Source organism: Flavobacterium sasangense DSM 21067 (assembly GCF_000686885.1).
Lineage (GTDB): Bacteria > Bacteroidota > Bacteroidia > Flavobacteriales > Flavobacteriaceae > Flavobacterium > Flavobacterium sasangense.
Genome location: NZ_JMLU01000024.1, coordinates 1 through 56,995 on the forward strand (window position 1 = coordinate 1; position 56,995 = coordinate 56,995).

Consider the following 56,995-nt stretch of genomic DNA (forward strand, 5'->3'; position numbering starts at 1 on the left):
AAATGTTGTAAAACTTGATAATTACTTCGCTCCAGAAGAATTAGAAGCTGCTTTAGAAAAGTTTGTTTATCGTTATAACAATGAACGCTATCATGAATCATTAAACAACTTAACTCCTGCAGACGTGTATTTTGGAAGAGGTGAATTAATTTTAAAAGAACGTGAACGATTAAAGAAAATGGCTATTATAAACCGAAGAAATGAGTACCAAAAATCAAAATTAACAACTAATCAAAAAAATCTTTTATCTTTGAATTATTAACTAAATACTCTCTTAGCAAAAGTCCAATTTAGTTTGAAGACGTACAGAGCCACCATAATAATAATCATCATCATTATCACTATCCTCTTCACGATTATAAGCGATCTTTAGATAGAATGTCTTATTCTCATAGGATGCTATAACACGGTTATCTAAAATTTCCTCATCTGTTAATTTATAACCATTTGAAGAAACTTGTTGAATTATCGTATTATAAAACTCCTTTTGCCTAAAACGATACATAATCTTATTTGGTAATCCCTCATAATTATATACATAAAACCATCCTGTTGCTCTTGCATTATCATAAAGATTCCTACCATGCGCCCAAGAAATTGTATTATAACCAATACCATCACTTTCGGATGAATCATAATAATCCCAACCTTTAGTAATTAAAAACTTATTTGTAGTTTCCCAGTTTTTATAACTGGCCATTGTATGTAACTCGTTAAGAGTTATTTTTTGGGCTGATAAATTTTGTATTGCTACTAAAGAAAATATTGAAATTATAAATTTTAAAAATTTCATAATCATAGATAATTGACTATTAATAATCATAGTTAAACTTATTTGTGTATTTTAAAATGAAGACAATATTTAGGATTTTAACTGATATTTTTTGTATTACTTGACAAATTAAAAATCTTCACTTCGAATCAAACATAACAAAAAAACAAGGCTATCACAACCAATAAATAGCTGTTCAAACCATAAAAATTCTAATTTATTTTGTAAACAAAATTCTAAAAAATGTTTGAAATAAAAATGTGGAAATCCGTAAAATAAAGCTGTAAAATTGTTTTTTACAGCTAAAAACACCACTAAAAAGACTTTGATTCAATTAATTACTATACTTCTTAAAATTCTCCGCTTGTTCAAAAATCTCTTTATACACTTCGTCTCTATCAACTGGTGGATAATCGTTTTCTGCTAAGAGAATTATTAAATCTACTTTAAGTTCTGCTTTAATATCATCTCGTTTACTCCAATCGGTGTATTTTGCTTTGTCGTCTACAACAGTTTTAACTTTTTGCGCTAATGTAATTAACTTGTCATTTGGATAACTGAAATCATATTTAACTGCTAAGGCTTTTAAAATATCGTAAAAGGCTTTTTCTTCAAAGTCAATACCTAAATCTTTGAAGGAATCTTTTTCTTTTTTAAGCGCATAATACAAATCGATAATTTCATCAGTAAAGTCTTCTAATACTTCGCTTCGTAAAACATCGCTTTCTTTGCGTTCATTGTATTTATCTACAATGGATTGTAAACGTTTTGAAAAATCAATTCCAGTAATTTTATTGATTTTTTTAACGTCATCAATGGCTTTCGCTAAAAGCTTTTGCAATAGTTTAATTTTGGTATTAGGTAATTTGATTTTATCAATTTTTGCCATGTAATCATCCGAAAAAATATCAATTTCGGTTTGACTATCATCTCCTAATTTGAAAATTTCTTCTACCCCATCACTCTCAATAGCATCTTGAAGCATTTGCTTTACACGATTATTCATTTGAGCGGTGTCTGGTGCAACTCCTTTTGTTAATTTGAATACTATGGAGCGAACCGCTAGGTAAAAATGGATTTCGTCTCTTTGCGTTTCGGTAAAAGCGCCACTTCCTGAACAAATATCGTAAGCCGATTTCAAACGTTTTACAATGTACATGAATCGTTTTTCCAACTCTTGTGTCAATTGGATAAACTCAGCTGCTTGATTTAATGTTTTTAATTGTGCTAACGGAACGCCTGACAAATATCCCGAAGTATCAAACTTGTGAAATAGTTTACCCAGTAAATCTAACTGATCTTTAACTACTACAATAGATTGTTCAATATCTTCAATATTTTGATTGTCGGCATTGTTGTAATGCGCTAAAGCTAGATTCATTTGCTTTTTGATTCCGATGTAATCTACTACCAAACCTTTTTCTTTGCCTTCAAATTTTCGATTTACTCGAGAAATAGTCTGAATCAAGTTATGTCTTTGAATAGGTTTATCAATATACATTGTATCCAAAAATGGCACATCAAAACCTGTTAGCCACATATCTACTACGATAGCAATTTTAAAATTAGATTTTTCATTTTTAAATTGGCGGTCTAATTCTTTGCGGTCGTCTTTAGTTCCTAGCACATTATACAAGTCTTCCTCATCATCTTTTCCTCTGGTCATCACCATTTTGATGCGTTCCATTGGTTTTATTTCTTTTTTGTCTTTATCGGATAACTCAACACCATCTGCAGCAATTTTCACTTCTCCCCATTCTGGTCGTAAGGCTAGAATGTTTTTATACAATTCGTAAGCAATTGGTCGGCTAGTGCATACAAACATGGCTTTGCCACGAACGGTTGCTCCTTCAGCTATTCTGTTCTCATAATGGGTAACAAAGTCTTCAGCTACAGTTTTCAAACGAGTTGGGTCACCAATGATAGCATTCATTTGTGCCATCGCTTTTTTACTTTCTTCTATTTGATTTTCATTACTACCTTCTTCTGCACAACGGTTGTAATACGCTTCAATTTCTTCAAGCTTATGATTATTCAACAAAACTTTAGCTGCTCTTCCTTCATACACAATACGAACCGTAATCTCATCTTTAACAGATTCATTCATGGTGTAAGCATCAATAATTTCTCCAAATACATCAATGGTGGCATCAATTGGTGTTCCAGTAAAACCAACATAAGTAGCATTAGGTAACGAATCATGTAAGTATTTAGCAAATCCAAATGTTTTTCTTACTCCATGTTCTGAAACGACTACTTTTTGATCTAAATTAGTTTGACTTCTGTGTGCTTCGTCCGAAATACAAATTACATTTGTTCTATCGGTTAGTAATCTTGTGTCTTCGGTAAACTTATGGATGGTCGTTAAGAAAACACCACCACTGTTTCTTCCTTGTAACAATTCTCTTAAATGCGTTCTGCTTTCTACACTAATAATCGATTCGTCACCAACAAAACCTTTTGCATTGGTAAATTGACCTGATAATTGGTCGTCTAAATCGGTTCGGTCGGTAATAATTACAATCGTTGGACTTGAAAAATGTGTGCTTCGCATTAACAAGCGACTCAAATACAACATGGTGTAACTTTTTCCACATCCTGTTGTACCAAAGTACGTTCCTCCTTTACCATCGCCCAAAGGTTTTTGATGGTTTTTTATATTTTCAAATAGTTTGACAGCCGCATAATATTGCGGATAACGACAAACGATTTTTTCGTTCTTTTTAGAACTATCAGGTAAATAAATGAAGTTTTGAATAATATCTCGTAATCGCTTGCGATTAAACATCCCTTGAATAAGTGTAAACATAGCATCTATACCATCCACTTCATTTGACATGCCTTCAATTTTTCTCCAGGCGTAAAAGAATTCATAAGGCGCAAAAAAGGAACCTGATTTGGTATTCACACCATCACTAATCACACAAAAAGCATTGAATTTAAATAACTCCGGAATATCTCTTTTGTAACGTGTAGTTAATTGCACGTACGCATCATGTATGGTTGTGTTTTCCTGAATGGCAGTTTTAAATTCAAACACCACTAATGGTAATCCATTGATGTATAAAATCAAATCAGGAATACGCATTTCGTAGCCTTTTATGGCTAATTGATTCACGATTTTATACGTGTTGTTATCTTTTTCAGAATAGTCAATCAATTGGATGAATATATCTTTCTGATTTCGGTCTTCACGTTTTAGCAAAAAGCCATCACTTACCATTTTCATGAAAACTTTATTGCTTTCATATAAATCGGAAGATGGTAATCGTTCCAAATCACGAATAATCGAATTTACTTCTGAATCTGTAATGTTATCCTTAGCGTAATTGGACTTCAAATAGTTTTTTAAATCCGCATCAATCAACACTTTTTCAGTAACGATATGACCGTATTGTGTGGGTGGTTCTGATACGCCTTGAAACTCATTTTTACGCACTTCACCACCTACAAGATGCGTCATTTGCTCTTCTTGTAATAAGTGAATAAAGGCTTGTTCTAATTGTGCTTCTGTGAATTTCATGCTATTTTAAGGATTTCCCTTTTGAAGTTAATCTGTATTTTTGTTTACTGCTACTTGGTTTTTCTGGAATAGTTATTTCAATTAAACCTAATTCAATAGCTGGCTGTAAATAATTTTTTCTAAAATTAGGCTTATGCGTAAGTTTCATAAAGCGCATCAATTCGCTAATACTATATTCTTGATCCATTATTAATAGTAGACTTTTGACTGGGTCGGTAACTAGGTCGGTAACTAGGTCGGTAACTAGGTCGTTTGTTTGACCACCTAGACTATCAACTAAATCATTATGCAAGGTAACTAAAATACCACCATCTAAACCTATAATTTCTGGTTCAGGAAGACCTGCTGCTTTGCAGACTTCATAGATTTTAATGGTGCCACGACCCCAAGAATCAATGTAACCTGCCTTAAAACAAACATCGGCAATTAATGGATTTCTAGTTATCAAATTATTATTTTTATGTTTTGAAATTTATTTTAAAAATTAGATTCAATTCTATTTATTTTTACCTAATTGAGATAATTAAGCTTTTTTTGTGTTTAAAAAATGTTTATTTATCGTTTTCATTAAGTTTGTCAGGGTTTTTTAATGCTTTCTTCTCTTCGGTTTGAAGCCTACGTTCTATTTTATTTATATCTTCTTCTGCCTTCAAATTTTCAGGAACAATTCCGCGGGATAACAGCGTATTTCTAACCGATTTGTTATTTGTAATATGCTCATTTGAAATCTGATTTTCAGTTTTCATTTTATGTTGTTTTGCATTGAAAATAGTAATTTCAGTAGCAAAATCTTTTGCTTTTAATAAAATGGTTGGCATATGGTCAGCTAAGGGTTTAGCTCCCGATAATCCCCATTTAATTTTCATTTGTTGGGTAGTTCTGTTAAATAGAGCTGTATCTCCTTTACTTCTTATTAAAGCGAAATTTTGATTGCCACCTGTTTGTTCAAAAATTACTTGTGATAATTCTTTTTCTGTTGCTCTAAGCTTGTTACGAGCTTGAACACGTTCATATTCTAATATTTTTTGCTCAATTAATTCTGCTTTTCGGGTTTGAATGGCAAAATATCGTTGTGCAAAAGCAATGGTTTCTTTACGTGGATCTCCATTTTGTGCAATCAGATAACAAGCGTACCTTGTAAGCATTAAATCAGGTATTTCTTTTTCTGCACCTGAACCAATGGATACCATTTTCCCGACGTCGGCAAAATGGTCATCAATACTTTCTCCTGATATTTCGCAAGCGGTTTTTGCTTTTGAAATTACACCTAAAAAATTATCCCATTTAGTGTATTCCAAAAGGTGTTGCAAATCTCTAGCCAACCAAAATTCTGTACCGTCTTCCGTTTGATTGGCATGAGATTCAAAATTATGAGTTAAAGTATGGATGATTTCGTGTTTCATAATAATTGTTTTAATTAATGTAATTTTAGATAGTCGTCATGCCAAGATTGTTTCCATTCTATGTTTTGCGATTCGCTCATATAGTACTAATTTTTTCACCAAAATAACTAAAAGGTAATAGGTGATTTATATTTTATCAATCTAATCTATTCTCTAAAAGAGAATTACAAATATATTTCATTTTTAATTGTCCAGTTTATTATGTAAAAAACTGGACATTTTTTAATTTATATCGGTTTTTATTGTTTCCACTCTATGTTTTGTGATTCGGTCATGATTATTTATTTTGTTGTCAAGTTTTTTGAATAGAAAACTTGACATTTTAATTCATTTAAACTAAATATCCATCTCAATTACTTTTAGCCTTATAATAAGCTGCTGCGCTAAAACTTCTAGTGAAGAAATGCTTAACGAATGATTAGATACTATAGTACTATTTGACAAAATAATTCATTCTTTTGATTTTATTATTGCTAGCTATAAATTAAACATCTCTTAATTTAATGAATTAATTTCTTTTGTCCATTTTTCCTTATATTTTTCTAATCTTTCTTGTGATTTTTCTTTATCAAATAGTCTATTATAAATTATAAATATAGAACCTATTAAAATTGAACAAGGCAAAGTCCACAACCATTTACAAAATTCTTTTTGCATAGATCCTTCTTCCAAAGAATTTGCATATTTTGAATATACTGCAACCATATTCCATGAACTATCTTGAAAGAGAAACATTAAAATAAAAAACATTATACAAACAATTGAAATAGGAATGCAATAAAGAGCTTTAGATTTATATTTGCTTAAATCAAATTTAGCTTTAGTATCAATAAGTTCTTGTATTATCCTATTATTTTTAACTATTTCAATATCTTTTTTTTGTTTTTCAATATCCTTAATTTGCTTCAAAGTTTCGATAGCAGTATAGGTGTTTTCTTGATATTTTTCAAATTTACTCTCTAACTGTTCCTTATCCTTTTGCAGATTTTCTATATCTTTTTCTAATTTAGATTTTGCAAATAATTTAGACTTTTCTATAATATCATACTCCGAATTACTTTTTTCCAAAATCCCTTTAAATCCTAAATTAATCATTTCGGAAACAATACTGCTTTGTTGAGTAAAATCAGTTGTTATTTCTGAAATACCATTGAGTATCAATTGTAAGTTCTCATTAGAAATTCCCTTTTCTCCATTACTAATATTTAAAAAGCTTACAAAACTTTTAAAATCATCACTTGTTCTATTTAAATAACGTAATAATATACTCATCCATTGAGATGGTAGTAAAACTATTGGAATAGATGAATTTTGGGAATAATCCCACTTTCTTAAGATTTGATCTGCTGAAATGAAATAGTATTTACAATCAAAAATATTAATGTAATGACCGTTCCTTAGGTATTCAATTAAATATATGTTTTTTGCATCAATTATACTTGCCTCCAAATATGACGTTGATTTACTATCTGATTTAAAAGTGTTTATTTTAGATGCTATATCTAAAATTTTATCTTCAATCTTGGAATCATTAACATCAAAATATTCTTTATAATCATTTTTAATTTCATACTTTATTTTTAATTCTTCTATTAATGAAAAGACATGAGCTTTAAATAAATCAGTTGAATCATTAGTTCTTTTTCTTCTCCACTTGTGATAATAATCAATAAAATCTTGACTTTTATTAAATTTTAAAAACACCTCAGAATTTATTTTTGCAGAGTTATACTTTGTCATTTGACCTATGTAAAAATCTAAAGTCTTTTTAATCTCTTCTTCAGTAAATTTAGAAAGAAGCAAACTCTCTTTTGCTTCTTTAAATTTATCTAAAAAAGTTAACATTCTTTTCTTTCTATTTTCACCATTTATGCCAATTGCTCTAAATATTACATTAGTGTCTAAATAAAAATTTTTGTTTTTTAAATTTTCTATTTTAAAATTACCTCCTTTTTTATTTGTTATTAAACAATATTCAAGAGATAGGTTTGATATATCAAAAATTAATTTGTTTTTTTCATCATTTTCCCAATTCAAGAATTTATTAATTATTTCTATCTCAATAGAATTTAAATTATGATCATTAAGATTTAATATTTCCTGTATCTGAACATTAGGATCTATTAGTTTGCTAAAGCTTAGAATATTGGTTTGAAAAACTTCATATAGAAAACTATAAATAATATTTTTTAAATCTTGTAAAACAAATTCATAATTTACATTGTGAAATTCTTGTATAAAAAAATCGAGATTGTTATTCCTAATTTTATTTGATATGTTTTCGTATCTTTTTGCTGATAAAGTAATTTTTAGTTCCTCAATTTTGCAAACAGAAGTATGAAAGTAGATTTCATCAGAAACAATATTTTTTATTTCTTCTTCAGTAAAATCTAAAGAATATTGTAATTTAATCTTATCAATTAAGGCATGAATTCCAATAAAATCATTATTGTTATCAATAAATATTGATTCAATTATTTTTCTATGTAATGTTATTGGACTTACTTCATAATTGTTATCAGCATATAAAACTGCTGCAAGTCTGAATATTTCTGAATTCATTTATACTTTCTTTTTTAAATTCACTTTATCTGATTTTCACTCTCAACCCTAGTCATCTTTGCCAACAACAAATCCTTCAATTCTTCAAGTTTTTTAATTTGGATAGTGTATACTTCTTTTGAATTAAAGATCTTTTGAATTTTTTCTTCAAAAGATAAATAACTAGAATTATCGGGAATCAAAATTCTAATTGGATTAAAAATTTGCATTGTCAAAAATTTTGTAGCAGTTCCAACAGATGATTCTCTCATTTCATCTAATAAACCTTTAATTGTATAATAAATTTGTTTATTTGATATTTTATCGTTGTTGGAACTGATAACATAAGTTCTTTGATAAGCATCGAATTTTCCTTTGAAATATTTCAATGGAAACTTTCCAGTTGCATTATTTCCACCTAATAAGACTGCTTCTTGGTCAAAAGAAAAACTATCCACTTTAAAAACCTCCTCTGAACAAGTGAAAAATGGATATTTTCCATTCTCTAAAGATGCATTAGAATCTAATTTTCCAGTTTTAAAAATTAAATCTTTTTGAAAATTCCCAACTTCCCAACCAACTGGAATCTCCTTTTCCAATTCTTCACAAAATTCCATTTCCCCACCATTACTTTTATAAGGTAAACCATTTTCATTAGGAAATTCAAAATCCACAAACCATTGCTTATAAATCGCTTGCGCGGTTTCTTCCAGTTTGTTAATCAATTGGTTGTTTAAGGCAATACGGTTTTGAATGGTGTTGTATTCTCTAACGAGTTCTTGTTGTTTTTCAATTGATGGAATGGGTAATTGCATGCCGCAAAAATCTTCCCATTCTAAACTTCCTCTTACTCCACCAACGGCATGAAAACAAGCTTCTCTATCAAATTCTGAACGAGTAAACCACATCATTAAATATTCAGGTAATAATTGTGAGGTGTCATTAATTTCAAAAACAGGGTATGCTTGAGAAATAATTGCAGTTTCAATATCATTGTATAAAGCAAGTGGCATTTTTTTATCTCTTCTCACTTGCATGGTACTGCACGCGAATTGATTTTTTCGGATAATCTTATAATTCTCCATGTCTGTTCCAATTGTATTAGCAACGGATTTTATAAATTGTTTCGAAATACTAAGTCCTACAAGATTGGTAACTTTTAATCCCTTGTTCCGTTCATCAACTAGTTTAATGAAATCTCCTATGTTTCTATAATTTGATTTCATATCCCAATTCTTTGAAAACGTTCAATAATTCAGTTTTTGATTGTTGCTCTGATTTCAATAACTCAGAAAATTCAGATTTGAGATTTTGCATTTTATCATCAAAATCAATATTTTCATCACGATTCACAAAAGTGATGTACTTACTTGGAACTAATGAATAATCTTTCGCTTCAATTTCATCTATGGTAGCGGCATAACAAAATTCTGGAAAGTCTTGGTATTTTGTCAAATCTGTTTGCCAATTGTGGTAAGCTTCTGTAATATCAATAATATTTTCAGGTGAAAATTGGATAAACTTTTTTTCAAAAGGAATTCCAACTTCTCTTAAATCCATAAACAAAATTTCGTGCTGTCTGTCACGATAGTTTTTGGTAGCATCAGGCAATTGTACCGTTCTTGCTTTTTTATTCTTGTTTAAAATCCAAAGTGTAACACTAATGTTAGTGGTATAAAACATATTTTGAGGTAAAATCACAATGGCTTCTACCAAGTTGTTTTCAATTAGTTTTCTACGAATTTTGTATTCTTCGCCACCGCCAGAAAGTGCCCCATTAGCCAAGATAAAACCTGCCACACCATTTTCAGAAAGTTTCGCTACCATGTTTAATATCCATGCGTAATTGGCATTGCTTGTTGGTGGTACATCATAACCTCTCCAACGAGGGTCGTCGGTTAGTTCATCGCTAGCCCTCCAATCTTTTTGATTAAAAGGTGGGTTTGCCATAATGAAGTCGGCTTTCAAATCTGGGTGTTGGTCTTTGCCAAAGGTATCGGCAGGCACATCACCTAAGTTGGCAGCAATACCTCTAATGGCTAAGTTCATTTTAGCAAGTTTATAAGTCGTAGCCGTATATTCTTGTCCGTAAATGGAAATCTCTTTTTTGTTTCCGTGGTGGTTTTCAATAAATTTAATACTTTGCACAAACATCCCACCCGAACCACATGCAGGGTCATAGATGACCCCTTTGTAAGGTTCAATCATTTCAGCAATTAAGTTTACAATACTTTTAGGGGTGTAGAATTCGCCTTTCCCTTTTCCTTCTGCCAAGGCAAATTTGCTTAAGAAATATTCATACACACGACCCACAATGTCTTGCTGTTTGTCTTTTATCGTATCAATGTTGTTGATGGTATCTAACAAAGCCGCTAGCTTGCTCACGTCCATATTCAAACGTGAGAAGTAATTATCGGGCAAAGCGCCTTTCAAAGCTGGATTGTTTTTTTCTATGGTATGTAAAGCGGTATCAATTTTTAAAGCAATATCAGCTTGTTTAGAATTTTCAATAATAAACGACCAACGTGATTCTTCTGGCAAGTAAAAGATATTTGACATATTGTAGAATTCCTTCATCTCTAGGAATTTCTCTTTATTGTCGGCAATTAACTCTTTTCTGCGCTCTTCAAATTTATCACTAGCAAATTTTAAGAAAATTAAACCTAATACTACGTGCTTATATTCAGATGATTCTACTGTACCACGCAATTTATTTGCGGAATCCCATAGTGTTTCTTCGATGCTTTTTTCTTTTTTTGCTTTTACTGCTTTTGCCATTATCTGCTTTATTTTTCTTATAAACCTCAAATCTACTAATAAAATATAAGATTTCATACCCGTAAAAATACCTGATTTTCATACCAGGTATTTTTACGGGGTACCTTTAGCAGCTAAAGTAACTAAAGGGTTTTAGAAAAAAATGTGGAAATCCGTAAAATGGGAAAAAATGAATAATAGTTCAATTAATTGTTTACCCAAATCAATAAACCACTAATATCAGCTCCTTCCATTTTTTGAGAACTTATGATGTCAATTTTTTTATTCTTTATTGTAAATCTCAAAATTAAATCATCAACAATCAAACACGGATTAAATCTATTGGCAATAAGAAAATAACCCATTCTATATTTTTTATTTTTTTTTGTAATTTCATTTTTTAAGTTCTTAATCAATGCATCTTGAGTAGAACCATAATAACAGTATTCACAATAGAAATCATCTGTAAAAAGACATTTAATTTCAGTTGTGTTAAATAAGAGATATTCTATGAATTGTTTAATCAAGAATGTTTTTTCAATATCCTCCTTTTCTACTGTTTTATTGATAGCACTCACTTGATGAAATACTTCAACAAATCGCTTTCTAAGTTCAGAATTAGTAGGATCAAAGAGAACAGCTCGTTTGTAATGTACAACTGCCCATTCAATTGATGATATTTTACTTTCTTTCAAACTTCTCTCAGCTGACTGAATATAATTTTCTGATATTTCTTTATCTGTTTTCATGAGTTGGATAGTTATTATTACAATATCAAAATAGATGCCATTAATAATTCGTACTGAATTTTGTAAAAATCATATTTAACATTCTTAAATCTTCCTTAAAAAAGTTCGATTTACCTCCATCCTGCTCCACAAAAAAACCCTGTAAAATAAATATTTTACAGGGTTTTTATTTTAAAACCACTATAATATAAACTAATTTCAAATGAATATATTGACTGTTTACTAAAAAAGACTTAACTTTAGTAATTAAACCTTTTTAACATGTCAAACATTCAACTCATCATAGAAGAAAGAGCTGTCGATATTGGTAACTTTTTAGTAGGACGCTTGTTGCCCTTTAAAGAAAAAAGAGCGGTTGGCCCTTTTGTTTTTATTGATCACATGGGACCTGCTAAATTGAAAGATTATCAAAATTTAGATGTTCCTCCGCATCCGCATATTGGATTATCCACTTTAACGTATTTGTTTGAAGGCGCTATTATGCATCGAGATAGTTTAGGAATCAAATTAGAAATCCAACCTGGAGCTGTAAATTGGATGACCGCTGGAAAAGGAGTTGTTCATTCTGAGAGAACCCCTGAATATTTAAGAACTACAGATAAAAGTTTGCACGGATTACAAATTTGGGTGGCTTTACCCAAGCATTTGGAGAATTGCGAACCTTCGTTTTCTCACGTTGAAGCTAAAGACATTCCTCATTGGAAACAAGATAACGTTAATTTTAAACTAATTGCTGGTGAAGCTTTCGGAAAGAAATCACCAGTACCTGTTCATAGTTCGTTATATTTTATTGAAATTAAAAGTAACGATAAAACTTCCCTTAATATTGGTAAAGAACTATATGGAGAAGTTGCTATGTATATTCTAGAAGGAAGCATTACTAATGATGGGAATCGCTACGAAAACAAACAAATTTTAATCGCTAAAGAAAGTTCACTTTGTACTTTTGAAATGGCAGAAAATACTACCATTTACCTTTTTGGTGGAGAGGCTTTTCCTGAAGAACATTTTATCTATTGGAATTTTGTTCACACCGATAAAAATGTAATCGAACAAGCTAAAGAAGATTGGAAAGCACAACGTTTCCCAAAAGTTCCCAATGAAACCGAATGGGTTCCTTTACCCGAAGTAAAAGGCTTTAAATAACATTTTCTTTTTCTTACTTACTTGATAATCTACCGTGAAACGAGAGCTTCATGTCAAGAAAATATTTTAATAAATTTAAAAAACTTATCAACAAATTTAAAACATAATTTGTTGATTAATATTTATTCAAACAAGACTTAAAAGTCTTTTTAATATTTAAATTTGTTCCATACCACAATTAAAATTCTGCAGTATGGACAAATTTGTAATTAAACGAAATGGTACATATTTACCATTTGAACCTTTCAAAATAGAAGAAGCCATCACAAAAGCATTTGCCAGTGTAAGCGAAACTTTAAATACAAAAGTTATTGAAACGGTGTTCCAATTGTTATCACATCAAGACACTTGGGCAGTAGAAGATATTCAAGATAAAATTGAAAAAACACTTTTCGAATATGGTCATTATGAAGTAATGCGTTCCTTCATGTTGTTTCGTCATACTCGAAAACTTCAGCGCGAACACGTTTTAGGATTAAATGATGACACCACTTATGTCGACAGCACCCAAACCATCGAAGAATATACCAACCAAACCGATTGGCGCATCAATGCAAACGCTAATACTTCATATTCAAATGCAGGTTTAGTGAATAATGTCGCAGGAAAAATTATTGCGAATTATTGGTTAGACAAAGTCTATTCGAAAGAAGAAGGCTATGCACACCGTAATGGCGATATTCACATTCACGATTTAGATTGCTTAACGGGTTATTGTGCGGGTTGGAGTTTACGGGTTTTATTAAATGAAGGTTTTAACGGTGTTCGAGGTCGAGTAGAAAGTCGTCCTCCTAATCATTTTAGAGAAGCATTAGGACAAATGGCGAATTTCCTTGGGATTTTACAAAGCGAATGGGCCGGTGCTCAAGCGTTTAGTTCGTTTGACACGTATTTGGCTCCTTATGTTTTCAAAGATAATTTATCGTATGACGATGTTTTAAAAGCAATTCGAAGTTTCGTCTACAACTTGAATGTGCCTGCACGTTGGGGACAATCGCCGTTTACGAATATCACTTTAGATTGGGTAGTTCCAGACGACTTAAAAGAGCAAATCCCAACACGAAACGAACAGCATCTTTTCAAGGGAATTACTTCAGAAGATATTATAAAAAGAGCCAAAGAAAGAGGCGTTTCAGACATAACCGAAATGCGTTACGAACATTTTCAAAAAGAAATGAATCTCATCAACAAAGCCTATTATACGGTTATGACCGAAGGCGATGCGCATGGACAACCGTTCACCTTCCCTATTCCAACCGTCAACATTACCGAAGAATTTGATTGGTACGGAGAAAATACAGATATTCTTTTCGAAAATACCGCAAAGATTGGTTCGTCATATTTCCAAAATTTCATCGGAAGTCAATATACGTATGATAAAAACGGTAATAAAGTTGAAAATCCAAATGCCTACAAACCCAATGCCGTACGAAGTATGTGCTGCCGTTTACAACTCGATTTACGCGAATTATTAAAAAGAGGTAACGGTTTATTCGGAAGTGCGGAAATGACGGGAAGTATCGGCGTGGTGACTATCAACATGGCTCGATTAGGTTATTTGAACAAAGGCAATAAAGCCAAATTATATTCCGATTTAGATCGTTTGTTAGAAATTTCGAAAGCGACATTAGAGAAAAAACGCGTTTTTATTCAGGAAATGTATGATAGAGGTTTGTTTCCATATACCAAACGTTATTTGCCACATTTCAGAAATCACTTTTCTACAATTGGTGTTAACGGGATTAACGAAATGATTCAAAATTTCACTGATGGAAAAGAAGACATCGTTTCGGATTATGGAATGGCATTCGCAACCGAAATTTTGGAACACATCCGAAACAAAATGAGAGCTTATCAAGAAGAAACAGGCAATTTATACAACTTAGAAGCTACACCAGCTGAAGGCACAACGTATCGATTTGCTAAAGAAGACAAGAAACGATATTCCGATATTATTCAAGCGGGTGAAGGCGAAAACATTTATTATACGAACAGTTCGCAATTACCCGTAGATTACACCGAAGATCCTTTCGAAGCTTTGTTGTTACAAGACAATTTACAATGCCAATACACTGGAGGAACGGTTTTACACTTGTACATGAATGAAAAACTAAGTTCGGTAGAAGCGTGTCGTAATTTCATTAAAAAAGTGATTACGAATTTCAAATTGCCCTATATCACAGTGACTCCAGTTTTCAGCGTTTGCCCAAAACATGGCTATTTGAATGGCGAACACGAATATTGTCCAAAATGCGATGAAGAATTATTAGCAACCTTAAATACAACATCCTATGCAAACACAAACCACTGAAGCCTTGCTTCAACACAATGAAAAAAGAACCAAATGTTTGGTTTATACACGAGTAATGGGTTATCACAGACCCGTAGAAAGTTTTAATATTGGAAAAAAAGGTGAACACAAACAACGAACACACTTTAGAGAATGTAAATCTTGATTTTCTAAACAAAAAAGCCATTCATAGTTTTACACCCTTCACACTATTAGACTATCCCGATAAATCGGCTTGCATCTTATGGTTTGCAGGGTGTAATATGAAGTGTGATTATTGTTACAATCCAGAAATAGTTTTCGGAAAAGGCTCTTTTTACTTTTCCGAAATCATTTCGTTTTTAAAATCCAGAAGAAATTTGTTGGATGCCGTTGTTTTTAGCGGTGGCGAATGTTTGATACATAAAGACATCATTTCATTCATAAAATTAGTAAAAAGTCTAGGATTTTTAATCAAAGTAGATACGAATGGAAGTCAGCCCAAAGTACTCGAAAAACTAATAGAGGAACAACTCATCGATTATATAGCTTTGGATTTTAAAGGTCCGAAAGAGAAATTTTTTGCGATTACAAAATCGGATTTTTATGCTCAATTTCTAAGTTGCTTTGAATTACTTCAATCGAATTCCATTCCGTTTGAAGTTCGAACGACTTATCATTCGTCATTATTGAATCCAAAGGATATTGCTGCAATGCAAAACGTTTTATTGGAATTAGGTTACGATAAAAACTACTACATTCAAAATTTTAGAAATTATCAAAACACGATTGCACCACTACCTGATTCGCAATTAATTTCGGAAAAGGATATCCATCAGAATATGACTAAAATCATATTTCGATAATTTAAAATCCCTAACTTTGTGTAAATTTTATCTATGTTTTCAAAAACCTGTGAATATGCCATACGAGCTACCATTTACATTGCCTCAGAATCGTCTGCTGGCAAGCGCTGCGGTATTCGAGACATTGCCAGAAAAATTGAATCACCAGAACCTTTTACAGCCAAGATTTTACAACGTTTGGTAAAAGCCGACATCATAAAATCGATTAAAGGAAATGGCGGTGGTTTTGAAATCGAAAAGGTACAATTGAAACATATTAAGTTAGAACAGCTCGTAAAAGCTATCGACGGAAATGACTTATTTGACCGATGTAGTTTAGGACTTCATGATTGTTCCGACATACAACCGTGTCCTTTTCATCATAAGTACAAGCCATTACGTGAAAATTTAAAGAAAACGCTGAAAGAAACTTCTCTTTTGGATTTAATAAGTGAATTCAATACCGGAGAGACTTTCCTTAAGCTTTAAAAAATTTAATTAAATAAAAGATAAAAATATCCTCTAATGAAAACAACTTCGGATTTAAAAGAGAAAATTCTTGAATTGAAGAAAAGAAAAAATGCGGTAATTCTGGCGCATTATTATCAAGAAGAAGCTATTCAAGAAATTGCTGATTTTGTGGGTGATAGTTTAGAATTATCGAGAAAAGCATCGCAAGTTGATGCCGATATCATAGTTTTTGCTGGCGTTTATTTCATGGCAGAAACGGCTAAAATTGTCAATCCAAATAAAAAAGTAATCGTTCCCGATGTAAAAGCAGGATGTTCGCTTGCCGATGGTTGTCCGCCAAATGAATTCAAAGCTTTCTTAGAAAAATATCCGAATCATACCGTTGTAACCTACATCAATTGTACAGCTGAAGTTAAAACCTTAACAGATATTGTTTGCACTTCTTCCAATGCTAAAAAAGTGATTGCATCCATTCCAGAAGACCAACCTATTGTGTTTGCTCCTGATAAAAATTTAGGCAAATATTTAATTGCAGAAACTGGTCGTGATATGGTTTTATGGGAAGGTTCTTGCATTGTTCACGAAGCATTTTCATTAGAGAAATTAATCGATTTATATAAAAAACATCCAACCGCTACCATTATTGCGCATCCTGAATCGGAAACGCATATTTTGAAAGTAGCGCATTACATTGGTTCGACTTCAGGCATGTTGAATCATGTAAAAAACAGTCCAAACGACACTTTCATCGTAGCCACAGAAGCGGGAATTTTACACCAAATGCAATTGGATAATCCAACCAAGACATTAATTCCAGCGCCTTCAAAAGAAGACAATACTTGTGCGTGTAGTGAGTGTGCGTTTATGAAAGTCAACACCTTAGAAAAACTCTATCAATGTTTACAAGATGAAAGTCCTGAAGTGCTTTTGGACAATGAAATCATCGAAAAAGCTTTACTTCCAATTCAAAGAATGTTAGCGCTAAACTAAAACATCATGCAAAATTTAGAAACCGATATACTCATAGTAGGCACAGGATTAGCGGGATTATCTCTAGCGAAATATCTCAGCGAGCAAAATCCGAAACTACAAATTACCTTACTTAGCAAAACTTCCATTGACGAGTGCAATACCTATTACGCTCAAGGTGGAATTGCCGTTGTACACGACTTTATCAAAGACAGTTACCAACAACATATTCAAGACACTTTACTTGCTGGAAAAGGCATTTGCGATAAAAAAGTAGTCGAACACGTAATTACAGGAGCGCCTGCCCGCTTACAAGAATTGATTCAATGGGGCGTGGAATTAGATAAAAATAATTCAGGAGAATTGGATTTAGGATTAGAAGGCGGCCACTCCCAAAACCGAATTGTACATCACAAAGACAAAACTGGTTTAGAAATTGAAACCAAGTTGATTCAAGTCGTTCAGAATTTACCGAATGTTACTATCAGAACTTCCTTTTTTGCCACAGACTTATTATTAGACAATCAAAAATGCATCGGAATCATAGGATTTGATGAAAAAAGCGAAGTGACTTCCATCGTAGCAAAAGCAACCGTTTTAGCTACTGGCGGTTCGGGACAAGTGTTTGGTGTGACATCAAATCCTTTTGTTTCTACAGGTGATGGCGTTGCAATGGCATATCGAGTAGGCGCTAAATTGGAAAAGATGAAATACATTCAATTTCATCCCACAGCACTTTACGAACCTAATAAAAGTCAGGCGTTCTTAATTACTGAAGCCATTCGAGGATTTGGAGCTCATATTTTGAATCAAAAAATGGAACGTTTTGTTTTTCAATACCATCCCGATGGCGAATTAGCAACTCGAGATATCGTTTCAAAAGCCATTTCAGATCAAATGAAAAAAGAACATTCACAACACGTTTGGCTCGATGTAAGACATTTGCCGATAGACACATTTAAAACAAAATTTCCAAAGGTTTACAACTATTGTTTTGAAAATGGCATTGATGTTTCCAAAGATTTAATTCCGATAACTCCAGCAGCTCATTACCAATGTGGCGGAATTGTGGTGGATGAAACTGGAGCTACTTCTATCAAACAATTGTTCGCTATTGGAGAGTGTTCACACACCGGACTTCATGGTGCCAATCGATTGGCTTCGAATTCATTATTAGAAGCGATTGTTTATGCGCATGATTTAGCGAATCACCTAATTTCATCAATAGATGTGATTAAATTGACTAAATCTGAAATTACGCCAATTCGTTATAAAAACATTCATCACGACCAAGTGTTGCAATTCAAAAACCAACTGCAACATTTCATTAAATACGATGCTTTGTACACTTCTGGAAAAAATACCGAAAAAGTTTATGAGATGGTCACCGAGATGAGCAAACGCTTCAAAATGAAGTTCAAAAATTATGATTCGCATCCGTTTTTATGTGAAACTTATAATTTAATACAAACCGCAGAAATTATTTTAAAAGATTGTTTACCAAAAAGATATCGTGTAAAATCGGTTAAAAAAGAAAAAACTATTTCGTAATGCTGAATCTATTTGCCCATCCAAAACGCATTTTTTTTGTGCTTTTCGTTTGTTTTCTAGCGTTTAGCATTTGGATTTATGCCATTCCGCTTTTTAGCCCAACTCCTTATTCTGAAAAAGAACTTCATTTAGTAGCCGAAGGTCGATTGGTTTGGCAAAAACACAACTGTCATACGTGTCATCAATTGTATGGTTTAGGCGGTTATTTGGGTCCGGATTTAACGAATGTGTATTCGAGAACTGCGAATAACGAAGCATATATCAAAGGCATTATAAAATCGGGAGTAAAACAAATGCCTGCTTTTGAAATTTCGGATGACGAAATGAAAGCGCTTTTACACTTTTTAAAAAATGTAGATGCCACAGGAACATCGAATCCGCAAGATTACCAACCTGAAATAATAGGAACTTTTAGTTTAGAAAAGAAATGAAGAATTTTGGAATTTGGCTCATCAGAATATCACTTGTATTGTTTGTTTTAGGCTTGTTTTTTGGACATTTGGCTTCCGAAAGTTATCGCATTACCCAACCAAAGTCAGGTGTTATGGGATTTTTATCGCTTCGTCCGCTTCATGTGAGTAGTGCATATTTAGGGATTATAACTGCTGGATTAGGTTTTGTAACACTGATTATTGCGAAAATGAAAACCACTCGATTGGGTACTTTTTTACAATACTTGCATTTTTCACTTTGGGTAATTGCTTTACTGGGAATTTTCTACAGCTATTTTACAGGTGATTTTGGAGGAAGAGAATATTGGGAATTCAATCCCGTTTGGGCTTTACCGATCTTTGTTTCCTTTATTGTTTTCTTAGTTTTCTATCTGCATCAGGTTGGATTTTCTATGAAATGGCCTGTTTACTATTGGATGTGGCTCACTGGAATTATCTTCTTTATTTTCACTTTCATCGAAAATTATTTGTGGATTTTCCCTTATTTCAGACAACATTTTATTGCCGATATGACAATTCAGTGGAAAGTAAATGGTTCGCTCGTGGGCGCTATCAATCAAATTATTTATGGCGTTGCTTTTTATTTGATGGAAAAAATTAGTGGCGATGAAAAATCGTCCTATCAAAAACTGTCTTTTGCGATGTATTTTTTGGGAATGTTTAACTTGATGTTCAATTGGGGACACCATATTTACTTGCTTCCAACCGAAAAATACATTCATTACATTGCCTACGCAGTGAGCATGACCGAATGGATTATTTTGATTCGTATTTTTTACAAATGGAGTCAACAAATCAAAGAAAACAAACAGTTTTACTACTTTTTCCCTTACCGCTTTTTAATGGCTTCTGATTATTGGGTAACGATAAACTTAACCCTCGCGTTATTTATGTCAATTCCAGCCTTCAACTTATATACACATGGAACGCATATTACGGTGGCGCATGCTATGGGAACTACCATTGGGATTAACACGATGATTATTTTAGCAGGTGTATTTTACTTTATTAAACCGACTTTTAATTCGGCAAAATGGCGATTGTATGGCAGTATTGCGTTTTGGATAGTACAAGTTACCTTATTACTTTTTCTAATTTCCTTAATTGGAATGGGTGTTCAACGCGCGATTTGGCAAGCTGGATTGACTTCTGAAAGCTTTAGTAAAATGAATAGTTCTAGTGAAAATTGGGTTTTACTTTTTATCATTTTTGGAACGATTTTAATGTTTAGTATGGCGAGTTTCTTCATTTATCTTTTGATTCAATCTTGGAAGAAAAATAAATTGAATATTGAAGAATAAGTTTATCCTAAAAATAGGATGATAAAAATCAGGTGAAATTTGATAATTCCATTGTATATTCGGCCCTTAATTCTTTCAAATTTATCATTGCTTATGTTTTCAAAATCATGTAATTATGCCATTAAAGCAGCCATTTTTATTGCTAAACATTCTTTAGAAGAAAAAAAGGTAGGTTTTGTTGACATCTCCAAAGAAATCGATTCGCCACAAGCGTTTACAGCTAAAATTTTACAAATACTTGTAAAAGCTGGGATTATCGAATCGGTAAAAGGGGTAAATGGTGGATTTTATATTCCGATAAAAAGAATTAAAAAGACTTTCTTAGTTGAAATTGTAGATGCCATTGATGGCGATGCCGTTTTCCATGGTTGTGGATTAGGATTATCGCAATGTTCTGAAACACATCCTTGTCCAGTGCATGATAAATTTAAAAGTATTCGTAATGAACTAGCGCATATGCTAGAAACCACGAATTTAGAAGAATTAGCTTTGGGAATTAAATCAGGAGAAACTTTCTTGAAATCGCTATAAAACCAATTCTTCTAATTTGTAGTATTTTAAAACTGAAACATCAAATTAACAAAGATATTTCGTCCCATTCTTGGAATGTTTTTCCAATCGGTATAAGTAGTATAATTGGCATCGAACATGTTTTCAACACCTGTATTTAAAATCATTTTTGATTTTTCAAAAGTGAATTTATAACCAAAATTTGCATTTACAATTGCATAATCTGGTGTTTTGTCTTCACCATAAAAAGCGTTGTATTCGGTTTGTGTGGCATTTCCTTTTAGTTGTAATTCCGAACTGAATTTTCCTGGTCTAAAGCCTAAAGAAGTCATGTAATTAAACGGACTCATAAAAGGCAAACCGTTGTTTTCATTGTCTTTTCCTAAGTTATAGACGAATTGTCCTTTCCAAATCCATGCGTCTGATAATTGATAACTTACCGTAAAATCGGAAGATAAAATCGTCGCATAATCTAAAGCGGTATAGACTTTTATTCCATTGGCACCAATAGTCATAGGCGCTACCGAAGCATCTGGAATTCCTATGATATAATCGTAAATGTGAAAATAGGAAGCGGATAATTTAGTTTGCCATTTTTTATTTTTAAATCCAATATTGGCATTTCCTTCAAGCGATTTTTCGTTTTTTAAATTTGGGTTTCCGATATAATCAAATCCATCAAAGCTATTGTATAAGTAAAACCCATACCCTTCTGAAACTGATGGAGCGCGTTCGCCATACCCCATTCCGAATCCATACGAAATTCCGTCTTTGTTATAGAAATAATTAGTGGAAAAACTTTTTAGGAATCGAGATTTTGAAGCATCCATTTCAGGATAAAAAATCTGTAAACTTTGTAAGCCGAAATCACTCGCTACATTGTTATTATGAAAACCTAAATTCGTAGTGAATTTCAAATTCGAATGACAGTTGATTTCGAAATTATCTTCCAAATAAATTCCAGCATACAACGTACGAACATCAGGCCAAGTGTACATAAACATTAAGTTTTCGTTTGGATCCGATGGATACATCGTCATTTCGGCAACTGAACGATTGTAAAACGAATTCAAATTGGCTAAAAATTGATGCTTTTTGTATTTCCCATTTACTTTGGAATAAAAACCATAAGTATCGCTCCAACCTGGCATGTCCATGTGAATAGGAACAACAGGACGTTTGGTATCGTCCATAGTGTGCGTAATCGTATTGAAATAGAGTTTGGTTTCCCAATTATCGATTTGCTCCAAATTAGGTTTGTAATTGAATTTTACTGAAGTAATCAATGCTTCCGCCAACGAAACATCCATTGGTAACGCGGGATAACCAACATCGGTAGCTCTATCAAAAATTACTGAAGCTTCAATGTTTTTATTAGGCGCTAATCGGTAGCCAGAAGTAGCGGAAAGATTCAGTTTTCTGAACTGTGAAAATTGAATTTCTTTGTTATTTCCTGCTTTGTAATTTTCAGCATCGCGAAACATTACATCGGTATCCACATAAAATAAACTATCCGCATAATTGATGGCAGAACCAATGATTTTCTGGCGATTATTCGTTTCATAACCTGAGTTAACAAAGAATTCCCAACCTGCATTAGTAAATTGACGTTGGCTTCTTTTTAAATCAATCGAACCTCCAATCGTATTGCCATGACAACTGCCTTGTTGTCCAGAAGAAATCGTAGCTTCTGATAAATTAGATACTTCAACATAGGAAGTCACTGGGTCCATTTTATCGGTACAAGCCCCAAAGATTCGCATTCCGTCGATGGTAACTACGGTTCGCTCAGTTGCCATTCCGTTGATGATGGGTTCCCAAGCATAAGCACCTCTTTTGATTAAATCTACTTTGGTTGATTTTTGCAGAAATTCGTCTAAAGTAGCGAGTGTTTTGGTTTGTTTTTCGTGCAAAGCTGCTTTTGTTCCTACTACCAAAACTTCTTTAAGTTCTTTAGTTTTAAGAGAATCCGCCTCTTGACTAAAAGTAAAACAAAACGAAAGTGACAGAAAAAATACAACTAATTTTTTCATGATATAAAAGTTTTAAAAAAGGTCATTATTTAAGTCATAACGACCTTTTTTAGAGTAAAAATTAAAATTCGATTTCGAAGAAAATACTACTAGAAGTAACTGTTTCTGTGATTTCTTCTCCTTTTAAGATAGTTCCTTCAGCATTAGCTAATTGCAGGTTAATTTTCCAATAACCTGTCATGGTTAACGATAATTTACCATCGTATAATCCACCAGCTAAAGTTTGAGTCGCATGAACGTTATTTGGAGAGGTATGATTTCCCATACTTGGCATTCTTGGGTCGATTTTTACAGTGTAACCATCCACAACTGGGAACGTCATCATGTTTTGCATTTTCCAAACGCCAACTTTCATATCATTGATGGCTACTTTTGGATGATGAGGCTCAATATAAGCCACTAAATACTTAACACCATCTGAACCTGTAAATGTATTTACTTTACGTTTTGCAGAAGCTGGTACATCAAGTACATCTGTAGCAGTATAATCTACTCCATTAATTGTGTAATCGATTTTTAAATCCCAATATTCCGTATCATTTTGAGCCATTTGGAACATAATATATCCTTCATATAAAGTTCCGTTTTCAGTTACTTTTTCTACTGCTGAATAAGGACATGAATGCGTCATCATAGCCATATGCATTAATGGAGACCAACTCACTTCGGCATTTTTAATGTATTTATCTGTGGTGTTGTCTTTAATTCTTAAGCTAATTTCGTTGTATCCTTGTTCTAAACTTCCCATGTGAGAATACAATTCAATAGTATGCGTATCGTTAGTGATTTCTTTAAATTTAGTAATTCCGTCTAATTCATTTACAGTAGTTTCATCATCGTTTGAACAAGACACGAAAGTTAAGGCCATAGCAAAAATGGCTACAATATATTTTATTGAAGTTTTCATTATATTTTTAATTAAAGTGATTGTAATTCCATCTGAAATGTGATTTTTTCAGAGAAATTATGATATAAGTTGAGTGGGTTAATTCAGTAAATGAACTAACAAAAACCAATATTTAATTAAGAAATAAATGTGGGTGGATGAAAAAAGGCACAATCATTCAAGTGAAAGTAAAGATTAGAATAATTGTTACCAATAGAAGTTTTATTTAAAAAATAAATTTGTCTAATTTCTATAGGTTGAATTTCTTGAAAAAATACAATTTCAGTATGTTCGAAAGATATTTTCTTATCAGAAGAATTTTCAGAATTACTTTCGGAAGCTTTTGCCAATTGTTTTGCCAAGTGACACTTTCCGTTACATTTTAATTCGGGTTTGGATTTGTTCTCACAAAGGTTGTTTACAATGTAATCATAATTCACAGCATATTCTAAAACCGGAAGTATCGGCTTTAAAAACATCAATGCAGTTAATATGATTAGTAATTGTTTCATGGGACAAATTTACATCAAATAAATTAGGGTTTAGTATGATTTCAGTCATATTTTTTTTACTTTTGTTGAAATTAATTTGTGCTTTATCTAAAAGAATTAAAGCCTTCAACACAACTACTTTATGCAGATTGATTTAGATTTATTATTTACTTGGGGCGCTATTGCCAAGGAGTACAAGAAAAATGAAATTATTTTTCATGAAGAGGAATCGGCGAATTTTTATTATCAAATCATCGATGGTTGCGTAAGAATGTACAATTCCAATGAAGAAGGAAAAGAGTTTACTCAAGGCTATTTTAAAAATGGTCATAGTTTTGGTGAACCACCTTTGTTTATTGATGAAGTGTATCCTTCCACTGCAGTAGCCTTTAAAGATTCCAAAATAATAAAAATTTCGAAGGAGAAGTTTTTAAAGATTTTAGAGGAATATCCTTTTATTCAGAAGCAATTCTTGAATTTAATGGCAACTCGAATTCACACCAAAGCCAAAACTACAAAAGACATTGTAAATCAAAAACCAGAGTTTCGAATTTTAGCCTTTTTAAATGCCCACAAAAACTCAGATTGTCCTAAAAGAGAACTGGTTGCGTTTACAAGACAAGAAATTGCCAATTTTACAGGTTTACGAGTGGAAACAGTGATTCGAGAGCTTTCAAAAATGAGCAAAACGAATAAAGTGGAAATTATTAATCATAAATTATATTACTAATGTCTTTTAAAACAACTTTTTGGATTCGGTTTTCGATTCTTAATCTAATGCTTGTTGCATTATTAGGACTTCTAATGCGCTATAAGATTCTGTTTGAATTTCCGCTTCTCGATCAAAAAAGTGTACAACATTCCCATTCTCATTTTGCTTTTGCAGGTTGGGTTACGCATACTTTAATGACATTGCTCATTGCTTTTTTACAAAAACACGATACACTCAATAAAATCACATTTAAAAAATACAATCTTGTTTTAATCGGGAATTTAATTTGTTCGTATGTAATGCTAATTTCCTTTATTATGCAAGGTTATGGAGCAATTTCGATTACTTTTTCAACCCTTTCTATTTTTGTTTCTTATTGGTTTGCCTATGCTTTCTTTAAAGATTGTAAACAAATTGAAACATCTTCTGTAGCAACAAAATGGTTCAAAGCCGCATTATTTTTTAATGTGATTTCGTCTTTGGGAACTTTTGCTTTGGCTTATATGATGGCAACTAAAAACATCCATCAGAATGAATATTTAGCTTCTATTTATTACTATTTGCATTTTCAATACAATGGTTGGTTTTTCTTTGCTTGTATGGGATTGTTATTGGATTATTTAAAAGTAACTTCAAACTCAAATCGCATTTATTCGCAATCGTTTATTTGGTTGTTTTGGTCTTGCATTGCAGGGTATTTTCTATCAACACTTTGGTTAGATTTACCACTACTGATTTATATTTTAACTGCTATTTCGGCAATTGTTCAAGTAGTTGTTTGGTATTTACTATTTAAAACTATTTTTAAAGAAAATAAATCCATCTTCGTAAATCTTCCAAATTATTTAAAATATCTGATTTTATTTATCAGTTTTGCTTTGAGTGCGAAGTTCCTATTACAATTAGGTTCCACCGTTCCTGCAATTAGTAAATTAGCCTTTGGTTTTAGACCTATAATAATTGCTTATTTACATCTGATTTTGTTAGCTATTATTTCGCTTTTTCTATTGTTTTATATTTATGTGAATAATTTTATTGCCGTGAATAAGAAAACTATCTTAGGATTAATCTTATTTTGCATTGGCGTTGTTTTGAATGAAATTGTTTTAGGAATTCAAGGTGTTGCGTCTTTTAGTTATACTTTAATTCCTAATATAAATGAAGCTTTGTTCGGAATTGCCATACTTCTTTTCGCAAGTGTTTTATGGACAACTTTTTTTACAAAAAAAGGATAAAAAAGTATTTTTTTATGATTCTACTCATAAAATAATCATCAGATAATCAAGTACTTTGTGTGTATAAATTATTCAAATTATGAAAAATTCCATTAAAACTTTATTGTTAGCCAGTTTACTAATCACCTTTGGATGTAAACAAGGCGAAGAAACAGCATCTGAACCAACATCAGAATCTACAGAAGTACCAACTGGAGGACAAGAAAATGTTGTGGATGCAACATCAAATCCAAACATTGTGCAAACCGCTGCTGGAAGTAAAGATCACACTACATTAGTTACAGCAGTAAAAGCTGCAGGATTAGTAACTTCATTAAGTAACGCTGGACCATTTACTGTATTTGCACCAACCAATGCTGCTTTTGATAAATTACCTGCAGGAACCGTAGAAGGGTTATTAAAACCTGAGAAAAAAGGCGATTTAGAAAACATTTTAGGCTATCACACTTATGTAGGCTCGTTGAAAGCAGAATACATGCAAGACGGACAAGAGTTTGATATGGTGTTTGGTGGAAAAGTAAAAATCACTAAACAAGGAGAAAAAACATTCGTAAACGGTTCCGAAATTGTGGCTTCCATTGAAACATCAAATGGTATTATCCATGTAATTGGCGACGTTTTACTTCCAAAATAAAAAACAATTATTAATTCATCTTTTATAAAGGTAAAAAGCGTAGACTTTAACAGTTTACGCTTTTTATTTTATATGCCTCCTAATCGAATTAAGGAACCTAAAATCAACATCGAAATAGCGATAAGTGTCACTACCACAATAAGAATCGTAACGTAATGATATTTTTTAGGCGTAAGTTTTGGGAAAATAAAAAGTTGGGCTGAAATGGCTAATGCTAACGAAGTAATAAACAAAATAAGTTTGATGGAAATTACTTTTTCGATTCCATTTGAGAAAGAAAACCATTTGGTAAAAGTAACATCATAATCGTACGCCATTAAAATTCCGGTAATCACAAGCGTAATTAAAGAAGGCATTCCGATAGGTTCAAACTTATCTTTGAAAGCTTTTAACTTTTCTAAATCCTTAGTTTTTATCGCTTCAGGTAAATAGCGAGTAGCCAAAATAAGATGACCACCAATCCAAACGGTTGCCGCCAATAAATGAATGACTAATAAAAAATGATGATACATTACGCTAACGTTTTATACATGATAACATTGGCTATATTGAGTGCTCTTTCTTTGATTTCAATGGCCTTTTCGCCTTCAAATAATTCATCAACGGTTGTGGTGAATACGATTACCCAATGTTGAAAATGTTCTGGATTCATAGGACATTTACTGTGTAAATCTTTGTGGACTTGCATGGGACTTCCGTTGTAATTTCCGGTATAGAACAAGATGTTTTCCCAAAAATCGTACATTCTAGGCAAATGAGTTTCCCAATTCACCTGGCAATTTCGGTAAACAGAAAACCGATAACTGCATCGGTTTTGATTTTATCATAAAAGGTATCGACTAAAAGTTCAATATCCTTTCTATTTCTAATATCTGTTTTCATTTTGTAATTTGATTAAATAACAATTACAAGTCTTTTTTATTGAATTTTCGCATAGAAATGAAAAACGGAATAATCGCCCACAAACTCAACAACACGAATGAAACTAATAACCCAACTGAAGTTCCGAAGAAATCTTTAAAAATTGCTCCAGTATATCCCATCATAGCGGAAACATCTAAATGCAAAAGAATTTGAATTCGAGCTAAATCTATCGGACTAAAAGCAGTGATACCAACCATCATGTTTTCGATTGGATATTCAGCTAATTGGAAGAGTAAAAACAAAACCATTCCGTCAAATAATAGTGCGAAATACAACCAAATCATTATGGCTAAACCAATTCCTTTTGCTTTATCTCGGGTTAAAATCGAACTCAAAAATGCCAATGCAACAAAGATGACTGAAATCAAACAACCATTGAGCAACATCATAAAACCAACACTATCAGGAGAATTTACTAACAAAGGAATTCCTGCCCCAATAAAAAACGCAAAAACCATTGCCGTGGATAATCCGAAAAATAAACTCAACCAAATCTTTCTTCTTTTGATAGGTTGACTTAGTAAAAGTTCAATAAATTCGGCACTATTGTACAAATAAATCGTAGCAAATAAAATGGAAACCAACGGAACTGTGAATAAAATCACATTCAAAATCGTCAGTAATCCTTTTGATGAATTGTCTTCTAATGCAAAAGAACTCCAAGATAAAATAGACAAAATCAGCGTGTAAGCCAAAACGATTTTGTTTCGGATAATGTCGGATAATATGATTTTAATGATTCGGTTCATTTTGTTTGTTCTTTAAAATTTTGGCAATTGCTTTTGAGATTTTCTCTTCGCCAGTAGTAGATTTTAATTCTTCTACTTTTTGATGAAAATGTACTTTTCCTTCTTGCATAAAAATGATTTCGGTAATTAAATCGTCCAATTCACTCAACAAATGAGATGTAATCAAAATCAATTTTCCTTTTTCTTTCTCTTTTATGATTTTTTCTTTTAAAACCTCAGCCGCTAAAGGATCTAAACCAGCAGTAGGTTCGTCTAAAATCAATGCATCTGGATTAAAAAGAAAAGCTAAAACAGCACTTACTTTTTGGGTTGTTCCACCAGATAAAGTGCGCATTTGCTTGTCGAACATTTTTTCTAATTCGAAAGCGTGCAACAAATCTTCATCCAAATCATCTGATGAATTTCGAATCTTTTTAATCATTTCGATAATTTGACCAATTGTCATATTATCAGGATATCTTCCTATTTGTGGCATATAACCAATTTTTTCGCGATACAAATACTCACCTAAAACGGAATTTCCATTAAAATGAATCGTACCCGAATCTGGCAACACCATTCCTAAAACCGATTTTATCAAAGTGGTTTTTCCACAACCATTCGGACCAATTAAAGCGATACATTCTCCTTTTTTACAAGAAAGATTAATGTTCTTTAAAACTTCAAATTTTCCAAACTTTTTCTGCAATTCTTTTATCTCAATCATAGCGGCAGTGACTTCATTAAAGGCTTATTATCTACAAAATTATCAGGTGTTATACTGGGTAATACTTTTTCAGATTTATCTAGCAACGTAATCATAAAACTTCTATACAACAACATAGAAGAAGGCGTATTTTCGGTAAGCACGGCAAACAAACTTAACGGATGATACGGAACATCGCCCATTCCATCTTTGTCTAAATCGTAACCTTCATATTTGTCCCAATAATTCGCATTGAATGTATTTAAAACCAAACTTCCATTGGTACTAATATCGAAAGTATTTTTCAAGAAATTATTATTTACGATTTCGTTTTCCATACAGCTCGCTTGGATTTTCATGCCCCAACCATTCGATTCGAAACTATTTTTCTCAACTTTGATTCGAGACGTTCCTTCCATGTAGATTCCAGAAGTATTACGTGCAAAACGATTATTGAAAATATAACTATCTGCAATTTCTTTCAGCAATAATCCGTAAGCCGAATCGCCCCAATTTTCCTCAAAATAGTTATTAAACATTTTTACATTTTTGGTAAACATTACGGCTACTCCTGCTCCATTGTTCTTGAAAACATTGGTTATGTAAGCATCATCATTAGAAAACATGAAATGCAATCCGTATCTCACGTTATTGTTAGAGATGTTTCTCCAAATTACAGATTGGGTTACAAATTCGAAATAAATACCGTCGCGATGACCTGTGATTTTATTTCCGATGATTTGCAAATTTGAACTTTTCCAACAGTGAATTCCATTTCCAATTAACTGTTCAGCTTTACCGTAAGCTTTAATTATATTATTCTTAACGATACAATTTGTACTGTTTTGAAGGTAAATTCCAAAGAAATTGTTATCGAGAATGTTCCCTTGAATTGTGACATTATTTTTATCATAAACACGAATTCCACAAGGATCATTTAAAGCAGCGTGACCCGAATTAATTACTTTAAATCCTTTTACCACCACATCATTGGCATTGATAGATAATACTTCTTTTTTATGTTGGCCATCTAAAACAGGGAAGTTCTTTCCAATAAAATAAATCTTTTTATTGATTAAAATCGTTCCCTCTTTATAAATGCCCGAATCTACAAGAATTGTATCGCCATCTTTTGCTAATGCAAGGGCTTGCTTGATTTTCTTCACTGGAAAGTTAGCACCTACCTGAATAGTAGCCGCTTTCCCAATTGAAAAAAACAATAGGAATACTATGAAACTAATTTTTTTCATTAATACATTGTGAAAACTTGTTCCCAAGTTAACATTTTGGCATTAAGTTGTTTTTGAAAATCATCTTGGTCTTTATCGGATGCAAAAGCGGCAAAATTACCTCGCATTGGAGAATTAATCGAACCTCCATGCAAGTAAAAACATTGCTCGGCTGGAATTAAAGTATTGTCTTTTGCGTAATCGTTAACAAAGAAAGATTGCACTTGAACATTCGTATTTTCTTTCGTATAGTGCATCATACAAGATAAATCGTCAAACTTGTAGTAACGTCCTTTTTTAGTTAATAATTCAGCACCAAATTTTCCGTTCGAAATGGTCATTTTGCAGAATTCACAAGAGTCTACATTCAATTTGATAGGTTTTGGTTCGTTTGAAACACAAGAAATAATAAGAAGCGACGAAAATAAAAGTACAATCTTTTTCATAACTAAATAGTTTGTTTTCTTTTGAATAAATTGAATTCTTTAAATACAATGTAAAATAACATGACACCAGCAGCAATTAAATACCATCCTCCAATATCAGGAACAGAATAAGCTCCAAAATTTAATAATTGCTTGTATCCAATTAATGGAGGTTGATAGGCCATTCCAGGCACTTTAATAGCGGCATTCGGATCTAAATTGTGTCCGTATTCGTAATTCCAGCGGTAAAAATCTACTCCTGCTAAGATAACGAAAAGTATAAAGGTTCCGAAAAATGCTAGTACGAATTTTCTGTTATTGATAAAAATCAACGCAATAGAAATTAATGAAAAAGCACCAACAATATAAGGCAAGATTTTGAATTCGATAAAATTTTCGGTATGTAAAGTTGCCATTCCGATGTAGTGATTTAAGCCGTTAATGATTTCTACATCGCCACCAATTTTATTAGCATGTAATTTTAGCACCAAACCTTCAGGATATTGAGGCGCATCTAAATCGATTTGCCACATAGGCACAAATAAAGAACCTATAAACAATCCTGCAATGATAAATAAAAGGATTTTTGAAACTAAAGCAAGTTTTGTAGTTTCCATACAATTGAGTTTAAAAAAGGGACAAAAGTTACTTTGCCCCTTTTGTTAAAAATTTATTTTGTTGCTGGTACGTTTGTTCCTAAACTAAATTGTAGTGGAACATTTGAACCTTTTGGAGATACTCTAATGTATCCTTGCATTTCTTGGTGTAACGCACTACAGAAATCGGTACAGTAGAATGGGAAAGTTCCTACTCTATCTGGAATCCATTTTAATGTAGTAGTTTCTCCAGGCATGATTAATAATTCACCATTGTTAGCACCTTTCACTGCAAATCCGTGAGGTACATCCCAATCTTGTTCTAAGTTGGTTACGTGGAAATATACTTCATCACCAAGGAAAACACCTTCAATATTATCAGGAGCAAAGTGAGATCGAATAGACGTCATGTACACATGCACTTTGTTTCCTTCTCTAACCACTTTGGCTTCTTTTTCACCTTTTGCAGCATAAGGATGTTTGTTATCTTCTAATTTATAGAATTTCAACTGTCCGTTGTTTCGAATTAAATCCGCTGGAGCTGCTTGTGCGTAATGTGGCTCTCCAATGGTTGGGAAGTCTAAAATTAGTTTCATTTTATCTCCACTAATATCAAATATTTGAGCCGATTGTGCTAATTCAGGACCTGTTGGTAAATAACGGTCTTTTGTAATTTTGTTGTAAGCAATTAAGTATTTACCAAATGGTTTTTTACTATCACCACCAGGAATACATAAGTGACCTACAGAATAATATGTTGGAACACGGTCTAAAACTTTTAATGTTTTAATATCCCATTTCACTACTTCAGAAGAAACGAAGAAAGTCGTATAAGCATTTCCTTTTCCGTCAAATTCAGTGTGTAATGGACCTAAGCCTGGTTTTTGAACTTCACCATGTAAAGCAGCTTCGTATTTCACCACTGGAATTCCTCCATAATCACCTTCAAATTTTTTCCCTTTGATGGCTGCTTGTAATTTATCAAAACTAAACACAGGAATTAAAGCTGCTAATTTACCTGAACCTACGATGAATTCTCCTGTTGGATCAACATCACAACCGTGAGGCGATTTTGGACAAGGAATCATGTAACAGATATCTTTTAATTCAGAAGCATCTAAAACCAATACTTCATCTTTCATAGTAGATTTAGCAGAGTGTGTAGACTCTTCCCAAGTGTTATGTGCATATTTCACTTTTTGTTTTTTACCTTTTCCAGCTTTGATGTATTCTTCTGCTTTTTTCCAGTTCACTGCCATGATAAAGTCTTTATCTTTTTGAGAAGCGTTCACTTCTAACAAAGTATTGGCTTGTTCTGTGTTGTAGCAAGAGAAGAAGAACCATCCGTGAGATTTTCCTTTACCAGCGTGAGAAAGGTCAAAATTTACACCCGGAGTCACAATTTGGAAAGCCAAATCCATTTCTCCCGATTTTTTATCCACGCTTACAAAACTGATGTGTCCTTTGTAATTTTCTTTATACGTGTTGATTGGAACGTCTCCATTAGAATAATCGGCTGGAACACTAAAACGAGTACCCGCTACCACATATTCTGTATTTTCAGTAATGAATGGAGAAGAGTGATTACCTCCACTGTTCGGAAGTTCGATAATTTCAGCTGTTTTGAATGTTTTTAAATCAATTCTAGCAATACGCGGGGTATTATTAGCATTCCCAAAAACCCAACGACCGTCAACTTCACCGTTAGTTTGAGACATTTCGGTGTGGTGTAAATCGTCCCAAGGCACGAATCCGTGAGAGGTATTTAACATTGGTTTTGTTTCTTCGCTGTATCCCCAACCCTTTTCTGGGTCAACCGAAAATACGGGAATAACTCGGAATAAACGTCCGCTTGGTAATCCGTAAACACTTAACTGTCCACTAAAACCACCTGAAACGAAATTGTAAAACTCATCGTATTTTCCTGGTGCAACATACGCCTTCTCAGCAGCATCGCCACTTACAGCATCTCCTGAGCTTTTTGGCTTACAGGAAGTTACCAAAGCACTTCCTAGGGCAATTACTAAAACTGCCTGTACAAATTTATTTTTCATGATATATGTAGTTAAATTAAGGTATCGTATTACTTTCACTTAACACAATACCCTTTTATGTTTATTTCACACCGTCATTTTTACGCATATACTCAAGAATTCCTCTAGCTTCGTCGTCTGAAATACCTTGATTAGGCATACGAACCAAACAAATTTCCAATTGCGCTTGAACCTCTGGATCTTTGTCAATCATTGGATCTGGATTAGTAATAAAGTTCATAATCCACTCTGGTTTTCTTCTTTCTGTAACCCCTTTCCAACCTGGGCCAACTAATTTTTCATCTGTTGTTTTGTGACATGATGCACATTTTACACCCGCTACTTCTTCTCCTTTTTTTGCTAAAGCTTGGTCTAAAGTAGCTCCCAATTCAACTGTGTCAAATTTTCCTTCACCACGTTTTGGATCATACGATGCTGGATCAGCAGCTTCTGTTGTTGCTTCACCTCCACCTGGCTGATAATTGTCTTCAGCAGATGCTTCTTTTTTACCACATGCTATAGCTAAAGCAAGAGATAAAACAAGTAAAATCGATTTGTTCATGATATTTTAATATTAAAATTATTACTACAAATTTATGAAATTGAGTGCTTTAAAAGTATGATTACAATCATAAAAAAGGATATTTTTATCTTTATTATTAACAATTGTTGAACAAAAAAGGCTGTTTCCAAAAAATGAAAACAGCCTTTTACAAAAACCTACTTATAAAAATTAAATAACCCTCATTATTAAGTAATTATCTTTTAAACTGGAATCGTATTGAATTCTAATTTATTCAATTGTAATTCCAATTGTAAAATATCGTTTTGAATTTTTGAATTCTTTTCCTGAAAAACCGATTTGTAATAATCTATCCCATTTAAAAGATTCGCTTTAAATGTTTCCCATTTTTTAATTTGTTGGGGAGTAATTTCTAAAACTTCATTTATTTGGTTAGTCAAATACGAAACATACAAACCTAATTCTTTCACAAACATATTAGGTCTATCGGTATGATTTTCGATTTCTTTTTTGCCGTAAATATGTTGAATCATCTCTTTCAATGAAAATTCTCTAGAAAAGTAAGCCATATTTGGACCAGGACAAACCACAACACCTTGCGCTTGACCTTTGATTGGAATTCCTAATTCGATATGACTTGCATTTGCTAATCCCACACACAAACATGATTTTTCTGTAATTGAATTGTATTCTTTCGTGTAAGCTTCAAACGAAATGCTATCACGTTTTGCTTCTAATTCTTCTAATTTCTTGTCTTGATGCTTTTTAGATGCGGTACAAGTACCTTCTTTTTTGTATTCTTTACTTAAAGCTAAATATTTCTTTGGGCAAGAACTTCCTGCTTTTCCTGAAGCGATACGTTGGCTTTTAAAGAAATCATTTGTCATTCCTTTAATCGTATTGAACGGAACTCCCAAAGGCGAAATGTTACTTAAGTACAAATCTTTTTCTTTCGCATCCGCCAATAATTTTCTAGTTTCAGCATCAACCGAAGTCGCTTCTGGAACTAAAAGAAACGGTGAACCCCAACCCACAGCATCCACTTGATAATGATCTAATAAAAACTGATGTTCTTTCGCTGTTCCTACTCCGCCTTGAACTGTGATTTTTAAAACGGGTGGTTCGTTTGGAACTTCTTTATTTTTTGACGCTAAAGCATTTGTCAATAGCGAAAAAGCCGATTGAATCAACTCGTCTTTCTTGTTTTTGAATTCTTCTAAAATTGGGCCTAATAAAAAACCATCAGTAGCAAAAGCGTGACCTCCACAATTTAAACCTGATTCGATTCGATATTCGGAAACCCAAAGTCCTTTTTTAGCTAAAAAATTTCCTTGAATCATTGCCGAACGGAAATCACTTACTTTCAAAATAATTTTCTTCTGAAATTGTCCGTTTGTATTTGGATAAAAAGCATCGAAAGTTTCCATGTAACTGTACAATCTTGGATTCATTCCAGCAGAAAAAACTACGGATGAATTTGTGGTACTGTTTACAAAACCTCTTAAAGCTGCATGCGCATCGTTGTACATTACTGGCAATTGTTCGTCGTTACTAAAATTATCTTTGTCGATTTTCGTCATGATATTCACATCGATGCTTCCTGCTGCAAAATGATGGTCAAGAATCGATTTTAATTCCATCATATTGTTTTTTCCTGAATCGATTAAATGCTCTAATTTGATTTTTAATTCGGAAGTTGTTGGCAAAATGGCGATAAAATCTTCTAATTGTGTTCTTTTTTCAATCAATTCCGATTTGAAACTTTCGAATTTTTGAGTAACAACTGTATCGAGTAAATTCAAATAATTGGTGATTCTTTTGGCTCTAAAATCTTCTACTTTTTGTGAGATTTCTTCATACGGTTGCTTGAATTTTTCGGCATAAAAAGCGGTCATTTTTTCAATCAAATCGTCATCCATAATCGAAATTACAGAATCAATTCCGTATTGCGCAACTCGCACTGGACTATCAATAGTGAACGCCAATCCCATAACAGGAATGTGAAAAGTGTGTACGTTTTTTTGTAAAGTCATATTGTTTTCTTGGTTAATTTTTGCATTCTATTTATTTCTTAACAAAATAAATAGTGACAAATAAAATACAATCCTTCAGATTAATATATGATTATTATCATGCTTTGAAAATTGGAAAAATTTAAAGTAAAATCACTAAAATAATTCCCATTAAACCACCAAAACCTAATATCAAATATTTCCAAAAAGGATGTGCTTTTTTTAATTCCATAAACTGAAAAGCTACTAACCAAAACTTAATTAAAGCTAAAGTCACGACCGCTGTTGCCATAATTTCTGCACTTACATTTAATGCTAAAAAAGCAGCAATTATAGTCAGTGCCAACAACAAAATAAACGTAGAAGAAATAGTGTCTTTCATAATCTTACATTTAAAAAAGTAAATAAAGTACAGGAAATAAAAGCAACCAAATTAAATCGCACATGTGCCAAAAACTGGCACTAGCTTCGATGTCTTCAAAGGATGCTTCGGTTTGTTTTTTTCTGATGGAAAATGTAATTACTAATAAGATTACCAATCCCACCAAAACATGTATAAAATGAAAACCCGTTAATAACCAATAAAATCTAAAAAACGAATTGTAATCCATGTGCAATCCGGCTTCTAATTTTTCGTAATATTCAAATGATTTTAGAACCAAGAATCCGAAACCTCCAAGCATTGCCCAATTGAAATAAAACAACGCTTTTTTGATGTTAGCGGCTTTAAAAAAACAGATTCCTTTGGCTACAAAAAATCCGCTGGTTAACAACAAAATCGTGTTTATAGTTCCAATTGTTTTATTCAGTTTTAAACTACTGCTGTGAAACAATTCGCGTTCTTCTGAACCGTAATAAGCTAATGCTAAAATCGCCATTCCGAAAGTGATGAGTTCCAAATAAATAATAATCCAAATTAAAATACCTCCTGGCGGATAATATATTGATTTTGTATTGTTCATGATTGTAATAATTCAACTTTACCTGTGTGTAAATCGTAAAATGTTCCTACTATTTTTATTTTTTTCTGATGGACCAAATCTCTAATAATTTTGCTCGAAGAGAGAATGTGATCTATGGTGGAAAGAACGTTCAACCGACCTGTTTCATCTGATAAATGTTCGGGTAATGGATACGTTCTATGATGACTAAATGCCACTTTTATTTGATTGGTTAATTGTGTTAAATGTCCTAAATTCACATTATCAATTGCACCTTGAACCGCACCACAATTGGAATGTCCTAACACAACCAACAATTTTGTTCCTTTTACTTTAACGGCATATTCCATACTTCCTAAAATGTTTGGATCTTCAATATTTCCAGCAACTCGTGCTACAAATAAATTTCCAATTCCTTGGTCAAAAACAATTTCTGGCGGCACACGAGAATCGATACAAGACAACACAAAAGTGTGCGGATGTTGGTCTTTTTCAGAATAGTGAGCTTCATCAATGAAATCATGATGCATCGGTACATTATTAACATAACGCTGGTTTCCTTCCATCAATTCTCTCAAAGCTTCATTTGCCGTTTTTGGAACATGATGATGCTCGACAGTTTCACACGAAAAAATAAAGATGATAAAAATGCTGAATAAAATCGTACCTATAATTCTCATAACTCTTTCTATTAATTATTCCATTCTAACAATCGTTTTTCGCCGTTAATTTGTTTGATATCTGTAATATCTTGTGACATTTCGATTACGCCTTTATATCTTTTTTGAGTATCTCTAACTGCAAAATAGCGAATGTAAATCAGACGTTCTTTGTAGTTAATCCAGAAAGAAGCTTCGTTTTGCTCGCCTTTTCTAAACGCTTCTAAAATTTGCAAAACGGTATCCACACTTTTAGGCGGATGACAAAAACGAACTTCTCTACCAATAATTCCGGCACTTCTTGGAAACACGCGTTCTTCGCCTCGATTGTAGAAAATTACTTTATCGTTTTCATCAACATAAGTTAAATCGATGGGTAACGTTTTGAAAAGTAAGTTTACTTGTTCAATTGTCATGAAACCTTCATCATAATGCGCTGCATTTTCGTTGAAAACCACATCGGTTCTGCGTTCTGTATCTTGAGAAGGATGAATGTATTCTGATTCTTTGGGGAATTTTGGTGGCGCTTCTGATAACATCCAACCAATTTCGTCTTCTCCTTTTCGCATTTTAATCCAATCCTCTTCTGATAGCATTTCTAAAGCATTTGGAAACAACACGTTTTCTTCTACTTCAAGTAATCGATATAAATTTTGAGAGATTAAATTGGTATTGTGTTTAGCGGAAGTGAAATCTTGGTCATCCAAATTTTTTCTAACAATGCGAAACATTTCTCTAATCGTATCGTGAAACGACCACATATTGCGAGAAGGTCCTGTCCAACCTTTTTGTTCTAAAAACGGAAATAATTGATTTTCTTTTCGTTCAAAACGTTTTTCAACAGTTGCTAAATGATTGAAAACATTGTAAAATTTCTGAAATTCTTCTTTTGGATTTATGCTATTCAATTCTTCCAATAACTGATGAATCAAATCGGTTTCTAAGAAATAAGTATGAATGGGATGTCCTTCAATCACGTTTGTATGTGTTTCTGATGTTGCCATTTTATTGATGTTTGATTTTCTCATAAAGTTTTACCAATGATTTTAGTAAAGCTTCGGGAGAGGTTAATATTTGATAATGATTTTGACCGAACATTTGCGGTAAATAATATTTGGCTTGCGCTTCGATGGCTAAAGCATACGAATTGATTTTTCGTTCGTTCAGTTCTCGCAACGCTTGTTTGATGTCTTGAATTCCGTGTTGTCCTTCGTATTTATCGTAATCGTTTGGTTTTCCATCGGAAAGCACGATAATCCATTTGTTTTTGGCATCCAATTGATCCATTCGTGCGCCAGCGTGACGTAATGCGGGACCAATTCGAGTATAACCATTAGGCTCAACAGCTCCGATTTTATGTTTGGCTTTGTTCCAACTTTCGTTGAAATCTTTCAAAGTCAGATAAGTCGTGAAATTTCTAGTTTTGGAATAAAATCCATCAATCGCAAAATCGATATCGAATTCATGCAGAATTTCGCCAAATAAAATAGAAACTTCTTTTTCTACATCAATCACTCGATTTCCTGCGGCATAACCATCGCTTGAAAGACTAATATCTAACAAAACTAAAATCGCAATATCTTTGTTTTTCTTTCTTTGCGATAAATAAATGCGTTCGTCTGGCGATTTTCCAGAATGAATGTCGGTATATAAATCGGTTAACGCGTCTAAATCGAAAGCGTCACCTTGTAATTGTCTTCGTTGTTGTTGCATTTTATTATTTACGCTGGTAAGCATTTTTCGTAAACCATTTAAAGTGGTTTTGTACTTCGCCATAGTATTTTTATAATAAGTTGCGTGGGTTTTGAGTTGGGTTTTTGGATACACTTTACAGAAATTAGTCAAGTAATTACGTTTTTTAAAATCCCACTCGTCATATTTTAGATGAAAGCCTTTTTCATCTACCTCAGCACTTTCGGCAATGGAAGTATTCTCAACAAAATCGGCTTGATATACAGAATGTACCATATCATCCACACGAACCGTAAACTTCATGTTCATTTCTTCCAAGGCTTCTTGATGGTCTTTTAAATCGTCTTTTCCATCAAAATCACGCCAATTTCCGTTGAATTCTTCTGCAGTTTCAATTTTCTCGAAACTGTGCATTAAGACATAATCTTCTTGTTGTTTTTTGTCAATAGTAAGCGATTCAATTTCTTCAACGGCTTTCGCATGAAGCGTGGTTTCGGCTACGACATTGTTTTTTATTTTTTTAGTATTGTCATCGAAATTTTGCAATACATTTTCGGATTCAATTTCGGGTGTGTTTTTCATCCATTTTCCGTACAACCAAGAATAATCAATGGATTGGTCTTTTTTATTAACGGGTAATTTTGGCACCGCATCATAATAAAACTCTTGCATGGATGGATAATTTTCAAACATTTTTCCAATGACTAATGGCGCAGTTTCAAAAGCTTTTTCCAAAGAAAGTTCTGGTGAATTATCTTGGTTATCCCAATTGAAATTCAGTTGTTTTTGAATACTCAAATACACTGTTCTGAAAAAATAGAATTTCAGATTTTCTTCTTTTGTTGGGAATAGCGAACAATTTATTGGAAGAAAGAAGTTTTTGTTTTTGTAACCGCCTTCGCGTTCGGCTGGAAAAATTTCGATTGGCACACCACAAATCGCTCTAGCAAAAAGAGTCAATCGTGGTTTAATATCAGATAAGTTGATTTGACGGCTCAGAATTTCGGCATCATTGAGTCGTTTATTTTTAAAGTACTTGAGTACTTTTTTATAGATAATTTCGTCTAATTCTAAGCCCATAACTCCAATCTTTAAATCATTAAATCGCACAAATCGTTTAAAGCTTGAATGGTTTCTTGCTCGTCTGTTAAAGGTTCAACAACGGCAACGTGAACGGCTAATCGTTTTGGTAATCCGTTATTTATAAGTTTCGCGGCGTCCACTAATAAACGGGTGGAAACGGTTTCGGTTAGGCCTAATTCGGTAAGATTTCTAATTTTTGTTCCAATAGTGACTAACTTTTGAGCGATATCGGCTTGAATTCCGGTTTCATTAATTAAAATTTCGGCTTCTATTTTTGGATTGGGATAATCGAATGAAAGTGCTACAAATCGTTGACGAGTAGAAGGTTTTAATTCTTTGAATCCTTTTTGATATCCTGGATTAAACGAAGCTACCAAAAGAAAATCAGGATGTGCTTTGATGGTTTCTCCTAATTTATCAATAAAAAGTTCTCTTCTATGATCGGTTAAAGAGTGAATAGCTACGATGACATCAGGACGCGCTTCGGCAACCTCATCTAAATATAAAATGTATCCGTTTTTTACGGCTATGGATAAAGGTCCGTCAATCCAAATGGTTTCGGCTCCTTTGATGATAAAACGTCCAATTAAATCGGTTGCTGAAGTTTCTTCGTGACAACTTACGGTGACTAATGTTTTGTTTACTTCATTCGCCATATATTCGATAAAACGGGACTTTCCAGAGCCGGTTGGACCTTTCAATAATAAAGGCAATCGCAATTGGTTGATTTGATTGAAAATTTCAATTTCTGAACCTACTGCTTTATAAAATATGGTTTTTTCTGCTACTATCATGGCAATTTATTTTTGAAAAAACCGAAACCAAAAGCGGGCAGCGACAACTCTGGGCAATTGGTCTCGGCTGGTTATTAATTGTGTAATTCTAACCCTTAATAATTAATAACTATTCTTTTACAAGAGCTTCATCTGTAGGTTTACCGTATTTGATAAACTCTAAAATGTATAACGTAATTCCAGTTGCAAAAAGAGAAGCACAAAGCAGTAATACTACAAAATGAATACTGATTTCGTTTTGAACATCCATGAAATCCATTTTCATTTTACGTTCCATGTACACTTGGGCAACACCTGCTACACCAAAAGCTACTGTCATTCCTAACATTCCGATATTAGACAACCAAAACGCCATGTGACCTCTTGTGCTGTCGTATAATTTTCTTCCTGTCATATTAGGCATTGCATAACTAATAATTGCTAAAACAATCATAGCGTAAGCGCCCCAGAAAGCATAGTGACCGTGCATTGCTGTTACTAAAGTTCCGTGCGTGTAAATGTTGGTTTGTGGTAAAGTGTGCGCAAATCCTAACAATCCAGCTCCAATGAAAGATACAATAGAAGCTCCGATTGTCCAGAATAATGCAATTTTGTTTGGATGTGATTTTTCTCCTTTTCGGTACATATATACTGCGAATAATGCCATTGCCAAGAACGCTAACGGTTCTAATGCTGAGAAAATTCCACCTACGATTAACCAAATTTTATTTACTCCGATGTAGTAGTAATGGTGACCTGTTCCTAATAAACCAGAAAGGAATGTTAAACCAACGATTACATATAACCATTTCTCGATAACTTCTCGGTCAACACCAGTAAGTTTGATTAATAAGTATGATAAAATACCACCCATTATTAGTTCCCATACACCTTCAACCCATAAATGCACTACCCACCAACGGAAGAATGAATCCGTAACTTGGCTATCGAACCAAATCATACCCGGTAAGTATAATAAAGCAGCAAAAACCAATCCCATTGTTAAAACTAATGAAGTTGTTGTTCGTCTTTCTGCTTTGAATAAAGTGGTGAGGATTAATCCCAAGAACAGTAAGACATTTATAACTACTAAAACATCTAATTCTCTTGGAATTTCAAGGAATTTTCTTCCTTCCCAAATATTAAAGTGATAGCCAACGATTGCTAAAACTCCAACAACCGCCAAAGAAATCAACTGTACATAGGCCAATTTCACATTGACTAATTCTCTTTGTGCTTCTTCAGGAATGATATAATAAGCGGCTCCCATAAAACCGGTTAATAACCAAACTACTAATAAATTCGTGTGAACAGCTCTTGCTGTATTGAACGGAATAAAATCGTGAAGACCATCCATTCCAATTCGGGCAAAGCCCATAATAAAACCATAGATAATTTGTAATGCAAATAATAACATGCATAATCCAAAGAACCAATACGCTACTTTTTGTGATTTATATTTCATATCTTCTAAATTTTGGATTATTCTTCTTTAGCTAAAGGTGAAACCACGCGTTCAAACCCATTCAAATCAATGTTTCCTATCCATTTGAAATAGGCAATTACAGCTTCGGCATCGGCATCGTTCATTTCGTATTTTACCATTTTTCTGCCTTTTGGTCCCCAAGGAATTGGCGATTGTAAAACGGCTTTTACATAGCCTTCTCCTCTTCTTTCGATTACTTTGGTAAGTTCAGGTGCGTAGTAGCCTCCTTCCCCAAGTATGGTATGACAACCCATACAATTATTCGATTCCCAGATTTCCTTTCCTCGAATAACTTTTGCATCAATCTTATCATGATAAGTTTGATCATTTTTAGGCATGAACGAGTAAATGGTTAAGCCGATAAAGACTAAAAAGGTTACTACGGTTCCTCCTAAAAAAAATGCTCGTGCTTGTGATTTTGATAACATATTTTAGATATTAGTTAGAAATTATAAAGGATATTTTTATCCTTTAATTAAGTACAAAATAACTGCCAAAAAAAAACATTCGTTATGATTCAAATCATACTATGAAAATTAAATTAAGGATAAATTTGTCTTTTATTTAAACAATACATCATTATGGTAATAGATTCAAACAAAACAGTGGGAAACATAGTAGCAGATGATTATAGAACTGCAGGTGTTTTCAGTCAACTAGGTATCGATTTTTGTTGTAAAGGAAACCGAACAATCGATGAAGTATGTGCAAAAAAAGGCATTGATAAATATGCGCTTTTAGACGAATTAGAACGTGTTACGGCAAACAACAACAATCAAGGAATCGATTTTAAATCTTGGGAATTAGATTTATTGATTGATTATATTGAGAAAAAACACCATCGTTATGTGGAAGAAAAAATTCCACAATTGCTATCGTTTTTACTTAAATTGGAACAAGTACATGGCGCTCAACATCCAGAACTTTTTGAGATTAAAAAATTATTCAAAAGAAGTGCGGATGAATTAACGCAACACATGAAAAAAGAAGAGTTAATTCTGTTTCCTTTTATCAAAAAAATGGTAGAGGCTAGTCGAAATAATACACCCATCAACAATCCCGGATTTGGTTCTGTTGCCAATCCTATTGCGATGATGATGGAAGAACATGAAAATGAAGGCGAACGATTTGAAAAAATTGTAGAATTATCAAACAACTACACTCCACCAGCAGATGCTTGCAACACGTACAAAGTCACTTATCAAATGTTACAAGAATTTGAAGCGGATTTACATGCGCACATTCATTTAGAAAATAATATTTTGTTTCCAAGTGCCATTGTTTTACAAGATAAGTTTTATTAGTTAATTAGGTTCTTTAAAAGGAGTCGTTTTGGTAAACAGGACGATTCTTTTTAAAGTAAAAGGACTGCTAATGTATTTTAGCAGTCCTTTTTTAATTAAATATAACCCATTTATAATTAATCTATTTTTTATGAGTAAACAATTGCGGATTAAATGAAACCATTACCCATGCCCAATTGTTACCATTTGAATTGTTTCCTCCTTTTAAAATTTCCATAGTATCGCTGGCAAACATTTTTGAAACACCTCCAGAAATTACAAGGTTTTTATCCATTTTATAAGTAGCTGTTAAATCGATTTCTGTACCTAAATAACTATCTTGTTCTTCTAAAGTAGCCATGTTGTAAACCGAAGCAGCGCTATAAAAAAGATGTGGAGCTAACATTACTTGCCATTTATTCTTGTCGTAAATGAATTTAGTGTAAACATCTTGCAATCCTACTGAGTTTTTATGATTCCCAACATAGAAATAATCCATTAAACCATTGAATCCGTGATTGGTTCCAAATAAAGGGGTGAACGATTTTACTTTAGTATCGGTATCATTTTGATCTTTTCCAGATAAATATTCGAAACCTAATTCGGCTTTGAAAGGATTGGTGAATTTATATCCCAAATTAAATCCCGCATAATACGCACCAACAGCAACTTTATCATTAGCTACAGCAGCTTCACCTGTTTGAGCATACAAACCGAAATCTCCATAAAATTTTGAAACATCCCATTTTCCATATGTTCCAATAGTTTGCAAATAGGCAACTTGGAATTTATTTTCAGTTAAATTTTCATATTGGTAGCCATTATTCAATGCTAAAAAGCTCAAACTTACTTTTGAAAATTTCTGATTGAACCAAATAAACTGCATGTTTTTATAGTTCGTTACATAAGCGGATTCGTATAAGGCTTCGTTGTTATTATTTAACGCTGCACCAAAATCCAATTGGTAGCCATTTTTCTTATTGGTAACCAAAACGGCATCGTGACTTTGACCTTGTTGCAACCAATCGATTCCGCCCATAATTCTTTGATTATCGTAAGAAAGTACTTGTCGCCCGAATTTTGCTGTCCAATTCGTATTGAAATCATACGAAATCCAAGATTCGAATAACGCTACTCCGTTTTTATCCGATGGAGAAGTGGTTGCCACATCACCCCAAACTCTAACGTTTTGAAACGAAACATTGGCTTTGAATTTTTCTTGCTTGTAGAAGAAATTCATTCTTGAGCGTTGGGAAACAAACGAAGTGGGATAGAAATCGTCTTTCATTAATTCTTTAAAACCATTTCGGTATTCAAATCGTGGTCGTAGTTGTAGGTTGACTTCTAACTCTTGAGCAAAAGAACCTACGGTTGAAATTGCAAAAGCAACTGCAACTAGCATTTTATTTTGAAGTTTCATGTTGTATTGTTTTTTTTGGGGGAAGCCACTACTCTACTTTAGCTGCTTCTTCTTTGATTTTTGAAACCGTTTTATCGTAACTAACTCCTAACCCTTCTTGTTGGAATGCTAATTCCCCCTCCGCATTAAATACACTGATGATATTGGAATGTGAGAAATCTATCGGAGATATTTTTTTATAATTTACGGCTAAAACTGCCGCGAATTCTCTAGTATTTTCTTCATTAGAACGCAAGAAAACCCATTGATTTCCTGTCATTTTATTTTCAATAGAGAATTCTTTCAAACGTTTTGGAGTGTCAACTGTTGGGTCAATACTTACTAAAACTAATTGTACTTTGTCTTTGTATTCTTCTGGAATTTTGGCTTCAATATTTCGCATATCAGCAACTAATCTTGGACAAGCCGCTTTACATGAAGTGTAAATCATCACCATAACAAGAACTTTTCCTCTTAATTCTTTCAATTCAATATCTTTTCCGTCTTGATTGGTCCATTTTTCAGGTAAGTTGTAAATTGATAAATCGGTTATAGGTTTATCTTTTATATCTTGTTTTTCTTCTTTTGCATTGCACCCGATTAATAAAAGGGAAGCAATTACGAATAAAATTATCTTTTTCATGACTCATTTTTTTAATTGAAAACTCAATTAGCGATGTTTTTGGCACATCGGAAACCTAAATTTTTTGTAGTATAGTTTGCTTTTATACTGCCTCTGAAAGCGTAACGCATAAAAGCGGCATAATTCATTAAATCAGTGGCGTTGACAGAACCGCTTCCGCAGAACAAATCTTTATCGGTATCTTTATCTTTTCTGGATTCTCCTGATAAAAAGATACTATTGAAATCGAAAGTCCATTCCCAAACTAATCCGTGCATATCGTAAACGCCCCAGTAATTCTTGAATGTTTTCCCTACAGAATTGTTGTAGGTTTTGTTTTTTTCGTACCAACTCAAGATATATTTATTGAATTCTTCTCTTGAACGAGCGTCTTTTCGTTTTTCATCTGCCATGGCTACATATTCCCATTCATCTAAAGTGGCTAATCTTTTACCTTGACATTCGCAGTATTCTTTTGCAGCAAACCATGAAATATTAGTCACTGGCGCATTGGCATTTAATTGTCCGAAACTTAAGTCGCCACTCCATTCTGATAAATAAGTTGTATTGGCAAAAAGGCGTTTGATTTTTGATTTTCTGTAATTCGGATTTTTTTTCAAAAATTCTAAATATTGTTGATTCGTAACCGGATATACATCTAACAAAAAGGATTTAATGAACACTGGTTTCTTATCTGTTGTTCCATATAACGGAACGTAACTCCCTGCTCCAATGGTTACCATATCTTTGGGTACCTGAGAAAAAGAAATGGAAACCCAAGATAATAAAATTAGGCAGTAGTGAAATCGTTTAATAAATTGAGCTTCCATTCTTCAGTTTGTTTATTGTTTATACTTATTTTTTACCTCTTTGTGCTTTTACCATAGCAGGAGTAACTTTTGTATTGTTATTTCCCCAACTACTATAAACATAAGTCAGTACATCCGCTACTTGTTGGTCGCTTAGTCCTTGACTAGTCATCGCACTATTGAATTTTTTTCCATTTACAGTAATAGGTCCGCTCAATCCGTTTAATACCACTTTAATGGCTCTGTTAACATCTTTATTTAGGTAATCAGATTTTGCTAAAGGAGGAAACGCATTTGGAATTCCTTGTCCGTTTGCCTGATGGCATGCGATACATGTTTTATTAAAAATTGCTTTACCTTTATTTACATCCTGAAATGCCACTACTTCAGATGTTTTAGTTGTTGGTAATTTAAAACTGATTAAAGTTCCGGTTACGATAAGTGCGATGGCACTCAATACTATTTTTTTCATTTTGTATTTATTCTATTTATTTGATTATTATTCGTGCATATCTTTTGATTTTGGAGCTGGTTTCGCTCTTTGTGTTTTAACCATTTCAGGAGTTACTTTAGTTTTGTTGTTACCCCAACTGTTGTACACATATGTTAAAACATCTGAAATTTCTTGATCGGTAAGGTTTTGACTAGTCATTACTGAATTGAATTTTTTACCATTTACAGTAATTTCACCACTTAATCCGTGAAGAACTGCATTAACTGCTCTGTTTGGATCTGCGTTTAAGAAATCAGATTTTGCTAATGGAGGGAAAGCACCCGGAATACCTTGACCTTCTGATTGGTGACAAGCAAAACATGTTCTTCCATAAATATTTTTACCATCTGTAATTTGTTGAGCTAATGTTTTATTTACCACGACATCTTTTCCATTACCTGATTTTGGCATGTTTTGAATCGTTCCACCTTCTGGATGATAAATTCCTTCTTGTGTTGTTCCTGAGTAAATTTTAGCGTTTTCAGCACCTTCTACTTTTAACATTCCTAATGCTCCTTTATTGAACGCTCTGAATATTGAGTGATCTACCAAAATGAAAGTTCCTGGAACATCCACTTTGAATTCTACAATTGCAGAACCACCAGCCGGAATTAATGTTGTTTGAACATTTTTATTGATAGCATCGCCACCTTCAATATGAACTCTGTCGAAAATCTCTCCAATAACGTGGAACGAAGAAACTAAATTTGGTCCACCGTTACCCATATAAATTCTAACGGTTTCTCCTACTTTAGCTGTTAAGGCTTTGTCTCCTGTTAAAGCCCCAACTTTCCCATTAAAAACTACATAATCAGGATGTTCATCAACAGCTTTTGTCATATCGAAAGGTTGCATTCCAGGTTCTCCATTTTTTCCTTTGGTATAAAAATCACCTTGCATTACGTAGTATTCTTTATCTACTGGAGGTAAACCACCTTCTGGTTCTACCAAAATTAATCCGTACATTCCGTTTGCAATGTGCATCCCTACAGGAGCTGTAGCACAGTGGTACACATATAATCCTGGATTGATACATTTGAAATTAAAAGTTTTTTCATGTCCTGGTGCTACTAATGAAGAAGCAGCTCCACCACCTGGCCCCGTAACGGCGTGTAAATCGATGTTGTGAGGCAATTTGTTGTCTGGGTGATTTTTCAAAGTAAATTGTACTTCATCACCTACTCTAGTTCTAATAAAACTTCCTGGAACACTACCTCCAAAAGTCCAGTAAACATACTTAACACCGTCGGCCATTTCCCCTTCGATTTCTTTAATTTCCATGTTTACAATTAATTTTTTAGCAGGACGATCTCCAACAGGTTTTGGTACGAATGGAGGCGCTGTCAATTCTGCAATCATTTCATCACCAACAGAGATATCAGCATAGTTGGTTGTTGAGTCACCGTTCTGTTTACATGCGATACTTGCTGCACAAGCCACACATAGTACAAGAACTTTTTTAATAAAATTACTCATGGTAGAAAAAATTAGTTTTAAATATTGGTTTCAATAATAGTTTCGTTACTATCATTTTATAGGTCAAAATTAAAGGACAAAAACATCCTTTAATATGATAAAAATCATGTTTCGAAAAAAAGTTTAGAAATCACTATTAAATAGAAACAAAGTATTGAAGATAATATTTGACTAAATCAATCAAAATATAAAAATTGAGAGCCTATACTTTAACTTTCAATTTCTATAAAGTGTCAAACTATTGGCTTGATATTTACAAATCCTAAGAAAAACAATGTCTAAATAATTTATTAAAAATAAAGATAATAGATATCGTTTTGAATCTGAAGACAATTCCTTCTCATTAAATTTTATTTTCAGAGAGTTTATAATTTTTATCTTAACAAAAAAACTTTACAACATAATCATATTATACACTAAAAACTAAGGAATAAATTAAAAAGAGGTAAATTTGTAATTCATTTAAAAAAGATTCATATTCCATAAATAAAATGATATGGCAAAATATTCGGTAGTTTTTCATCCTTCTGAAACCGTTATTGAAGCGGTCAAAGAACTCAAAGAACAATTGAGTGCTAAAATTGGATGGTATCCGAGTAAGAATTCTTTAGCTCACGTTACTATTTGTGAATTTGAATATGAAGATGAAACATATGAAAATATAAAATCGAGAATCGCCAATTACTGTCGTTATCAAAATCCTTTTGAAGTTACGTTTAATGAGTTTGACAATTATACAAATGGTGCTTTTTTTATTGCTCCCAAAGCCGAAAGCAAAACCAAAATGGCTGAAATCATGAAGGAAATTCCGAAACAAATTCAATTTCCAGTGAGTCATAAAAGTACGGAACCACATATTTCAATTGGAAGACAACTTACTGAATCCCAACTCAAAATAGCCTATAATTTATTTGAAACTGTAGATTTGAATTTCATTTGCGAAGGCATCACCATCCGAATTTTCAATCCCGAAAGAAAACAATATGATGTGCTTGAAACAATCCCTTTTCTGAGTGAAATGGAACCTGAAAAAGAACAATTAACCTTGTTTTAATTATTCTTTCGTACTCATTTTAATCTGCAAATGATTCAACAACACTTGGTATTTACTGATTTCTCGCAACACCATTTCGTCATCAGTAGCGTCCATCATATCGTCTAAATCATCACTCACTTCAATTAATTTAATACTGGCTTCCGAAAAATTCTTTATCGCCATGTTATCAATAATCAATTGAATGTTTTTTTTTATTTCTGAAAATCTATCTTCCATTTTAATTTTATTTTCCTCGCAACAAATTAATACTTACTGTTGCATAATCGGTTTCGGGATATTTTTTAAAGTAATCAGCATCCGAATGTAATCCAGCTTCTGCCGCTATTTTTTGCAACACTTCGATTTCTACGATAAACTGATCTGAAAAACCGTGTGTAGCATCGTAAGCCGTTGCAGCTGTTTTTCCTAGATTTTGAGCAGTTAATTCTGGCGCTACCGTATGCAATTCAATAATTAAAAGGCCAAATTTACGAACATACGGACTCCATTTCATAAAATGTTCTAATAAATTATCTTCGACATCATTGTTGGAAATGTGAACGCCTCGATGCGCAAAAGCTCCGGTGGAAGTACTCACTCTATCTTTTGTTTTATTTTTCGGGTCTTCCCAAATGCGATTATGATCTAAGAACGTACGTACATTCAACAAATCTTTCAAATCGATGTTGTAATTCTCTTGCAAATCACTATTCAATAAATCCGGATTTCCAATGTCGCCCCAAATAACTTTTGCCCAAATATCGGCTTTAATCAAATTCGCTCTCGTAACTTTCAACGCCGCTTGATTATAATCAGCACCAACTAAAAATAGTGGATAATCATCTAACATTTTCCCGCGCAAGGTTTGTCGTTCGATGACTTCAAAAATATGTTGTAAAAAAGCGCCATTTCCGCAACCCATATCTAAAATTCCTTTTGGTTGTTCGGCGATGGGTTTATTAAAAAGTTCGATGATAATATCGTCAATTACTTTGAAATACGTCGCGTGCGCACCACCGCTTCCCCAGACATTCATTTCGCGATTGACGTGAATTTCATCTTCGTTTTTAGCGATATTTCGCAATTCACTTGCATTTCCAAACAACAAACTGTCAATATGTTTAAACATCGGAAGATATGAAACCGTCACACCATAAGCAGAAGCTCGTTTGGCAAAGAAAAAGCCGTCTTCTGTAAATTGATAATTGTCGTTTTTCTTGGAAAACCAACCCAAATGCACAAAGAAATCCAGAATTTTAGCAAACGCTTCTGGATGTTTATGAAATTCATCCGCTCGAAACGAACTTTCCATAAAATACTTGTGAAACATGCCCGTCATTCCTAAGTTGACTACAATTGGGCCAACCAAATAACCTTCAATATGTGTCAACATTTGCTCTTGAATAGCTCGCAAATTCACATCTTCTTCAAAATGAATATGATAATTTTCGGTGAATTTCTTTAAAATAGGCTCCAATAATGCAATGGAATCCACATCCATTTTATTAGCTGTAAAAACCGAAGATTGAGTTAACAAATGAAATGTATCTTCATACATGGGAACAAGTGAAAACGCAAATTCACTAATAGGTAAAGAAGTAATTGTAACATTTCCCGAAACATTATCGACTTCGTATTTTAGAAAACCTTGCGATGCCAAAACGCGTAATGCTACATTCAAATAGCCTTCATTAGCATGAAATTCATTTGTAATTTGTGATAAAGTTGTGGATTTCTCCTTTAAAAGATGTGCTAAAATTCCTTTTTTGAACAAAGAATAAGCGACAGGAACAACAACTAATCCATCTAAATGTCTAAAAATGGCTTCGCGTAATTGGTTTCGTTTCATCATAAATCGAGTGGTTTATTCTCAAATTTATGAAAATTCTGATTCACTTTACAATAAACTTCTTTTTATCTCGGCAAAAGAAGTGGAAGTTTGGATAAGTTTTAAAATGATTTCGTTTCGAAGTTGTTCCAAATCATCAAAATCCAAATATTTCGCCCAAGTATCTGATTCCAAAATTTCTTTTATTTGTCGGATGACTTTTGCGGTTTCGGAAGCGTTCCGTAAAAAGGCTTTTCCGTCGTAATTCGGATTATTTTTGTGTTGGAAAGTTGCTTCTTTAGTTTCGAAATTAACTTCTACATAGAAAAAGCTTTCAGTTTCGTTATTCGGATAGAAATCTGTCCATTTGGCATAACCAATTCGTTCTTTCTGATTTAGATTTTTAATTTCGGAAATCAAACGCCATCTGCAATTCGCAGCTCTTCCCCAATGATTCGAAATACGATAAACACCTTCCTCCGTAAAACAATAACCACTACCCGATTTACTTTTGTAATGCCAATCGATATTCGGTATCGAAGCGGAATCAACTTCGGTAAACTCACAAAAAGTGTGCTTATGGAAATTGGTTTTATTGTATTTTTTTAAGGTCATAAAATGTCAATTCGATTTCTTTGTAACAAAAGTAACATTTGATTTTTAAAGAATCGTCGTATCTTTACAAAAAAAGGATTACAAATGAGAGCTATTTTAGATCAAGCCTACAGTTATATATTTGAGGAAGCTTTATTGGACGAAATTGCAAAAGTTGCCATTTACAAAGAATTTAAGGCCGATGATTACCTAATTGAAATTGGGGATTATATTAAAACGATGCCGCTTTTATTAACTGGCGCGATTAAAATATTAAGAGAAGATGAAAATGGCGATGAATTGTTATTGTATTTCCTTGAACGTGGCGATACGTGTGCCATGACATTAACCTGTTGCATGGGACAATCGAAAAGTCGTATTCGTGCCATTGCCGAAACTGATGGCGCAATGTTAATGATTCCAGTAGAAAAAATGGAAGAATGGTTAACCAAATACAAAACATGGAGAAACTTCGTATTTGATAGCTACAATGTCCGTTTAAACGAAATGTTAGAAGCGATTGACACCTTGGCTTTCATGAATTTAGACGAACGTTTGTACAAATATTTAACGGATAAAGCGAAAGTTATTGGCGATACCGAAATCAAAAATACGCATCAAGAAATTGCTTACGAAATGCATACATCGAGAGTTGTAATTTCACGTTTGTTGAAAGCGTTAGAATTGCAAGGAAAAATCAAATTACACCGAAATAAAATCGAAATTCTTCAATTCTAATGGAGATTTTAGGCTACATTGGTGCATTGTTTATTGGATTAATTTTAGGACTAACAGGCGGTGGTGGCTCTATTTTAACCGTTCCGATTTTAGTATATTTGATGAACATTAATCCTGTTACAGCAACTGCTTATTCGCTATTTATTGTTGGAACAACGTCTACTTTTGGCGCGATTCAAAACTACAGAAAAAACTTAGTTGACATCAAAAACGGATTCATTTTTGCGATTCCATCATTCATTGCAGTTTATTTAACTAGGAAATTTATCGTAACCAGAATTCCTGAAATCATTATTGAATCACCAATTCTAATCACAAAAAATACCTTTTTAATGTTGTTTTTTGCAGTAATTATGATTTTTGGAGCACTTTCGGTATTGAAAAAGAAAACTCAAAATACCAATAATGAAGAAAAAAGGAATCTTATTCTTATCGGAATTCAAACTTTTACTATTGGAATCATAATTGGATTAGTTGGAGCCGGTGGCGGATTTTTAATTATTCCATCATTAATTTTGTTTGCTAAATTACCGATGCGAAAAGCCGTTGGAACTTCTCTATTCATTATCGCTATGAACTCATTGATAGGATTTATCGGTGATGTGCAGAATTTGGAAATCGATTGGATGTTTTTGTTAATCTTTTCGGCTATTTCGGTTGTTGGAATATTTACTGGAATGTACCTTACAAAATACACGAATGAAAGCCAATTAAAGAAGATTTTTGCTTACTTTGTATTGGTAATGGCTGCCATTATCTTGTTAAAAGAAATGTAAATGTAACTTTGGGTACAGAAGAAATAAAATATAGAACGTAAATTTGTAAAAAATATAGAATATGAAAATCGAACAAATATATACTGGATGTATTGCTCACGCAGCGTATTACATTGAAAGCAATGGAGAAGCAGCCATTGTTGACCCATTGAGAGAAGTACAACCTTATATCGAAAAAGCCAATAAAGACAACGCTAAAATCAAATACATTTTCGAAACGCATTTTCATGCAGATTTCGTTTCTGGACACTTAGATTTGGCTAAGAAAACTGGTGCTTCAATCGTTTATGGTCCAACAGCAAAACCAAATTTTGATTGCATTGTTGCTACAGACGGACAAGAGTTTAAAGTGGGTGGTGTAACCATTAAAGCAATTCACACACCTGGACACACTTTAGAAAGTACTTGCTATTTAGTTACTGACGAAACTGGAAAACAACACGGAATTATCACGGGAGATACTTTATTTATTGGTGATGTTGGTCGTCCTGATTTAGCACAAGAATTGGTAGAAGATTTAACACAAGAAATATTAGCAGGACATTTATTTGATTCGTTACGCAATAAAATTATGCCTTTGAGTGATGATTTAATTGTATATCCAAATCACGGTGCAGGAAGTGCTTGTGGAAAGAATATGAGCAAAGAAACCACTGATACTTTAGGCAATCAAAAGAAAGTCAACTACGCTTTAAGAGCCGATATGACAAAAGAAGAATTCATCAAAGAATTATTAGATGGATTAACGCCTCCGCCGGCTTATTTTCCACAAAATGTATTGATGAATATTCAAGGATATGAAAGTTTAGATGCGGTGATGTCAAAAGCAGAAACACCTTTACATCCAAAAGAATTTGAAGCGGTTGCCAATCAAACAGATGCTTTAATTTTAGATGTTCGAAATGAGAATGATTTCGTAAAAGAACATGTACCAGGCTCAATTTTCATTGGATTACATGGACAATTTGCTCCATGGGTAGGCGCATTAATTAGAGATACCAAACAACCTATTTTATTAATTACACCAGAAGGAAAAGAAGTAGAAACCATCACTAGATTATCTCGTGTAGGATTTGATAATACATTAGGTTTCTTATTAGGAGGAATCGAAGCATGGAAAGCAGCAGGCTACGAAACCGATAGCATTGAATCGATTTCACCAGAAGTTTTTGCAGCACAATACGAAACCGCTCCAGTAATAGACTCAAGAAAACCAGGAGAATATACTGCTGAACATGTAGTAAATGCGAAAAACATCCCATTAGATTACGTTAACGAACAATTAGCCGAAGTACCAAAAGACGAAAAATTCTTCATTCATTGCGCAGGCGGTTATCGTTCGGTAATCATGTCGTCAATCTTAAAAGCTAGAGGTTATCACAACATGATTAACGTTGAAAAAGGAATGTCCGGCATTAGAACGACAGATGTTCTATTAACAGCTTATGTTTGCCCAAGTACGTTGAAATAAAAAAATAAGATAAAATACGAAATCCGACTTTAGATGAGTCGGATTTTTTTATGGGCGTTCCCCAAGGGTCGGGCTATCTGCACTCGCTTTACTTAAAAAGCTTGGGCATTTTAAGTAAGAGCTCAAACAAATGCTACTATCCCTAACGCGGAATTGGTTTTCAGTTGAATTATAATGAAAAAATATTTATAAATTGCAATTTATTTAAAATACAATCAAAATTAAAACTATTTGAAAATAGTAATGAAACAAAATGACAAAAATTAAAAGCAAAGAAAATTTTCACAACAACTTACGACTATTATTTATAATACTTTTGGGTTTAGTTGTGACTTTCTTCTCAATAAGTAGAAGAAAAAATCTTAAAGAAAATCACGTAGTAGTTATTGGTGTCGCAATTAAAAATACTTATGGTACAGGAAATGATGGGGTTGAATACAAGTTTGATTATCAAGGAAAAACTTATCAAGATTGGTGTTTTACAGATAATAGCTCAATTGAAGGAGAAAAATATTTTGTCTTGTGTAATACAGAAAATACTGACAGAAGTATATTGTTAGAAAAATGCCCTGTACCAGATACAATTGAAAAAGCACCCTTAAATGGATGGCAAAAAATACCAGTTAAAGCTTATCAAAAATATGTTGATGAGTATTTTGAATAGAGTACATTTCTAACTAATTACAACAACCATTCAAAAATCCTAAATTAAAATAGGATTAGTTAACTAGTTCGCAAAAAATTAAACGGCATTGATGTATGATTCAGAAATGCCTTTTTTTTTTTAATAGTAAAAACAATAAATCCTAACCGTTACAAGTTAGGATTTCTTATTTATAAGTCCCATCGGGACGCTATATTGGTAACAAAAAAGCCCTATCATTACTGATAGGGCTTTTCAAAAGAAAGGCGGCGACATACTCTCCCACATAACTGCAGTACCATCTGCGCAGTCGGGCTTAACTTCTCTGTTCGGAAAGGGAAGAGGTGAGCCCCGACGCAATAACCACCTTAAGAGGTTAAATTGCTTTGAGCAATTTTTCAACGGTTAATTATCAATTATTAATTGTTAATTATCAATTGAACAATATCTTAACATACTGAGATAAATCGTTTAAAAAGTTACCTGAGGTTACTCGAAGGTAAGAAAGTTTCGCTCCCCGCCAAGGCGGGGAGGCTTGTACATAAGCTTACGGGTTATTAGTACTACTCGACTATGACATTACTGCCTTTACATCTATAGCCTATCAACGTGGTCATCTTCCACGACCCTTAAAAGAAATCTCATCTTGTGGTGGGTTTCGCGCTTATATGCTTTCAGCGCTTATCCCTTCCCGACGTAGCTACTCTGCAGTGCTCCTGGCGGAACAACAGATACACCAGCGGTCAGTCCAATTCGGTCCTCTCGTA

At 33.1% G+C, this 56,995-nt stretch carries 56 protein-coding genes, 2 rRNA genes and 1 pseudogene; 20 read left to right on the top strand and 39 right to left on the bottom strand.

Annotated elements, in window-relative coordinates; translation table 11 throughout:
- Positions 1-262 (top strand): integrase core domain-containing protein (locus BP92_RS16130; RefSeq protein ID WP_084329726.1); only part of this gene is annotated, 262 nt, incomplete at its 5' end.
- A gap of 12 nt (positions 263-274) precedes the next feature.
- On the opposite strand, the gene BP92_RS0110515 is transcribed toward BP92_RS16130, so the two are convergent.
- The 8 genes from BP92_RS0110515 to BP92_RS0110555 all read right to left on the bottom strand — a co-directional run bounded on the left by BP92_RS0110515 (position 275) and on the right by BP92_RS0110555 (position 11,745).
- On the bottom strand, positions 275-793 hold the full coding sequence (locus tag BP92_RS0110515; RefSeq protein WP_150111918.1) for a hypothetical protein: 519 nt from the start codon (positions 791-793) through the stop codon (positions 275-277).
- Positions 794-1,106: 313 nt separating this feature from the next.
- Entirely contained in the window at positions 1,107-4,295 is a 3,189-nt protein-coding gene (locus BP92_RS0110525; RefSeq protein WP_026726035.1) for a type I restriction endonuclease subunit R, read from the bottom strand.
- 1 nt (position 4,296) lies between these two features.
- Positions 4,297-4,743 (bottom strand): Fic family protein, encoded by a 447-nt coding sequence (locus tag BP92_RS0110530; RefSeq protein ID WP_026726036.1) that lies wholly within the window; start codon positions 4,741-4,743, stop codon positions 4,297-4,299.
- 103 nt (positions 4,744-4,846) lie between these two features.
- Positions 4,847-5,698 carry a DNA damage-inducible protein D gene (gene dinD / locus BP92_RS0110535; RefSeq protein WP_026726037.1) on the bottom strand — a complete coding sequence of 284 codons (852 nt, stop codon included), beginning with the start codon at positions 5,696-5,698 and terminating at the stop codon, positions 4,847-4,849.
- 495 nt (positions 5,699-6,193) lie between these two features.
- Complete coding sequence (locus BP92_RS0110540) at positions 6,194-8,260, bottom strand: hypothetical protein (RefSeq protein WP_026726038.1); 2,067 nt, start codon at positions 8,258-8,260, stop codon at positions 6,194-6,196.
- A gap of 20 nt (positions 8,261-8,280) precedes the next feature.
- Positions 8,281-9,465, bottom strand: a complete 1,185-nt coding sequence (locus tag BP92_RS0110545; RefSeq protein WP_026726039.1) for a restriction endonuclease subunit S — start codon at positions 9,463-9,465, stop codon at positions 8,281-8,283.
- Positions 9,449-11,017: a type I restriction-modification system subunit M gene (locus BP92_RS0110550; protein WP_026726040.1), complete on the bottom strand. Its 1,569-nt coding sequence runs from the start codon at positions 11,015-11,017 to the stop codon at positions 9,449-9,451. The genes BP92_RS0110545 and BP92_RS0110550 overlap by 17 nt, the downstream gene beginning before the upstream one ends.
- 185 nt (positions 11,018-11,202) lie before the next feature.
- Positions 11,203-11,745 carry a hypothetical protein gene (locus BP92_RS0110555; RefSeq protein ID WP_026726041.1) on the bottom strand — a complete coding sequence of 181 codons (543 nt, stop codon included), beginning with the start codon at positions 11,743-11,745 and terminating at the stop codon, positions 11,203-11,205.
- A 261-nt stretch (positions 11,746-12,006) separates the two neighbouring features.
- On the opposite strand from BP92_RS0110555, the gene BP92_RS0110560 reads away from it, so the two are divergent.
- From BP92_RS0110560 to BP92_RS0110605, 10 genes are all read left to right on the top strand, one after another.
- Positions 12,007-12,891 (top strand): pirin family protein, encoded by an 885-nt coding sequence (locus BP92_RS0110560; RefSeq protein ID WP_026726042.1) that lies wholly within the window; start codon positions 12,007-12,009, stop codon positions 12,889-12,891.
- Positions 12,892-13,084: 193 nt separating this feature from the next.
- On the top strand, positions 13,085-15,202 hold the full coding sequence (locus BP92_RS0110565) for a ribonucleoside triphosphate reductase (RefSeq protein WP_026726043.1): 2,118 nt from the start codon (positions 13,085-13,087) through the stop codon (positions 15,200-15,202).
- The gene (nrdD, locus tag BP92_RS17465) at positions 15,183-15,347 is read left to right on the top strand and encodes an anaerobic ribonucleoside-triphosphate reductase (protein ID WP_111567273.1); all 165 of its coding nucleotides are present in this window, start codon (positions 15,183-15,185) and stop codon (positions 15,345-15,347) included. The genes BP92_RS0110565 and nrdD overlap by 20 nt, the downstream gene beginning before the upstream one ends.
- The gene (locus tag BP92_RS0110575) at positions 15,304-16,026 is read left to right on the top strand and encodes an anaerobic ribonucleoside-triphosphate reductase activating protein (protein ID WP_026726044.1); all 723 of its coding nucleotides are present in this window, start codon (positions 15,304-15,306) and stop codon (positions 16,024-16,026) included. The genes nrdD and BP92_RS0110575 overlap by 44 nt, the downstream gene beginning before the upstream one ends.
- A 33-nt stretch (positions 16,027-16,059) precedes the next feature.
- Complete coding sequence (locus BP92_RS0110580; RefSeq protein ID WP_026726045.1) at positions 16,060-16,494, top strand: RrF2 family transcriptional regulator; 435 nt, start codon at positions 16,060-16,062, stop codon at positions 16,492-16,494.
- A gap of 36 nt (positions 16,495-16,530) precedes the next feature.
- A complete protein-coding gene (gene nadA / locus BP92_RS0110585; protein WP_026726046.1) occupies positions 16,531-17,466 on the top strand; it encodes a quinolinate synthase NadA in 936 nt (311 codons plus the stop codon).
- Positions 17,467-17,472: 6 nt separating this feature from the next.
- Complete coding sequence (nadB, locus tag BP92_RS0110590) at positions 17,473-18,996, top strand: L-aspartate oxidase (protein ID WP_035693306.1); 1,524 nt, start codon at positions 17,473-17,475, stop codon at positions 18,994-18,996.
- Complete coding sequence (locus tag BP92_RS16780; RefSeq protein ID WP_084329730.1) at positions 18,996-19,427, top strand: c-type cytochrome; 432 nt, start codon at positions 18,996-18,998, stop codon at positions 19,425-19,427. The genes nadB and BP92_RS16780 overlap by 1 nt, the downstream gene beginning before the upstream one ends.
- Positions 19,424-20,749 (top strand): cbb3-type cytochrome c oxidase subunit I, encoded by a 1,326-nt coding sequence (locus tag BP92_RS0110600; RefSeq protein WP_026726048.1) that lies wholly within the window; start codon positions 19,424-19,426, stop codon positions 20,747-20,749. The genes BP92_RS16780 and BP92_RS0110600 overlap by 4 nt, the downstream gene beginning before the upstream one ends.
- A gap of 93 nt (positions 20,750-20,842) precedes the next feature.
- A complete protein-coding gene (locus BP92_RS0110605) occupies positions 20,843-21,280 on the top strand; it encodes an RrF2 family transcriptional regulator (RefSeq protein WP_026726049.1) in 438 nt (145 codons plus the stop codon).
- Between the two features lie 26 nt (positions 21,281-21,306).
- On the opposite strand, the gene BP92_RS0110610 is transcribed toward BP92_RS0110605, so the two are convergent.
- The 3 genes from BP92_RS0110610 to BP92_RS0110620 form a co-directional block, all read right to left on the bottom strand.
- Positions 21,307-23,292, bottom strand: a complete 1,986-nt coding sequence (locus tag BP92_RS0110610) for a TonB-dependent receptor plug domain-containing protein (protein ID WP_026726050.1) — start codon at positions 23,290-23,292, stop codon at positions 21,307-21,309.
- Positions 23,293-23,353: 61 nt separating this feature from the next.
- The gene (locus BP92_RS0110615; RefSeq protein ID WP_026726051.1) at positions 23,354-24,199 is read right to left on the bottom strand and encodes a hypothetical protein; all 846 of its coding nucleotides are present in this window, start codon (positions 24,197-24,199) and stop codon (positions 23,354-23,356) included.
- 116 nt (positions 24,200-24,315) lie between these two features.
- On the bottom strand, positions 24,316-24,690 hold the full coding sequence (locus BP92_RS0110620) for a hypothetical protein (RefSeq protein WP_228063946.1): 375 nt from the start codon (positions 24,688-24,690) through the stop codon (positions 24,316-24,318).
- 121 nt (positions 24,691-24,811) lie between these two features.
- Between BP92_RS0110620 and BP92_RS0110625 the strand changes: the two genes are divergently transcribed.
- The 3 genes from BP92_RS0110625 to BP92_RS0110635 all read left to right on the top strand — a co-directional run bounded on the left by BP92_RS0110625 (position 24,812) and on the right by BP92_RS0110635 (position 27,250).
- Entirely contained in the window at positions 24,812-25,399 is a 588-nt protein-coding gene (locus tag BP92_RS0110625) for a Crp/Fnr family transcriptional regulator (protein ID WP_026726053.1), read from the top strand.
- A gap of 47 nt (positions 25,400-25,446) precedes the next feature.
- Positions 25,447-26,616, top strand: coding sequence for a hypothetical protein (locus BP92_RS16140; RefSeq protein WP_150111919.1), 1,170 nt, complete (start codon positions 25,447-25,449; stop codon positions 26,614-26,616).
- A 79-nt stretch (positions 26,617-26,695) separates the two neighbouring features.
- Positions 26,696-27,250: a fasciclin domain-containing protein gene (locus BP92_RS0110635; protein ID WP_026726054.1), complete on the top strand. Its 555-nt coding sequence runs from the start codon at positions 26,696-26,698 to the stop codon at positions 27,248-27,250.
- A 68-nt stretch (positions 27,251-27,318) separates the two neighbouring features.
- On the opposite strand, the gene BP92_RS0110640 is transcribed toward BP92_RS0110635, so the two are convergent.
- The 18 genes from BP92_RS0110640 to BP92_RS0110725 form a co-directional block, all read right to left on the bottom strand.
- Positions 27,319-27,762, bottom strand: a complete 444-nt coding sequence (locus BP92_RS0110640; RefSeq protein ID WP_026726055.1) for a copper resistance protein CopD — start codon at positions 27,760-27,762, stop codon at positions 27,319-27,321.
- Positions 27,762-27,995: a group III truncated hemoglobin gene (locus BP92_RS17360; RefSeq protein ID WP_245598378.1), complete on the bottom strand. Its 234-nt coding sequence runs from the start codon at positions 27,993-27,995 to the stop codon at positions 27,762-27,764. Before BP92_RS17360 ends, BP92_RS0110640 begins: the two co-directional genes overlap by 1 nt.
- A 160-nt stretch (positions 27,996-28,155) precedes the next feature.
- Positions 28,156-28,923 carry an ABC transporter permease subunit gene (locus BP92_RS0110650; RefSeq protein ID WP_026726056.1) on the bottom strand — a complete coding sequence of 256 codons (768 nt, stop codon included), beginning with the start codon at positions 28,921-28,923 and terminating at the stop codon, positions 28,156-28,158.
- Positions 28,907-29,629: an ABC transporter ATP-binding protein gene (locus BP92_RS0110655; RefSeq protein WP_026726057.1), complete on the bottom strand. Its 723-nt coding sequence runs from the start codon at positions 29,627-29,629 to the stop codon at positions 28,907-28,909. Before BP92_RS0110655 ends, BP92_RS0110650 begins: the two co-directional genes overlap by 17 nt.
- Positions 29,626-30,858: a nitrous oxide reductase family maturation protein NosD gene (locus BP92_RS0110660; protein WP_026726058.1), complete on the bottom strand. Its 1,233-nt coding sequence runs from the start codon at positions 30,856-30,858 to the stop codon at positions 29,626-29,628. Before BP92_RS0110660 ends, BP92_RS0110655 begins: the two co-directional genes overlap by 4 nt.
- Positions 30,858-31,283 carry a nitrous oxide reductase accessory protein NosL gene (locus tag BP92_RS0110665; protein WP_035693309.1) on the bottom strand — a complete coding sequence of 142 codons (426 nt, stop codon included), beginning with the start codon at positions 31,281-31,283 and terminating at the stop codon, positions 30,858-30,860. The genes BP92_RS0110660 and BP92_RS0110665 overlap by 1 nt, the downstream gene beginning before the upstream one ends.
- 2 nt (positions 31,284-31,285) lie before the next feature.
- Positions 31,286-31,879 carry a hypothetical protein gene (locus tag BP92_RS0110670; protein WP_026726060.1) on the bottom strand — a complete coding sequence of 198 codons (594 nt, stop codon included), beginning with the start codon at positions 31,877-31,879 and terminating at the stop codon, positions 31,286-31,288.
- 53 nt (positions 31,880-31,932) lie between these two features.
- Entirely contained in the window at positions 31,933-33,912 is a 1,980-nt protein-coding gene (gene nosZ / locus BP92_RS0110675; protein ID WP_026726061.1) for a Sec-dependent nitrous-oxide reductase, read from the bottom strand.
- A gap of 61 nt (positions 33,913-33,973) precedes the next feature.
- Positions 33,974-34,453 (bottom strand): c-type cytochrome, encoded by a 480-nt coding sequence (locus tag BP92_RS0110680; protein WP_026726062.1) that lies wholly within the window; start codon positions 34,451-34,453, stop codon positions 33,974-33,976.
- 203 nt (positions 34,454-34,656) lie between these two features.
- Positions 34,657-36,447 (bottom strand): hypothetical protein, encoded by a 1,791-nt coding sequence (locus tag BP92_RS0110685; RefSeq protein WP_026726063.1) that lies wholly within the window; start codon positions 36,445-36,447, stop codon positions 34,657-34,659.
- Positions 36,448-36,568: 121 nt separating this feature from the next.
- Positions 36,569-36,808 carry a cytochrome C oxidase subunit IV family protein gene (locus BP92_RS0110690; protein ID WP_051604449.1) on the bottom strand — a complete coding sequence of 80 codons (240 nt, stop codon included), beginning with the start codon at positions 36,806-36,808 and terminating at the stop codon, positions 36,569-36,571.
- Between the two features lie 10 nt (positions 36,809-36,818).
- Positions 36,819-37,388, bottom strand: a complete 570-nt coding sequence (locus tag BP92_RS0110695; protein ID WP_026726065.1) for a cytochrome c oxidase subunit 3 — start codon at positions 37,386-37,388, stop codon at positions 36,819-36,821.
- Positions 37,385-38,047 (bottom strand): carbonic anhydrase, encoded by a 663-nt coding sequence (locus BP92_RS16150; RefSeq protein ID WP_051604450.1) that lies wholly within the window; start codon positions 38,045-38,047, stop codon positions 37,385-37,387. Before BP92_RS16150 ends, BP92_RS0110695 begins: the two co-directional genes overlap by 4 nt.
- Before the next feature lie 11 nt (positions 38,048-38,058).
- Positions 38,059-39,030, bottom strand: coding sequence for a DUF438 domain-containing protein (locus BP92_RS0110705; RefSeq protein WP_035693326.1), 972 nt, complete (start codon positions 39,028-39,030; stop codon positions 38,059-38,061).
- 1 nt (position 39,031) lies between these two features.
- Positions 39,032-40,798, bottom strand: a complete 1,767-nt coding sequence (locus tag BP92_RS0110710) for a nitric oxide reductase activation protein NorD (RefSeq protein ID WP_026726067.1) — start codon at positions 40,796-40,798, stop codon at positions 39,032-39,034.
- 11 nt (positions 40,799-40,809) lie between these two features.
- A complete protein-coding gene (locus BP92_RS0110715) occupies positions 40,810-41,595 on the bottom strand; it encodes a CbbQ/NirQ/NorQ/GpvN family protein (protein ID WP_026726068.1) in 786 nt (261 codons plus the stop codon).
- A 109-nt stretch (positions 41,596-41,704) separates the two neighbouring features.
- On the bottom strand, positions 41,705-43,039 hold the full coding sequence (locus BP92_RS0110720; RefSeq protein WP_026726069.1) for a cbb3-type cytochrome c oxidase subunit I: 1,335 nt from the start codon (positions 43,037-43,039) through the stop codon (positions 41,705-41,707).
- A gap of 17 nt (positions 43,040-43,056) precedes the next feature.
- On the bottom strand, positions 43,057-43,488 hold the full coding sequence (locus tag BP92_RS0110725; RefSeq protein ID WP_026726070.1) for a c-type cytochrome: 432 nt from the start codon (positions 43,486-43,488) through the stop codon (positions 43,057-43,059).
- Positions 43,489-43,641: 153 nt separating this feature from the next.
- Here BP92_RS0110725 and ric point away from each other — a divergent pair, with 153 nt between their 5' ends.
- A complete protein-coding gene (gene ric / locus BP92_RS0110730) occupies positions 43,642-44,364 on the top strand; it encodes an iron-sulfur cluster repair di-iron protein (protein WP_026726071.1) in 723 nt (240 codons plus the stop codon).
- Between the two features lie 121 nt (positions 44,365-44,485).
- On the opposite strand, the gene BP92_RS0110735 is transcribed toward ric, so the two are convergent.
- The 5 genes and pseudogenes from BP92_RS0110735 to nirK all read right to left on the bottom strand — a co-directional run bounded on the left by BP92_RS0110735 (position 44,486) and on the right by nirK (position 49,142).
- Complete coding sequence (locus tag BP92_RS0110735) at positions 44,486-45,763, bottom strand: alginate export family protein (protein WP_026726072.1); 1,278 nt, start codon at positions 45,761-45,763, stop codon at positions 44,486-44,488.
- 28 nt (positions 45,764-45,791) lie between these two features.
- Positions 45,792-46,385 (bottom strand): SCO family protein, encoded by a 594-nt coding sequence (locus BP92_RS0110740; RefSeq protein ID WP_026726073.1) that lies wholly within the window; start codon positions 46,383-46,385, stop codon positions 45,792-45,794.
- Positions 46,386-46,408: 23 nt separating this feature from the next.
- On the bottom strand, positions 46,409-47,194 hold the full coding sequence (locus BP92_RS0110745; RefSeq protein WP_026726074.1) for a formylglycine-generating enzyme family protein: 786 nt from the start codon (positions 47,192-47,194) through the stop codon (positions 46,409-46,411).
- A gap of 25 nt (positions 47,195-47,219) precedes the next feature.
- A pseudogene (locus BP92_RS0110750) lies at positions 47,220-47,546 on the bottom strand (c-type cytochrome); the annotation flags it as partial.
- 126 nt (positions 47,547-47,672) lie between these two features.
- A complete protein-coding gene (gene nirK / locus BP92_RS16155; protein WP_035693312.1) occupies positions 47,673-49,142 on the bottom strand; it encodes a copper-containing nitrite reductase in 1,470 nt (489 codons plus the stop codon).
- 496 nt (positions 49,143-49,638) lie between these two features.
- On the opposite strand from nirK, the gene BP92_RS0110760 reads away from it, so the two are divergent.
- Positions 49,639-50,196 carry a 2'-5' RNA ligase family protein gene (locus BP92_RS0110760; RefSeq protein WP_026726076.1) on the top strand — a complete coding sequence of 186 codons (558 nt, stop codon included), beginning with the start codon at positions 49,639-49,641 and terminating at the stop codon, positions 50,194-50,196.
- Here the strand turns inward: BP92_RS0110760 and BP92_RS0110765 are convergent, their stop codons facing one another.
- The 3 genes from BP92_RS0110765 to BP92_RS0110775 are packed head-to-tail and all read right to left on the bottom strand — an operon-like array spanning position 50,197 to position 52,621.
- Positions 50,197-50,415 (bottom strand): hypothetical protein, encoded by a 219-nt coding sequence (locus tag BP92_RS0110765; protein ID WP_026726077.1) that lies wholly within the window; start codon positions 50,413-50,415, stop codon positions 50,197-50,199.
- Positions 50,416-50,422: 7 nt separating this feature from the next.
- Complete coding sequence (locus tag BP92_RS0110770; RefSeq protein ID WP_026726078.1) at positions 50,423-52,030, bottom strand: class I SAM-dependent methyltransferase; 1,608 nt, start codon at positions 52,028-52,030, stop codon at positions 50,423-50,425.
- A 45-nt stretch (positions 52,031-52,075) separates the two neighbouring features.
- Positions 52,076-52,621 (bottom strand): hypothetical protein, encoded by a 546-nt coding sequence (locus BP92_RS0110775; protein WP_026726079.1) that lies wholly within the window; start codon positions 52,619-52,621, stop codon positions 52,076-52,078.
- Between the two features lie 84 nt (positions 52,622-52,705).
- Here BP92_RS0110775 and BP92_RS0110780 point away from each other — a divergent pair, with 84 nt between their 5' ends.
- The 4 genes from BP92_RS0110780 to BP92_RS0110795 all read left to right on the top strand — a co-directional run bounded on the left by BP92_RS0110780 (position 52,706) and on the right by BP92_RS0110795 (position 56,249).
- Entirely contained in the window at positions 52,706-53,338 is a 633-nt protein-coding gene (locus BP92_RS0110780) for a Crp/Fnr family transcriptional regulator (RefSeq protein ID WP_026726080.1), read from the top strand.
- Entirely contained in the window at positions 53,338-54,114 is a 777-nt protein-coding gene (locus BP92_RS0110785) for a sulfite exporter TauE/SafE family protein (RefSeq protein ID WP_026726081.1), read from the top strand. The genes BP92_RS0110780 and BP92_RS0110785 overlap by 1 nt, the downstream gene beginning before the upstream one ends.
- A 61-nt stretch (positions 54,115-54,175) precedes the next feature.
- Positions 54,176-55,585 carry an MBL fold metallo-hydrolase gene (locus BP92_RS0110790; protein WP_026726082.1) on the top strand — a complete coding sequence of 470 codons (1,410 nt, stop codon included), beginning with the start codon at positions 54,176-54,178 and terminating at the stop codon, positions 55,583-55,585.
- Between the two features lie 253 nt (positions 55,586-55,838).
- Positions 55,839-56,249 carry a hypothetical protein gene (locus BP92_RS0110795; RefSeq protein WP_026726083.1) on the top strand — a complete coding sequence of 137 codons (411 nt, stop codon included), beginning with the start codon at positions 55,839-55,841 and terminating at the stop codon, positions 56,247-56,249.
- A gap of 240 nt (positions 56,250-56,489) precedes the next feature.
- Here BP92_RS0110795 and rrf read toward each other — a convergent pair.
- A 5S ribosomal RNA gene (gene rrf, locus BP92_RS0110800) occupies positions 56,490-56,599 on the bottom strand.
- 166 nt (positions 56,600-56,765) lie between these two features.
- Positions 56,766-56,995, bottom strand: a 23S ribosomal RNA gene (locus tag BP92_RS0110805); the annotation flags it as partial.

What these genes read in the sequence shown, in the direction of transcription:
- BP92_RS0110790 (WP_026726082.1), top strand. Translation starts at nt 54,176, where the DNA reads ATGAAAATCGAACAAATATATACTGGATGTATTGCTCACGCAGCGTAT.
- BP92_RS0110515 (WP_150111918.1), bottom strand. Translation starts at nt 793, where the DNA reads ATGAAATTTTTAAAATTTATAATTTCAATATTTTCTTTAGTAGCAATA.
- BP92_RS0110740 (WP_026726073.1), bottom strand. Translation starts at nt 46,385, where the DNA reads ATGAAAAAGATAATTTTATTCGTAATTGCTTCCCTTTTATTAATCGGG.
- BP92_RS0110770 (WP_026726078.1), bottom strand. Translation starts at nt 52,030, where the DNA reads ATGATGAAACGAAACCAATTACGCGAAGCCATTTTTAGACATTTAGAT.
- nadB (WP_035693306.1), top strand. Translation starts at nt 17,473, where the DNA reads ATGCAAAATTTAGAAACCGATATACTCATAGTAGGCACAGGATTAGCG.
- BP92_RS0110690 (WP_051604449.1), bottom strand. Translation starts at nt 36,808, where the DNA reads ATGAAAGACACTATTTCTTCTACGTTTATTTTGTTGTTGGCACTGACT.
- BP92_RS0110745 (WP_026726074.1), bottom strand. Translation starts at nt 47,194, where the DNA reads ATGGAAGCTCAATTTATTAAACGATTTCACTACTGCCTAATTTTATTA.
- BP92_RS0110685 (WP_026726063.1), bottom strand. Translation starts at nt 36,447, where the DNA reads ATGACTTTACAAAAAAACGTACACACTTTTCACATTCCTGTTATGGGA.
- BP92_RS0110670 (WP_026726060.1), bottom strand. Translation starts at nt 31,879, where the DNA reads ATGGAAACTACAAAACTTGCTTTAGTTTCAAAAATCCTTTTATTTATC.
- ric (WP_026726071.1), top strand. Translation starts at nt 43,642, where the DNA reads ATGGTAATAGATTCAAACAAAACAGTGGGAAACATAGTAGCAGATGAT.
- BP92_RS0110565 (WP_026726043.1), top strand. Translation starts at nt 13,085, where the DNA reads ATGGACAAATTTGTAATTAAACGAAATGGTACATATTTACCATTTGAA.
- BP92_RS0110640 (WP_026726055.1), bottom strand. Translation starts at nt 27,762, where the DNA reads ATGTATCATCATTTTTTATTAGTCATTCATTTATTGGCGGCAACCGTT.
- BP92_RS0110665 (WP_035693309.1), bottom strand. Translation starts at nt 31,283, where the DNA reads ATGAAAAAGATTGTACTTTTATTTTCGTCGCTTCTTATTATTTCTTGT.
- BP92_RS0110720 (WP_026726069.1), bottom strand. Translation starts at nt 43,039, where the DNA reads ATGAAATATAAATCACAAAAAGTAGCGTATTGGTTCTTTGGATTATGC.
- BP92_RS0110615 (WP_026726051.1), bottom strand. Translation starts at nt 24,199, where the DNA reads ATGAAAACTTCAATAAAATATATTGTAGCCATTTTTGCTATGGCCTTA.
- BP92_RS0110710 (WP_026726067.1), bottom strand. Translation starts at nt 40,798, where the DNA reads ATGGGCTTAGAATTAGACGAAATTATCTATAAAAAAGTACTCAAGTAC.
- dinD (WP_026726037.1), bottom strand. Translation starts at nt 5,698, where the DNA reads ATGAAACACGAAATCATCCATACTTTAACTCATAATTTTGAATCTCAT.
- BP92_RS0110540 (WP_026726038.1), bottom strand. Translation starts at nt 8,260, where the DNA reads ATGAATTCAGAAATATTCAGACTTGCAGCAGTTTTATATGCTGATAAC.
- BP92_RS0110680 (WP_026726062.1), bottom strand. Translation starts at nt 34,453, where the DNA reads ATGAACAAATCGATTTTACTTGTTTTATCTCTTGCTTTAGCTATAGCA.
- BP92_RS0110705 (WP_035693326.1), bottom strand. Translation starts at nt 39,030, where the DNA reads ATGGCAACATCAGAAACACATACAAACGTGATTGAAGGACATCCCATT.
- BP92_RS0110525 (WP_026726035.1), bottom strand. Translation starts at nt 4,295, where the DNA reads ATGAAATTCACAGAAGCACAATTAGAACAAGCCTTTATTCACTTATTA.
- BP92_RS0110655 (WP_026726057.1), bottom strand. Translation starts at nt 29,629, where the DNA reads ATGATTGAGATAAAAGAATTGCAGAAAAAGTTTGGAAAATTTGAAGTT.
- BP92_RS0110625 (WP_026726053.1), top strand. Translation starts at nt 24,812, where the DNA reads ATGCAGATTGATTTAGATTTATTATTTACTTGGGGCGCTATTGCCAAG.
- BP92_RS0110785 (WP_026726081.1), top strand. Translation starts at nt 53,338, where the DNA reads ATGGAGATTTTAGGCTACATTGGTGCATTGTTTATTGGATTAATTTTA.
- BP92_RS0110760 (WP_026726076.1), top strand. Translation starts at nt 49,639, where the DNA reads ATGGCAAAATATTCGGTAGTTTTTCATCCTTCTGAAACCGTTATTGAA.
- BP92_RS16140 (WP_150111919.1), top strand. Translation starts at nt 25,447, where the DNA reads ATGCTTGTTGCATTATTAGGACTTCTAATGCGCTATAAGATTCTGTTT.
- BP92_RS0110620 (WP_228063946.1), bottom strand. Translation starts at nt 24,690, where the DNA reads ATGAAACAATTACTAATCATATTAACTGCATTGATGTTTTTAAAGCCG.
- nadA (WP_026726046.1), top strand. Translation starts at nt 16,531, where the DNA reads ATGAAAACAACTTCGGATTTAAAAGAGAAAATTCTTGAATTGAAGAAA.
- BP92_RS0110765 (WP_026726077.1), bottom strand. Translation starts at nt 50,415, where the DNA reads ATGGAAGATAGATTTTCAGAAATAAAAAAAAACATTCAATTGATTATT.
- BP92_RS17360 (WP_245598378.1), bottom strand. Translation starts at nt 27,995, where the DNA reads ATGTACGATTTTTGGGAAAACATCTTGTTCTATACCGGAAATTACAAC.
- BP92_RS0110560 (WP_026726042.1), top strand. Translation starts at nt 12,007, where the DNA reads ATGTCAAACATTCAACTCATCATAGAAGAAAGAGCTGTCGATATTGGT.
- BP92_RS0110715 (WP_026726068.1), bottom strand. Translation starts at nt 41,595, where the DNA reads ATGATAGTAGCAGAAAAAACCATATTTTATAAAGCAGTAGGTTCAGAA.
- nirK (WP_035693312.1), bottom strand. Translation starts at nt 49,142, where the DNA reads ATGAGTAATTTTATTAAAAAAGTTCTTGTACTATGTGTGGCTTGTGCA.
- BP92_RS0110795 (WP_026726083.1), top strand. Translation starts at nt 55,839, where the DNA reads ATGACAAAAATTAAAAGCAAAGAAAATTTTCACAACAACTTACGACTA.
- BP92_RS0110695 (WP_026726065.1), bottom strand. Translation starts at nt 37,388, where the DNA reads ATGAACAATACAAAATCAATATATTATCCGCCAGGAGGTATTTTAATT.
- BP92_RS0110660 (WP_026726058.1), bottom strand. Translation starts at nt 30,858, where the DNA reads ATGAAAAAAATTAGTTTCATAGTATTCCTATTGTTTTTTTCAATTGGG.
- nosZ (WP_026726061.1), bottom strand. Translation starts at nt 33,912, where the DNA reads ATGAAAAATAAATTTGTACAGGCAGTTTTAGTAATTGCCCTAGGAAGT.
- BP92_RS0110780 (WP_026726080.1), top strand. Translation starts at nt 52,706, where the DNA reads ATGAGAGCTATTTTAGATCAAGCCTACAGTTATATATTTGAGGAAGCT.
- BP92_RS0110735 (WP_026726072.1), bottom strand. Translation starts at nt 45,763, where the DNA reads ATGAAACTTCAAAATAAAATGCTAGTTGCAGTTGCTTTTGCAATTTCA.
- BP92_RS0110775 (WP_026726079.1), bottom strand. Translation starts at nt 52,621, where the DNA reads ATGACCTTAAAAAAATACAATAAAACCAATTTCCATAAGCACACTTTT.
- BP92_RS0110545 (WP_026726039.1), bottom strand. Translation starts at nt 9,465, where the DNA reads ATGAAATCAAATTATAGAAACATAGGAGATTTCATTAAACTAGTTGAT.
- BP92_RS0110555 (WP_026726041.1), bottom strand. Translation starts at nt 11,745, where the DNA reads ATGAAAACAGATAAAGAAATATCAGAAAATTATATTCAGTCAGCTGAG.
- BP92_RS0110725 (WP_026726070.1), bottom strand. Translation starts at nt 43,488, where the DNA reads ATGTTATCAAAATCACAAGCACGAGCATTTTTTTTAGGAGGAACCGTA.
- BP92_RS0110605 (WP_026726049.1), top strand. Translation starts at nt 20,843, where the DNA reads ATGTTTTCAAAATCATGTAATTATGCCATTAAAGCAGCCATTTTTATT.
- BP92_RS0110635 (WP_026726054.1), top strand. Translation starts at nt 26,696, where the DNA reads ATGAAAAATTCCATTAAAACTTTATTGTTAGCCAGTTTACTAATCACC.
- BP92_RS0110580 (WP_026726045.1), top strand. Translation starts at nt 16,060, where the DNA reads ATGTTTTCAAAAACCTGTGAATATGCCATACGAGCTACCATTTACATT.
- BP92_RS16780 (WP_084329730.1), top strand. Translation starts at nt 18,996, where the DNA reads ATGCTGAATCTATTTGCCCATCCAAAACGCATTTTTTTTGTGCTTTTC.
- nrdD (WP_111567273.1), top strand. Translation starts at nt 15,183, where the DNA reads ATGCAAACACAAACCACTGAAGCCTTGCTTCAACACAATGAAAAAAGA.
- BP92_RS16150 (WP_051604450.1), bottom strand. Translation starts at nt 38,047, where the DNA reads ATGAGAATTATAGGTACGATTTTATTCAGCATTTTTATCATCTTTATT.
- BP92_RS0110610 (WP_026726050.1), bottom strand. Translation starts at nt 23,292, where the DNA reads ATGAAAAAATTAGTTGTATTTTTTCTGTCACTTTCGTTTTGTTTTACT.
- BP92_RS0110650 (WP_026726056.1), bottom strand. Translation starts at nt 28,923, where the DNA reads ATGAACCGAATCATTAAAATCATATTATCCGACATTATCCGAAACAAA.
- BP92_RS0110600 (WP_026726048.1), top strand. Translation starts at nt 19,424, where the DNA reads ATGAAGAATTTTGGAATTTGGCTCATCAGAATATCACTTGTATTGTTT.
- BP92_RS0110550 (WP_026726040.1), bottom strand. Translation starts at nt 11,017, where the DNA reads ATGGCAAAAGCAGTAAAAGCAAAAAAAGAAAAAAGCATCGAAGAAACA.